Origin of the sequence: [Clostridium] citroniae WAL-17108 (assembly GCF_000233455.1) — a bacterium.
In the GTDB taxonomy this organism is placed as follows: Bacteria; Bacillota; Clostridia; order Lachnospirales; family Lachnospiraceae; genus Enterocloster; species Enterocloster citroniae.
Genome location: NZ_JH376420.1, coordinates 812,721 through 870,391, shown reverse-complemented (window position 1 = coordinate 870,391; position 57,671 = coordinate 812,721). Strand labels below are relative to the sequence as shown.

The following is a 57,671-nucleotide window of genomic DNA, read 5'->3' as shown; positions in this document are numbered from 1 at the left end:
GAAAGCAGTGGTGTGGCAATGCTCACGTGCGAAGGAAATTACAGACAAGATGCAGGATCTTGCCGCAGTGGTTAAAGATAAGACGGGTCTGCCGCTGTCTCCCTATTTTCCGGCGGCGAAAATGGCATGGCTTATTAGGAACACTATAAAAGAGTCTGGAGCAAAAGACTATCTTTTGGGGACAATGGACAGTTGGCTGGTGTATAAGCTCACCAGTGGAAAATCATTTAAAACAGACTATTCCAATGCCTCAAGAACCCAGCTTTTGAACCTGCACAGCCTGCAATGGGATGTAGAATTATGTGAAATGTTTGGGGTGCCGCTGAAGTCTCTTCCGGAACTTGCAGACAGCAATTCTGTGTTTGGCTATACGGATTTTGAGGGGGTTTTACAGGCGCCGGTCCCGATCCATTGTGTGCTGGGTGATTCTCACGGGGCGTTGTTTGGGCAGGGATGCCATAAGAAGGGGATGATAAAGACTACTTATGGCACGGGTTCTTCCATTATGATGAATATTGGGGAGGAATTCAGGGCCAGCACATGCGGGCTGGCAACATCGTTAGCCTGGTCCATGGATGGAAGCGTGACCTACGTTTTTGAGGGAAACATTAATTATACCGGAGCCGTAGTCACTTGGCTGCAGGAAGATATGGGTCTGGTCCGGTCCACGGTGGAATTGGAAAAGGCAGTGGAACACGCTAATAAGAAGGATACTACCGTACTTATTCCTGCTTTTTCCGGACTGTCTGCACCATATTGGAATGACCGGGCTAAAGCTATGATTTATGGAATGACCAGGACAACCGGAAAAAACGAAGTGATCAAGGCAGGGCTGGAAAGCATTGCATATCAGATCAAGGATGTTCTCGATGCCATGGAAAAAGACAGCCAAATCAAAATCAAAGAACTTCGTGTAGACGGAGGCCCTACTAAAAACAAGTATTTGATGCAGTTTCAGAGCGATATCGCGGATGTGACAGTCAGTATACCTCAGTGGGAAGAATTATCGGCCATTGGTGCAGCATATATGGCTGGCATCAGTCAGGGAATCTATCAAAAGGATACTGTTTTTGCCAAAGACAAACGTATATACTTCAAGGCAGGTATGAAACCTGAAGAACGGTTTGAGAAGTGCAGGAACTGGGAGGCAGCAATCAGTCTCTTGAGGTAATGGATGATTGAATAGGGTAAATAAACAAAAATCCATAAAATCAGTAAGGATGTATGAAAAAACATATAAATTTTAGAGTTGGTTTATAGAAAAGCATACATATTTCCTATTGATGACATTGATTATTTGAAAAAAACATACATTATATACAAAATATAATGGCTAAGTTTATCCATTTATCATAATTCACAAAGAAAATGTTTAGATATATAATCTAAATAGAATTAAAATTTTTATGAACCAGGGGGCGTTTTTTACTAAAACGAACGGTTGAAAGTAAATTTAAAAATGGAGGGGTTATTTAATGAAAAAACACATGACGTTATTTCTTGCAGTTAGCATGGCATTTAGTATTTTTACCAGCGGTTGCTCGATTGAAGAATCATCAAATACAGGCAATGGAACTGATGCAGTAGTAAAAGAAGAAACCGCAAAGGAAGAGGCATCTCAGCCATCGGGATCAAATAAGGAGACTGGAGAAGTGAGCCTTGTAGACCAGTTGGTTAGTGAATGTTCTGCATTATCAGGAATGGAGGCATACGATTTTTTCACCACATTGGCTGACAGGGGGTTATCTCAAGGGGAAATCATTGATTTTTTTGTAAAACTTCCAATTTCCCAGGCTAATAAAGAAGTATATGATCTATATATGAGTGATGCATTGGATGTATATGCAGAGAGTGCGCCTGATGGGGTTGTTTACGGTGATTATTTCTGGACTATGGGAGATGGCACGGAGATAACAGGACCTTATTCAGGCAATACAAACTTAAAGATGGCATACACAAACTATATGCCTATGGATGAAGGTCCCATTGGGGATTCAAGTAAAACATATAAAGTGGGTGTTGTGGCGATCAGCGCAATTGACTCCTGGATGGGAAATCTTTACGATTCTATTCAATATGAAGCAAGCAGACATGAGAATCTTGAACTTGTTTGGATGGATTATGGGCTGGATTCCGATGGCTGTTCTGATGCGATCGACATGCTTATAGCCCAGAATGTGGATGCTATCTTGCTATGGCCAAGGACTGAAGCTGCAACTGCTGCGCCTGCCCAGAAAGCTGTGGAGGCTGGAATACCCGTTATAACAGTTGACAGGCTTTGTGGCTATCCGGAGATTGATGGTGTTATCAGCGGCAATTTCCCCGCCAATGGCGCACAGTGCGGAGCATATCTGGTATGGCAGTTGGCCAAAGAATCCGGTGGTAAATCAGTGGAGGGAAATATTGTATTGTTGAGAAAAGCTGCTGGCGTTACGGCCGATACCTTGCGGTGTGGCTATTTTCTAAAGGTTATATCCTATTTTCCTGATATTCATATCCTGGAATCGTATTTTGACAATGACGATACGGAGCAGTCCCTGATTAATGCGCAGAATGCATTACAGCTGTATGATGATATTGATGCTTTCTTCTGTGAAGGATTGACCCAGACACCTGTTGCTATCGAGGCGGTAAACAGTGCCGGCCGCTGGGAAAGCAGGAAAGACGGAAAGAAGATCATCATGTTGACTATAGATGATACGAAAGAATCTTTTAATTTTATTGATCAGGGGCTGGTTGAGGTCAACTGTCCATATACTCCACTGATCGGAGATATAGGAGTACGCTACATATGTAAGATGCTAGAAGGAGAAACGCTTCCTAAAGATATAGCAATTCCAAATATCCCTATGGTAACGGCAGGAGGAGATGTGGTGTTCGGCCTTAAGACAATGACGTCAAAAGACTGGTATCAATATGCTTCAGGTCCGGACTATGTAGCTAAATAGGTTGAATCATGCTGTGATCAAAAGGGGAGGAATCCTGTTGTGATAGAAAATAAAGGCAAATTAAAGAAGACGATACAGAATATAACAGAAAAAACCCAAGGTCTTTTCATCTCCATATTGATTCTTGTTGTATTACTGGTGATATCCGCCTGTTTTATACCTAGGGTTTTTCAATTAAAGAATCTTGAGAATCTGTTAAGGACATATGCGCCCGGAGGAATTGTTGCAGTAGGTTTGAGTCTTGTGATACTGACCGGAGAGATTGATGTTTCGGTGGGGGCGATCATGACCCTCGCTATGGCGGTTGCAGCAAAGATATATGATATCAGTGAGCCGGCGGCCATTGCAGCTATATGCTGCACTGGCGCTGCCGCTGGTTTCCTGAATGGCTGCTTAATTACAAATACAAAGGTTCCATCCCTGATGCTTACCATTGGAACCACTTCTGTGTTTAATGGTTTAGCGGCCATACTGGTCAGGGCGCAGAAGAAGTATATTACGGATCTGTATCATATTACCCTTACATTAGCCAAAGGCAGTATATTTGGTATTCCGATTCCACTTTTGTTATGTGTGGCTCTGGCATTTATGTTTGAATTCATGTTGAGGAAATCCGCTTTTGGTAAGAAAATATATTATACCGGTGCAAATAAAAGGGCGTCTTGGATGAGCGGTGTGGATATCAGCCGGATTAAAATTATCTGCTTTACCGTCAGTGGTCTTCTGGCAGCCATAGCGGCCCTTCTTATGTCAGGACAGTTAGGGAGTTCCACCGTGCAGCTGGGAAATGGATATGAAGTTACGGCTATATCAATTGCCGTTCTGGGAGGTATTTCCCTTAACGGAGGAAAAGGAACGGTAATAGGGACATTGTTGGGATTTATTACAATGAGTTTAATGCAGAACATGCTTGCAATTGCCGGATTTGGAACGTATGTTTCAACGACATTGAAAGGCGTGATGATTATTCTGGTGGTATACCTATATGGCTTGACGGTCCGCAAACGGGCATGATCCAAGGCATGGAAATCGGTTAATGTAGACCTTGGGAGGGATGGCTTATGAAGGCTTTAGATATTAACAAATTAAAAGGATTAGTGGTCCATCATATGTTGTGGTGTGCCATTATTATTTCGTTGGCAGGCGGGAGGATATTAAGTCCTTATTTTTTTAAAAGTAATAATATCACCGTGATCCTATATACCTGTGCTATCTATGGTTTATTAGCGATTGCAGAATCTCTTGTGCTATTAGTCGCTGAAATTGATCTGACAGTGGGGATCAGTGCTGTTGTTTCGCCGGCCCTTGCAATTTACCTGTCCAATGCAATCTATAAATTCAGCATGGGTAAAGAAGTGGTGCGGGGAGGATATGTAACAGCCCCGTGGTGGATGATAGTTGTTTTCACATTACTAATTGCCACTCTGATCGGTTTGATCAATGCGATCTTAGTTGTAAAAGGCAATGTTCCGGCGTTTGTTGCAACCATAGGTGTGCAGTACGCTGTCACGGGAATTGGATACATCATAACCAAAGGAACTCCGCTGTTCATGACTAAGGTTAAAGGGGCAGCATTGATCGGAGGGGCTAAGGTGCTTGGATGTATTCCGCTTTGTCTGTTGCTGTTTCTGTTGATAGCAGGACTGTTTATCTTCTTATGTGGCTCCACCAGATTTGGAATGAGGGTCTATTCTACAGGAGGGAGCGTCAAGGCAGCCACACTCTGCGGTATTAATACCGGCAGATGGAAAATGTTTATGTTCATTATCAGTGGATTTCTGGCAGGTGTTACCGGTATTGTATTTACGTCAAAATTACAGTCTATTGATGTGACCCAGACCACCGGATATGAAATGACAGCGCTGGCTATAGCGATTATTGGCGGTATCGAGTTAAATGGAGGCGTAGGTAATCTGAGAAATACGGTAAAAGCGGCCTTATTTATGGCGATTTTATCAAATGTCATGAGCATGATCGGTTTCCTGTCCTATCATCAGACATTTGTGCTGGGACTGTTTATTGTATTATTTGCAATACTTCACAAGAGAAGCGACAGTAGGAGACTAAAAGAACTGAACATTGTTGAGGTTTAACAGGACTGGGAACGGGGTGAGATTATGAACATGGAAATAAACGGCAGTAAGCTGCTTTTGATGAAAAATATTCAGAAAGGTTTCAATGGAGTCCCGGTGTTGAAAGGGATTGATTTTGAAGTCAACTATGGTGAGAATGTTGCAATCATAGGTTCCAATGGTGCAGGAAAGTCTACACTAATGAATATTTTGGCCGGAGTCCATCATGCGGATGGAGGAGAGATCTATTTTGAAGGTAAAAAGGTTGACATCCATGATCCAAATGTAGCGGAACGCCTGCGGATCGGTATGGTACATCAGGAGCCGTCTCTTTGCGAGAACATGAAGGTTTACGAAAACATCTTTTTAAACAGGGAGTTGAGAAACTCTTATGGAATGCTGGACCGTGGCAGAATGAGAGAAGAGAGCCGCAAGGTGATGGAAAGCCTTGGGTTTGAAATAGAGGTGGATAAGAAAGTACGGGATATCAATCTTGTGAGCAAAGTAATCGTGTCTATTGCAAAAGCAATGCTGATGGATCCCAAACTTTTAATCTTAGATGAGGTTACAGCTGCCTTAAACCAAAAAGAAGTTGAACATCTTTTTGAAATTATCTGCGGCTTAAGGGAGAAAGGGCTTGGAATTGTATTTATCAGCCATAAAATTCGGGAAATTGTCCAAATTTGTGACCGTGTCGCAGTGCTCCGGGATGGATTGGAAGCAGGCGTATTTGATAAAAAAACAGGTATCCTCAATGAAAAAGACATCATCAATCTGATGCTGGGGGAGACGGAATGGAAAGGCGAATATTCCCAACGTGAAATGGCTGATCATGGGGAAACAGCACTTTTGAGCATTCAGGGGTTGTCCAGAAACGGTATGTTTCAGGATATTACATTTAATGTCTATGAAAGCGAGATTATAGGTCTGGCTGGTTTGAAGGGATCCGGTATAACGGAACTTATGTATTCTATTTTTGGGATCATGCAATATGATGAGGGAAGCCTTCAGATGCGAGGGGAATTTATGAAAGCCTCTTGCCCTCAGGAAGCGATTAGGCGGGGTGTCTGTATGATAACTAATGACCGTCAGGGGGAAGGGCTTGCAATGGGACTTCCGATTGAAAATAATATCCTTATTGCATCTTTGGACAAAGCAAAGGATAAAACAGGATTGATAAGCGGTCCGTTATCAAATGCCGCCTCAAAAGATTACATCACAAAATTGCAGGTTAAAACTACAGGCCCATCCCAGCAGGTGCAGTTCCTATCAGGAGGAAATCAGCAGAAAGTTGTAATCGCTAAATGGCTTCTGCGGGATTCGGATGTAATTTTAATTGACGAACCCACCCGTGGTATTGATATTAAAGCTAAAAATGAAATATATAATCTTTTGCTGCAGGAAAAATCAAAGAATAAGGGAATTGTCATCTATTCCCCGGAGACAAGGGAGTTGTTGAATGTATGCAACCGAATTATTGTTATAGACAGGGGGAGAATTGTTGCGGAGATATCTAGGACAGATCCTGATTTTACAGAAAAAGGAATTCTTGAAATCATGCATTCTTATTAGAATAAATAATTAAAAGGGGGAGATAACATGCCTGAGATTTATGATCACAACCACCGCCCAGTCCGCCATATGCGCGCCAGGGTAAATAACATCCGCATGCATTATGTAATTTCCGGAGAGGGAGAGCCGCTTCTGCTCTTACACGGGACACCTAAGACCCATTATTATTGGTACAGGCTGATTCCTTTGCTTACAGAACACTATACGGTGATTGCTCCGGACTTAAGAGGCTTTGGTGATACAGATAAACCGCCTGTGGAGGATGGATATGATTCCTTGACCAATGCTAATGATATGGCGGATTTGATGAGACAGCTGGGATATGACCGGTACTATGTACATGGAGAAGACAGAGGGGCAGAGTTTGCTTATGTGCTGGCCGCCACTAACCCTGATCATGTAAAGGCCCTTTCATTTTGTGAAATGCTTTTGTCGGGAGAGGACCTGGATACAATGTCCTATTTTACAAAGGATAATGTAAGACGCCAGTATAACCAGAATGGTACTTGGCAGTGGCACATTCCGTTTTTCTGGATCGCCCATGTACCGGAAATGTTAATATCCGGACATGAAGAGGAATTCTGGAGCTATTGGATGAAAGCTGAAACATGGAATCCCAATGCAATTTCAGAAGAGTGCATTAAGGAATGGATTTCTCACATAAAGGAACCTGGAGGGCTTAGGGGAGTTCTGGAAACATACCGCGCAGCGTTTAAGAATGCAGAAATAAATGCTGAGTTGAAAAAGTCGAAGATCACAATGCCGGTTATGACCATTGGTGCTCCGGAGTTTTTTGGAAATACGGTTGAAAAACAGATGAGGGAGTTTGCCGACAATGTGGTGTCGGGACAGGTATTTGAAGAATGCGGACATAGTCTTGCTTTGGAAGCGCCGGAGCGCTTGGCAGATGCGTTAATACATTTTTTCGGTTGAATAAAGTTATACTTAACGTTGAGCAGGCTATAATAACAGGATATAAAGTAAAGTCAACATGACGATATATCTATTGAAAATCATACCTAAAAATGCTATAGTAAGTAAGAGTGGGATGGGACCGGGTCAGGGCTCTCCCAGGGGTGTAGCAAGCTGTATTTTATAAAAAGAAAAGCAGGAGGTATGATACATGACAACCACACAACGGAGAGAAAAATTTAAAAAAACATTTGCAAAAGTCCCCATCATGATGCTGCAGGGATCTGTGGGGGAACGGATCAAACGTAATTTTACACATCAGGACCCAACGCCCCCGCTGAAGCTGGCCGGCCTTTATTATACTGAGAATGGGCATCGGGGATTGGACGCCGTGTTTCATGACTACATACAGATTGCACAGAAATATGATCTTCCAATGATTCTTCATCCGTACAGCAAGTTTACCACCCCATCCATGGGGAAAGGAACCTATTGGGAGGACCGGGATGTATCAGCGGATAATCTGAACCACTGCCGTTCCATCGTGGACGGTTATCCCGCTATCCGCGACCAGATCTTCATTGGCACCACCATGGGTTTCACCGGCGATCCTTATAATCCCTTCTCCGGATTAGATGAGGAGGAGGCTTATTTATACTATACAGACCATGCGAAAAAGCTGGAGACATCCATGATCGACCATGTGAGGAACGGCCTGACCCCCAGTCTGCCGGATGCTGCCGGATGCGCCCGGGCATTAAGCGAAACCTCCATTCCGTACTTTATCACATTCCTGATCCGTAAGGACGGAAAGCTGATGGATGGAACGTGGCTCAGTGAGGCCATTGACTATATTGACGCCAAGACAGGGGATCATCCCCCTATGTTTTACCAGGTCAACTGCGTTCATCCGCGAAATGTTATGTCTGCCCTGGATAAAAGGCGGAATCGCACCAATGCGGTTCGGGAACGCTTCTTAGGACTGGAAGGCAACGGCTCTCCTCTGAGCCCGGAGGAATTAGATAACAGTCCGGTCGTGTACAGCAGCCCGGCGGATGAGTGGGCGGATGAGATGATGAAGTTACATAAGGATTACGGACTGAAATTACTGGGCGGCTGCTGCGGAACAGATCATGACCATATGGAACAGCTGGCAATACGCGTCCGACAGGTATATGATGAACAGATGGCGGAACAAAAGGCGGAACCAGTGACGGAACCGGCGGCTGAGACGACCGAATAGATGATTGGAACTGACAATTAAGCAGAATTGCGGATAGAGCTGCGAACAGAATTAAGAATAGAATTGCGGACAGAGTTGCCGCCTGCCTTGGCTGCACAGGAAGCATCGGAACGGTTCCTGGTGCGGCCGGGGCAGGCGGTTTTATGATGTACACCATTGTGAACCATAAGTGTGCGCTACCTGTTTTCCCTTACAGCCCGGCAGGGATTTCCGCAGGCGATCATATTGTCGGGAATATCCTTTGTAACAACACTTCCCGCACCGATCACAACATGATTGCCAATGGTAACACCGGGCATAATGATGGCCCCGCCGCCAATCCATACATTATCGCCGATCACCACAGGTAATGTTTGCGTCTTGCAAAATTCAAAGGAACCGTCCTCTTTGGGACAGCCAAACCGTCTGGCTGCATTGGTTGGATGAAAAGCAGTATAAATCTGTACATTGGGAGCAATCAGGGCGTTATTTCCAATGACAATTTTGTTGTCGTCTAAAAAGGTGCAGTTCATATTAACCTCACAGTTATTCCCAAAGTAGATATTGTTTCCATAATCAACATAGAAGGGGGCCGTGATCCATAAATTTTCCCCTCGACCGCCAAGTAATAAATTAAGGATGCGCTCTTTTTCTTCTTTATTTGAAGAATCGGTATTGTTATAGTCCCTTGCCAGATCCTTTGCCCTGTGCCACTCGGCCAGTAATTCTTTATCACCGCAATCATAAAGCTGACCGGCCAGCATCTTTTCTCTCTCAGTCAATGTCCGAAACCTCCTCCAATTTTGATTTAACAGCTATATTGTACCATAGATTTCTGATATAATGATACGAAATAAGATATAGGAGGCAATAAGTAATGGAATTTATAAATACGCCCTCATTAGAAACGGAGCGGCTGATATTACGGAAATTTACCGAGCAGGATATAGATGCTCTGTTTGCCATATACAGTGATCCGGAGGTGAACACCTATCTGCCCTGGTTCCCTCTGAAAACACTGGAGGAAGCCAGGGCATTATTTGAAACAAAATACAGGGATGCTTACAGGCAGCCCCGGGGATATTGCTATGCCGTCTGTTTAAAGAGTGACCAGATACCCATTGGATATGTTAATGTAGGAACAAAGGCTCCCTATGATCTGGGGTATGGACTGCGCAGGGAGTTTTGGCACAATGGAATTATAAGTGAGGCATGCAGGGCGGTGATCCGGCAGCTGAAAAGGGATGGCTTTCTTTATATTACAGCCACCCATGATGTGAAGAATCCCCGCAGCGGCGAGGTAATGAAGCGGCTGGGAATGAGTTACAAATATACATATGAGGAACAGTGGCAGCCTAAGGATATCCTGGTCACATTCAGGATGTATCAGCTGAACTTTGACGGACAGGATGGCAGAGTGTATGAGGGCTACTGGGATCAGTGGGCGGTTCACTTTATTGAAAGAGATACCTATGATATAAAAGAATGGAGTTTGAAATGATAAACATAGAACTGTTTTTTGATTATGCCTGTCCCTATTGCTACCGCGGCCACAAGAATCTGCTGAATCTTCTGGAATACTATCCCCGGATAGAGATTACATGGCGTCCCTGTGAGTCACATCCATACCCGGAAACTTATTTTATGCACAGCGACCGTGCGATCCAGGGCATGTATTATATCCAGGAGCACGGAGGAAATCTGTGGAAATACCACAGGCTGGTTTATGAGGCATGCTTTGACAAGAACATGGATATTGCATCAACAGACGTACTTGCCGGGCTTGCCAAACAGTGCGGGGCAGACCACAATGCTTTTAAGAATTGTATAGAGGAAGACCGTTACCGGGAGCAGGTGCTGGCAGGCAACCGGTACGCCTGGGGAGAGAACCGCCTGGACGCAGTGCCAAGCTACCGGTTTGGGAAGCATTTACTCGGTTCACGGGACGGCCTTCTGGTGCCGGTCAGGGAGTTGGAGGATTTTTTTAGGAAGGCAGCTGCAGTTCATCAAAAAGACGGCCCGATCCAATAGGCTATCCGGTCCGAAGGATTTTTCATACACCCGTTCCCAAATCTGCCAGTCATTGCATCTGCCCATCTTCTATGATAGAATGGATGAAAACGGAAGATAAAATAAAGATACAAAAGACGCATATCTGCTGCGGGAATAGGGGGAGATTCACGGATGGAGAGGGACTCTTGGTCGCCGCTGGAACTGTTAAAATGTTTCTGTGAAAGTGACTATGTGGAACGCAATGCAGACAAGGCGGTTGAATGCTTAAGCCTGGATATCCACTGGTTTGGCACCTCCGATGAGGAGGATGTGCAGAATCTGGATGAGGCCAGGGCATATATTGAAAAGGAGATCCGTATATCCCCGCCCCCCTATGAGATCACGTTCAGCGATGAACGGGAGCGCACATGGGAAGAAGGTTTTGGTATTGCATCCGTGAAGATGAAGATCGGCGCGGACGGCCTGATCATGTTCAGCCGCGTTACCTGTATGACAAAGATGGAGAACGGCCGGTCAAAGATCTGCGAGATGCATACCTCTATTCCGGAAGGACACCAGGAACAGGGAGAGTATTTTCCCTTTGAGTTTGCAAAGCAGCATGAATCCGATGTCCTGCGCGATTTTGTGAATACAATGCTGCCCGGTGGAATCTTTGCCATGGAGTTGGGGAAGGACTTTCCTCTGGCTATTATCAACCAGAATATGCTCATCTATCTGGGATACAGGAATGAGAAGGAGTACCTGGAAGCCATAGCCGGCAGACTGAGCAATGCGGTCCACCCGGAAGATCGGGGGCTTTTGCGGGCGGCCGTCCTGGACACAATGGATCAGGGGGATGAGTTTAAGGCGCTTTTGCGTATCAGAAAAAGCGATAACAGCTATTTCTGGGGAGATATCAAGGGCGTGCGCAGCCGTGACAGCCGCGGCATTGACCAGATCGTCTGTCTGTGCCTGGATGCCACGAATCTGGTAATGGCTAATAACCAGCTGAAGGATGACCGCCTTAAACTGGATGAATATGCATCCAAGCTGATGGAAAAGGAAGAGATCATCCAAAAGGATGCCAGACAGATGAGACAGCTGCGCCAATGGGTTGGCAGACATGCCGGAGTTACGGACAAGCTTCCAAAGCAGCAGCACGTAAACTGGAAGCATATGGGTGTTATCATCGCATCGGTTATCCTTATCATTGCCGCAGTGATCGGTTTTACCATGTATCTGTCAAATACACAGTGGGATGCGGCTGTTTTGGCGATCCGCACCACTTCTTTGGCCGGGGTCCAGTGTATCTCCAATGCCACCGATGCGGACCAGGCAGTCCTTGCCAACATGGCGGAGGTGTTGGGAAAGCTTTATGACAGGGACGAGGCGGCAGATATACTGCAGGCAGCCCCGGATTCCGGTTTCAGTGAGATGATCGCGTCATATGATGATGGAAAATGTGTGTCCTCCGGCCAACGACAGCCGGAAGAAGCGTCTGACTTTGCCGCAAAACTGGACTTTCCCCAGGGCAGTAATGTCAGCAGGCCTTTTTGGGAGGCAAACGGCAAACGGCAGATTGCGTACCGCACGGATCTATACCATGAAGATAAAAAGGCAGGCGTACTCTATGGAATGGTCAATCTGTCCAGGTATTATGTGCCCAGTGTTATGGAGTTTTATGACGGGCAGGGATTTTCCTGCGTGATCGATGCCCGAACCGGTGAGTTTGTTATCTACTCGGACAGAATCATGCCGGAGAACGTACATGGTGATCTGTATAGTGCCTTGAATGAAAACGGTGACACAAAAACGGCCGGAGAGATAAGGAACGCCCTGTCGGGAGGAAAGACGGGAAGTGCGGTTGTCAGCCTGAAAGGGAAAAAGGTCTATCTCTATTTTGTCCCGGTCAATGACGCTGCAGCGGAATATCTGATCACCATGATACCCTATGATGTGATAAAAGAAGAATCCTCCGGCATGGCCTATCTTGTGGGCGCGTTTGTGGTGGTGGTCCTTCTAGTAGCTGTTCTGCTCATTATCTATAATAACCGGATTACCAAAACAAAGCTTCATGAAAGGGAATACCGCAATACGCTTTTCCGGCTCCTTGCTGAAAATGTGGACAGCGTTTTCCTGGTGTTTGACCATGAAACTGACGAGGTGGATTATGTCTCTGAAAATATCGGGCGTATCCTGGGGTTTGAAAGCAGGGAGATTTTGGATCATGATACCAGATCCATCAAGCTTCCGTTTGATGATGAGGAACTGGAACGGATCCAAAGGATCATGAAAGACAAGAAAAATTTCTACGTAGATTTTCCATACAGCAATCCCGGGAGCGGCAAGCAGCAGCTCCTGCGCCTGAGCGGCTATGTTCCGGAGGGAGCAGACTGGCAGAAAAAGTGGATTTTCTGTGTCAGTGACAGAACGGATGAAGTGTTAAAAGAGCGCAGGCTGGAGCAGGCGGTGAGGGAAGCGGACGAGGCCAGCAAAGCCAAGTCAGAGTTCCTGGCCAATATGTCCCATGATATCCGCACACCCATGAACGGTATTATCGGAATGACCCAGCTGGCCCTTCAGGACGGGGTGGGAGAGGAGGCCATGAGAAGCTATCTGAAAAAGATTTCAATCTCATCCGGCTTTTTGCTGACCTTGATCAACGATATCCTGGACATGTCCAAGATTGAAAGCGGCATGATCGAGCTGCACCCCAAGGCATACTCCATGAAGGAACTGCGCAGGTATCTGGAAAGCGTGATCCTGCCCCTGTCAGGGGAAAAACAGATCGATTTCAGGATCGATGTGGATGAGAAGATCACAGTCCTGGCGGACCAGCAGCGTTTTAACCAGATCCTGTTTAACCTGCTGTCCAATGCGGTCAAATATACGGATGAAAAAGGAACAGTCACACTCACCATAAAAGGAGTGCCCAAGGACAGCGGAATAATCCACCTGACCATGCGGGTGGAGGATAATGGGATGGGCATGTCCCCGGAGTTCCAAAAGCAGATGTTCAAATCATTTACCCAGGAGAGCAGAAAGGCCATGGGAATGTCCGGCACCGGACTGGGGCTTGCTATTGTTAAACGGCTGGTAGACCTGATGAACGGCACCATACATGTGGAGAGCAGCATCGGCAAGGGAAGTATATTCGTGATCGAGATGGATGTCCCGGCCGCCAAGGGACCATGTGAGAAGGAACTGGCAGCGGATGCGGCCGGTGATCCCACCGGACAGTCTGCCTGCATACTGCTGTGTGAGGATAATGCCATTAATCAGGAGATCATGATGGGAATCCTGGAGTTCCTGGGCCTGACCACGGAACTGGCTGTCAATGGAAAGGAGGGCGTTGAGGCATTCCAAAGCCGGAAGCCGGGGTATTACAGCGCCATCTTAATGGACTGCCGCATGCCGGTTATGGACGGATATCAGGCAACCAGGGCCATCCGTGCCCTGGAACGGCCGGATGCAGCCCGTATCCCTATTATCGCTCTCACCGCGGACGCCTTTGAGGAGGACCGGAAACGCTGTCTGGAAGCCGGGATGGATGACTTTCTTGCCAAGCCGGTGGAGATAAAGGTTTTAAAGGAAATGCTGGGAAAATATATGCGGAAAGATTTGGGATGACAAAGAGGGAGGAACTGTGTCAGGTAAGTGCTGTCCGATGACGGTTACCCTGTACTGACCAGTCCTCCCTCACCCAAATTCTTTTTCAAACAGATAAATAAAATACGTCAGCGCCAGAAGATCCGCACTTCCTCCCGGACTGATATTGCGTTGTATAAAGTCCCGGTCCAGATCTTCTATATACGCCAGTCCGGCTTTTGCATCTAGTCCAGCTTTTGCATCCTGTCCCTGCATGATTTCTTCCTCCTGAAGCATTTTCCCAAGGTTCCCCTGTATCTCTTTCATCTCCCCATAAGAAGAACGGTTCACAATATTCGTATCCTCCGAGCTTGCTATGATATGTAACAGTGTCATGGCACCGGCGTCATTGATGGAAAACCCTTTTTCCAGATAGTCCTTAAGCACAGGAAGGGCCACCTTTAAAACCGTATGATACCCGGACAGCGCCTCCCCCCTCGCGCCCTTCATTCCATAGAGGGCATACAGGCGCTCACCGTTTGTCCCGGCATTTTCCGCTGTGATATCCTTAAAATCCTCCAGCACATCCTCCACCAGCCTGCGGTTTACCGACAGCAGGTTGTCCTGGGAATAGGGGATCTGATTGGCGTACATATAACCCAGGGAACAGTTCATAATGGCCAGGGAGAAGATAAGACCCTTATGGGTGTTGATATTGTGCGTTGCCTTCATCATGGCATCCTCAGCCTGTATGCCCAGGGAGCGGAGACGGGAGAAGATGCGGGAAAATGATTCATGGCTGTTTTCCATACCGCACAGGGCAAACTTTTCAAAAAAATGGTTCAGGGAAACGGCACTGGCCTCAAAGGTGAAAATATCCATATCTCTGTGGGCGCCCGTATTGCTGCGGTCCACAAGGCCGGGCTTAGGCGTGACGCTGACTTCATATAAGAGGGCCAGCATGGAAAGAGAGGAAAGTTTTTTTGCGTACCTGCAGGTGAAATACTCTTTCATGAGCTGGCATTCCTTATTAAGCAGTTCCTTCACCGTATGGGTTCTGGCCCTGCCGCACACAAATGCGTCCCGGCTGCAGAGCAGGCATTTGCGGACCGGAAATCCCAGCTCGGTCCGGGAGATCTTCCGCCCGTCCGTGTTGATCACGTCAATGTCAAACAGCCGTCCGAAGCTTAAGCTGTCCTCCAGAAGGCAGAGGGTTTCCTTGATAAAACAGAGATCTCCGTCCACGACCCAAAAGTATTCGCAGCCGGTGTGGGCCGTGATGGAACGGGTACAGAGGACCGGAATCTTCCAGGCGTTAAGCTGCGCCCCGATCAGGTCCACTCCCTCATAAAATGTTTCCACAGCCAGGGGAAATACTTTTACCGGCCCCACTATATTAAGGGTAAATGAAATGACCGGAAGATGGTATTGTCCGATCAGAGCTCTCTGCATATCCTGCCTGCGTTCTCTGGCATCCAGCATGTCTAAAAGCGCCGCTTCCCTGCCGACCGCAATCTTGGAACAATCAATATTCATATCGGTAGTCTCTCCTTCTAATAATGGATCACATCATCCTGACTTGTAATGGCCCGGATCACAGGCCCTGCTTCCCCACTGCAAAAATACCTATAAGTGCTGTCGGGAACCAGACCGGCAAGCAGGTCCATGCGGTTCTCCCTGATGGCATTGCGCACAGAGGAGGCGCTGATTGCCGTGCCGTTCGCCTGCTTTCGGGGAATCACGCGGCAATGGATACCGGCCTTTGGAAGCTGGGATTCCATGATTCGGTTGTAGATACCGGTCACCCGGCTGAATGGTTCCTCCCCCACATACCGGCAGGTGATCCCCAGCGTCCCGGCGATCCGGGCAAAGATAGCCAGGTCCAGCCGCGCATGGCTTTCGATCACGGCATCCTCATCCTTTTGAAAGTAGCTGGGAAATGTTGCGTTGCTGATAATATAAGGCCCGCTGTCATGGTAGACCAGATTGTGAATCCCAGCGGTCCCTTCTATGACCAGCCGTTTTCTCACCTGGAAGGGCACAAGGCTGACGTCCTCGCTTACAATAAAAATGTGCAGCAGATCACTTTGTGCAGCCGCTTTTTCGATCAGATACAGGTGGCCCAGGGTAAATGGATTGGCGTTCATGACAATGGCTGAGACCGGTTTGGATCCGGGGGCTGCATCACGGAAGTCTGCACCACGGCAACCTGTACCACGGCAATCTGCACCACGGCAATCTGCACCATGCTGTGCCAGATCACCGCTAAGACCTTTCAGATATTTGTCAAATCCATTCCTCTTATTCTCCATAAACACTACCTGCCCGTCAATCCGGGCAATTTCATAAAATCCCAGATCGTGGAAGAATCTGGCGGCGGAGCATTTTGTATATAGAAATAAATGGGTGTTGCCGCGGAAATACTGTACCTCCATGAGATGGGTCACAATGCGGTTCATCAGCCCTTCGCCCTGATGCAGGCGGCTGACCGCCAAACACCGAAGGGTATTGCCGAAACAGCTTCCCGTGGCAACCAGCTGCATTTTGTCATCAAACAGTCCGCAGGAGTAATCCAGATTGGGATCCCTGCGGATTCCTTCCTGTAACAGCAGCAGATCCATCTGCCGGCTGCCATGAAGGTCGCTTTTAAAAATCCGGGAAATGGTATAGTCGGACATGTCAAACTCCTTTGTTTTCCTGGTTTCGCACAATATTGATAAATGCCTCGGCCTGGGGCAAAGAAAGCGCGGTATCTGTATACATGATATAGGTGGATCGGACAAAGGGCTCCCCATTGGCAAAGGTAAGAGGGCGGATATCGCCGGAAAAGCCGTTCAGGCATATCTCCGGAACAATGGCCCAGCCCAGCCCGCGGGTAACCATCTCCACACAGGTGGTAATATTGTCCACAAAGATGCCGTGCTGCTGAGGCTGTATATTATGTTCGCGCATCCACTGGGCTGTCTCCCGTTCAAATACCATATCTGTTTTTCTCCCAATATATGGAATTTCTCCAAGATGTTTGCCCTTGTCTTTGGCACTGCAGATCGCGCATATATTTTCGCGGTCCAGCAGGACCTTATGTTCCTTCCAGGGATACTCGCCCCGGATGATCGCAACATCGATCAGACCCTGGGCGATCTGCATGTAAATATTCCGGCTCTGGTCCGTGATGACGTGGGTATTTACATGGGGATACTGTTTTCGGTATCGGGCCAGCACATCCGGCAGCTGGTAGAGGGCATAGTTGATGGATATTCCTGCATTTAAGGTGCCGCATACATAGGAACGGCTGATATTCAGCGCCTCCCGCATCAAGGTGAGCTGTCTGGCTGCCTGGGTGGTATATTTAAGCACCTCCTCACCTTCCGGGGTAAAATGGATCCCCTGCCTGGAGCGGATCAGAAGGGTTACACCCAGTTCATTCTCAATGGCGGTGATGCGCTTTGACAGGGATGACTGTGTCACATACAAAAGGTCAGCCGCATGTGTGATGTTCTTTGTTTTTTCCAAAATATCCAATAGTTCAAAATCGCGTTCGTCCATAACCGCCTCCATGATAAAAGTATTTTATTCAATTCTTATAAGGAATGGATAAAAAGAAATATATATTCCATATAAGAATTGAATGAATTGAGAACCATCTGGGAATGAGTTAAAAAATAATGTATTTATAAGACCATTATAATATAAAAAGTAATAATGTAAATAAAAATACGATTCAAAATTGGAATGGTATATTACGAAAAAATTGACTTTTACTTTTGCCTGGAACCGGTGTTTAATAAAGGCATGCAAGAGCAATCAGTCAGGAAAAGGAGAAGAGCTTATGGAAATTCTGAAAACAGCGATCGCGGGCACCCTGGAGTCCAGCGATGCGCAGGTTACGGTGGAGCCGGGAGAGCAGGGGATCGAGCTGACCATTGAGAGCAGTGTGATGAACCAGTACGGGCGCCAGATCAAGGCGGCGGTCCTGGAGACCCTTGACACACTGGGGGTCAGCAAAGGAGTTGTAAAGGTGGTGGACAAGGGCGCTCTGGAGTGCACCCTCAAAGCCAGGGTGCAGTGCGCGGTATACAGAAGCTGCGGCGCAGCAGAAAAAAATATTCCATGGGGAGGTATGGCAAAATGATTCCACGTCCAAGACCACAGAAAAACCGGCTGCGCAGGACCATGATGTTCATGAACGCACAGAAACCGGGATTGATTAAAGATGCGTATATCTATGGAACAGACAGTATCATTCTGGATCTGGAGGATGCGGTGGCCGAGAACCAGAAGGATGCAGCCAGATTCTCCCTGTTTCAGGCCCTGAAACACATTGATTACGGCGATACGGAGGTGATCGTCCGGATCAATGGACTGGATACGCCCCACTGGCAGGAGGACATCCGCTGCGTGGTGGCAGGGGGCGCGGACGGAATCCGCATTGCAAAATGTGAGAGCGCCCAGGACGTGAGGACCGTGGAGGAGCACACGCTGGCAGCGGAACGTGAATTCGGCGTGGAGGAGGGCAGAACCCTTCTGATGGCTGCGCTTGAAAGCCCAAAGGGCATAATGAACGCCTATGAGATCGTGACCGCCTCGGACCGGATGTTCGGGTGCGCCATTTCCGGAGGTGACTTCAGAAAGAGCATGCATGTGCAGATTGAACGCGGCGGCATTGAAATGCTGGCAGCCAGGGGACAGATGCTGCTGGCGGCCAGGGCGGCAGGCGTTCAGTGCTTTGACACCATGTACCCCAACATTGACGATATGGACGGGTTTAAGGAGGAAGTGATCCAGAACCGGAAAATGGGATTTGACGGCAAGAGCATCGTGAATCCCAAGCAGATCCGGTTTGTACATGAGACATTTGCCCCCACTGCCAAAGAGATTGCTTACGCGGAGAAGCTGGTGCGGTCTTTTAATGAACAGGCGGATTCCGGTGTGGGCGTGTATACGGTTGACGGCAAGATGGTGGATATTCCGTTTTTTGAGGATGCGAGGAGAGTGATTGCGCTGGCAAAGGCCTGCGGCGTGTATAAGGGTGATTTATAAAGGGAAAGGATGTGGCGGTCAATGATCAATGCGGTAAAAAGAGACATTCCTGACGAACTTCTTGTAAATGGAAAAGAAGTATATCAGGGCAAATACTATATGGATGGCAAATATGTGAAAAAGGATTCCCCCAACACACGGAGGTTTGTAAAGCCTTTGGAGAGCAAGGTGTGCGGCAGCATCCGAGAAGCATGTGAACGGTGCGGCGCCCATGACGGGATGACATTTTCCTTTCATACTGAATTCAGGGACGGGGATTATGTGGCCGGCATGGTGGCAAAGGTCCTGGTGGAGGAAATGGGATTAAAGGATATTACGGTTGCGGCCACATCGCTGGGCAATGCCCAGGATGTGATCGCAGATTATATAGAAGACGGCAGGGTAATCGGAGTTCAGACGTCCGGGGTCCGGGGGCGGATCGGCGAGGTGATATCCGGGGGCAGACTGAAGACACCTGCGGTCATCCGAAGCCACGGCGGCAGGCCGAGAGCGGTGGAGGCCGGAGAGGTGCATATTGATATCGCGTTTCTGGCTGCGTCTACCTCCGACTGCTGCGGCAATGCCAAGGGCGTGGGCGGAAAGAACAACTGCGGTTCCATGGGATTTGCCATCCATGATTCCCATTTTGCAGACCACACGGTTATCATAACGGATACACTGGCGCCATTTCCCAATCTGCCATCTTCCATATCCGCCATTGATGTGGACTGTGTGTGTCTGGTGGATGATATCGGTGATGCCGGTAAGATTTCCACAAAAGAGGCGCGTATGACGGATAACCCCAGGGAACTTATGATGGCCGAGCATGTGGCGGATGTCATTGCCGCAACACCGTATTTTAAGGATGGATTTTCCTTCCAGACAGGTGTGGGAGGACCGTCCCTGGCGGTGAACCGGTTCCTGGAGGAGCATATGCTGGAAAAGAATATCCGGATGAGCTTTGCACTGGGCGGGACCAGCAGTGCGGTCTGCCGTCTTCAGGATAAGGGGCTGATGGAGCACATTCTGGATACCCAGGACTTTGATCAGGGGGCGATCGACCACATTTTTAAGAATCCCAACCACCATGAGACGGACTTGAGTGAGTACGCCAATCCGGCCAATAAAGGCGCTTATGTAAATAAACTGGATTTCGTGGTGCTGTCCGCCCTGGAGATCGATACGGATTTTAATGTGAACGTGATCACCGGCTCGGACGGGGTGCTGCGGGGCGCGCCGGGAGGCCATCCGGACACGGCGGCCGGAAGCAAATGCTGTATCATTGTCACACCTCTTACCAGGGGGCGTATGGCCACGGTCTGCGATGAGGTGGTGACGGTTACCACGCCGGGAGACTGTGTGGATGTGCTGGTGACGGATTACGGCATTGCCGTGAACCCGCTGCGCCGCGACCTGATCGACTGCCTGGATGCCGCCGGGATCGCCCATGTGACCATAGAGACGCTGCGGGATAAGGCATACGGCCTGGTGGGAACACCGGACCGTCTGGAGTGGGAAGACCAGGTAGTGGCTGTTGTGGAGGCCAGGGACGGCACCATTCTGGATGTGGTGAGAAAGATACGCCCGCTGCACCTGGATTAAAGCGTGGCAGACTATGGAATAATGGTGTACACTAATATAAACGGGGGATTTACACATGAATTTAGCAGTAATTGGATTTATCTTGATGTTTGTGCTGATGTTTGTTTTGATCAAGGATAAGCTGTCGCCTCCGGTTGCATTTATACTGCTGCCGCTGATCGCGGCAGTAGCCGGCGGATTTGGGATCGAAGCCATCAGCGGGTTTGTGAAGACCGGTCTCAATACAATGCTCAGTACGGCTGTTCTGTTTATTTTTTCCATTTCTTATTTTACGCTGATGTCTAATGAGGGGCTATTTGATCCGATCATCCATTTCCTTATCAAACGGGTGGGGAACAATGTTACCACCGTGCTGTTTGCAGTGGTTATCACTACCTTTGTGGCACATCTGGACGGCTCGGGCGCAACCACGTTTTTGATCGTGGTTCCCGCATTCCTGCCGATCTGCAAGCGGCTGAAGGTCCGGCCGGAAGCTTTGCTTGGAACCATGTGCGGCATGTACGGTGTTATGAATATCGTTCCATGGGGCGGTCCCACCATGCGTGCGGCTTCCGTGATCGGGATCGAGGTTTCAGATTTGTACCAGTTTATCATGCCCTCTGTTGCAGCGCTGGCGGTGATCGCATTTGGGATCGCATTTGTGATCGCCCGGATCGAGATACATAATGGAGCCGGAGCTGATAAGGATGATACGGCGGCTGACGAGAAAGGGGCAGGCGAGGGCACTGCCAAAAGAAAGAAACTCTATTGGTTTAACCTTGGGCTTACGGTCCTGATGCTGGCGCTGTTATTTGTGGATATCGGCCTGCCTCTGCACCTTATTTTTATGATCGCATTCTGTATTGCGCTGACTGTGAATTACCCCAACACGGCGGAACAGACAAAGCAGCTTAAGAGCTATGCCGCGTCCGCCATGATCATGATCATGACACTGTTTTCCGTGGGTATTTTTATGGGCGTGATCAAGGATTCCGGCATGGTGGAGGCTATGGCTGCCGCGATCGTGGGCATTCTTCCGGCCGGAGTGGCACCCCATATGCACTGGTTTATGGCCTTGTTTGCGGTTCCCCTTATTATGATCCTGGGAACCGATGCATTTTATTATGCACTGATGCCCATTATACTGGGCGTGGTGGAACAGTTCGGGATCTCGCCGGAAGTGGTGGCAGCCACCTTTTTGCTGACTGCAACCCTCGGCACTCCCATCAGCCCCAGTGTGGCTGCGGTCTATGTGGGCCTTGGCCTGGCGGACAGCACCATTGGCAAGCATATCAAATATTCCCTGCGTATCCTGTGGCCGGCCAGTATCCTTCTTCTGGTTGTCTCTACATTGATCGGTGTAATCCGGTTCTGACCATGCAAATGGCACACGCTGCAGTACATGTTACATCATGGGTCAAAGCAGTCATTGCAGTACACAACTGGCCCGGGCTTTGGTCCGGGCGGCTTTGGAAGGAGTATATATATGGTATTTCAGGCAATTGCGCTGCTGTTTCTGGCCGCAGCCATTGTATTGGGTTTTGTGAGAAAGATTAATGTGGGCATCGTGTCGCTGGGCCTGGCATTTGTTCTTGGGATGATCGGCGGCGTGGATACCAAAGTGATATTTAACGGGTTTCCCAGTAAGCTGTTTATCACGCTTTTAGGCACCATGTTTTTCTTCTGCCTGCTGCAGGAGAACCATACGCTGGAGCTTTTGTCAAAGAAGATGGTGACCCTGGTGGGAACGCATGTTTATCTGATCCCGGTAATCATCTACGCTGTTTCCTACGGCCTGTCGGCGGCCGGGCCCGGGGCGATCTCGGTGCAGTCGGTAATGATCATATTCGCGGTTTCGTTGGCAGTCCAGATGGATACGTCACCTGTGCTCATGGCATGTATGGCCATCCTGGGGGCGGTGGGAGGGACTGCCTCGCCCATCGCATTATCCGGTATCATTGTGACGGACCTGACGGCCGAATTCGGTTTTTCCGGCATGGCGGCGCCGGTGTTTGCAGGCGTTACCGCTGCAAACCTCCTCTGCGCAGTACTGCTTTATGTGGCCTATAAGGGGTATAAGCTAAAATCAGATCATGCCGTATCTGCCTCGGATCTTCCTGCCTTTAACCGTCAGCAGAAAATGGGCATTGCAGCCATTCTTGTGCTGGTCATTGCGGTTGTAGGCTTTCAGTATGATGTGGGGCTGGTGTCATTTGCCCTGGCGCTGGCGCTGATCCTGATCGGGGCGGTGAATGAAAAGGCGGCCGTCCGGCTGGTTCCGTGGAGCGTGCTGATCCTGATCTGCGGTGTAAATGTGCTGATGAGCGTGACAAAGGAGATGGGCGGTATTGAGCTGCTTTCCAATCTGCTGGCCTCCATGATGAACCAGGTGACGGCCGCTCCTCTCATTGGTCTGACGGCCGGTATCATGTCCTGGTTCAGCTCTGCCAATGGTGTGGTGCTTCCCACTCTGATCCCCACGGTGCCGGATATTGTATCCAATGTGGGAGGCAGCACCAGTGTGCTGGAGATGGTCATGTCGATTGTGGGAGGGGCAACCGTGGCCGGGATCAGCCCTCTGTCCACGGGCGGAAGCCTGCTTCTGGCCTCTTATACCCAGGAGACGGATGCATCGGAAAAGGTGCAGCAATCTCTGTTTGCAAGACTGTTTGCCCTGTCGTTTTCAGCGGTTATGGTGATCGTCATATTCGCCCTTGCGGGGGGATTTAAGCTGTTCTGCTGATTAGGCCGCGAAGCGGGTGTACAGATGGAATACAGGCGGCGTACAAATAGCAAACAAATGGCGGAAAAAAATTTCAAACACGATCTAGGAGGATACATATGGACAGATTTGCATACGTGGGCTGCAGGACCACGAAGGAACGGGGCGCCAGGGGCAGAGGGATCCAGGTTTTCAAAATCCATGATTCAGGAAAATGGACCAGGCGCCGGACCGTGGGAGACCTGGTCAACCCATCCTACCTCTGCATGGACCGGACAGAACATTTTCTCTACACCATACATGGAGATTTCAGTGAGATCACCTCCTTTTCCATGGACAGGGAGACAGGGGAACTAACCCGGCTTAATACGGTATCTACCGGAGGAACCAACCCGGTTCACCTTTCGGTGGACGCATCCAACCGCTGGGTATTTGTGGCTAACCTGCAGACAGGGACTGTGGCGGTCATTCCCAGAATGGAGGACGGAACGCTGGGGGAACGGAAACATTTATATACGATCCCCGGTGTGAAGACGGGGGACGTGTCCCATCCCCATCAGGTGGCTCAGGATGAAACGGGCGCTTATCTCATCGTATCCTGCCAGGGACGTAAGGCAGGATTCGGACAGGTGGTGGTTTTCAGGATCCATTGGGAAACAGGAGAACTGGAGAAGACCTGCACGGTGCGCTCCCGTGAGATCGCGGAACCGAGACATTTTGTGATGCGTCCGGGCAACCGGTTTGGGTATGGAGTGAACGAGAAGGACTATTCAGTGACCTGTTATGCATTTGATGCCGCGCAGGGGCTGCTGACACCCAAACAGATCCTGCCTACCCTGCCGGACACCTATACCGGAGACGGCTGGGCCAGCGGTATTGTGATGGATCCCCTGGGAGAGTACGTGGTCGTATCCAACCGGAAGCATGACAGCCTGACCAGCTTTCGCATTGACCCTGAAACCGGCATGCTCACCTTTGCGGACTGCGTGAAAACCGGAGGACAGCAGCCCAGGTTTATCACCGTATCCACCGGGGATAACCGGATCCTTGCGGCCAATGAGCTGTCGGATACACTGGTGGAGTTTGAACTGGACAGGAGGAGCGGAAAGCTTATGCCGGTGGGGGATGTGATCCACACGGAGAGCCCGGTGTGCGTGATCTTCACCCGCCCATCATGACCGCCCGGTCACGTGAATTGCCGATGGATGCAGCGGTCTAATATAGAAATCCCCACAGTTTCAACATGGACTGCGGGGATTTTTGTTATGCTTTATGATTACAAATGACAATAATTCCGAAGCTTTCCCAGATCCTTGATCACAATCGACCGGTTGCCTGTCTCGATGATCCCCTCCCCCCGCATCTGGCCGCACATCTTAGCCACCTGGGCGCGGGAAATGTTGATGGACGCGGCAATTTCTTCCTGCGTCATGGAAATCCTGCCCTTTTCCCTGTATTCGGGCGTATCTGTAAAGAGATAGAGAAAATTGGCAAAGCGGGCCGTCAGATTGCTGATTCCCAGGTTCCCGGAATGGTAAGTTACCTGGCGCAGGACTTTTCCGTAATATAATACCAGGTCATAAGCAAATTCCGGGTCCTCCTCCAACATCTTTTTTAAAATATCCGCGTTAAAGGGGAGGACGTGGATATCGGTGACGCAGGAGATACTGACCACGGACTTTAGGGTTGGGATCACACAGTCCATTCCGATCAGGGTATTCTTTTTCATGAAATCAATAATGCGGTCATTACCGTCATAATTGGTCATATATACCTTGGCAATGCCGTCCGCCAGGTAGTACATCCAGTCGCTGGTATAGCACTGTCTGCACAGATCAGTTCCCTTTTTTACGTTCAGGGGAGGCGGGCAGTACCGTTCAAACATGTTCTTGTATTTAATAAAATCATCCTCGAAAACAAAACTGATGTTCCCCATGCTGATCCTCCCAGGCATCCATGTACAATATATATAACTAAAATAATATTATAACAAATAACAGTGTGCCATTCAAGTAAAAAATATATAATAAGACAGGAGAAAAATGTCTACATATAGACAATAATACACAAAAAACCTTCGTCCCCATGATAGAATATTTTCTTGGTTGGAGATATGATTGTCATATATTTAACTAGCAACTGCCTGTTGCTGGATGTACAAATATATGTTTGAAAGGAGGATTATAATGGGCAGCGAATTGACTCTGAAGATTAATGGGGAAACGTATGAGTTTACCATTGGGCGGAGGCTGGGCCAGATTCCGGAATCCGAGACACTTTTGGAGACTCTGCGGGAGAGGATTGGACTGACGGGAACCAAGATGTCCTGCGGACAGGGGGCATGCGGATGCTGTGCCGTACTCATGGACGGGAAAGCGGTGGCATCCTGCATCACGCTCACAGCGGAATGCGGCGGAAAAGAAATTGTTACGATTGAGGGCTTAAGCGATCCGGTGACAGGAGAACTGGACCCGATCCAGGAAGCATTTCTGTCCCACAGTGCATTCCAGTGCGGATTCTGCACGCCGGGCATTATCATTGCGGTAAAGTCCCTGTTAAATAAGAATCCCAACCCGACAGAGGAAGAGATAAAGGATGCCCTGTCGGGCAATTACTGCCGCTGCATCAGCCATTACCAGGTGATCGAAGCAGTGAAGTCTATTTTGTAAAGGAGGGAATAAGAATGTCTGAATACCGTCATATTGGAAAAGTGCGCCGCCGCCAGGATGGACGTGCGATCGTGACCGGAAAGGCTGTTTACTGTGATGATATAAAAATACCCAATGTCCTATACATGAAAGTATTGCGTTGCCCTTACCCTCATGCGGAGATTGTTTCCATTGATACCTCAAAGGCAGAGGCCATGCCCGGGGTGAAATCCGTCATGACCTACAAGAACGCGCCGGCATGGAAGACGGGCGTTCCCGCCCACCGTCCGGTGATGGATCAGCATCTGCGTTTTACAGGTGATGTGGTGGCAACGGTGAGCGCCGTGAGCAATGACATTGCGGAGGAAGCGCTGGAGCTGATCGAGGTGGAGTATAAGCAGCTGACTCCTGTATATGATGTGGAGGAGGCCATCAAGCCGGGTGCGCCTGAAGTGTACCGGGCAGAGGATAACATCGAATCCAAGGGGTACCACTACGAGAACAACTGTCTGCCTCCCGGCAGCTATTTTGAGGGAAATGATCCGCCATTTTATTATATCCGCGAGGGAGATGTGGAAAAGGGCTTTGAAGAAAGCGATGTGGTGGTGGAAGGCAAGGTTTCTTATGACAAGCCGTCCTTCCCGGGAGCACCCGAGGTTCCGTTTATCGCGGCCAGATGGGAAGATGATTCCCATGTAACCGTATGGGCGTCCTCGCAGGGACCGAACATGGTTGCCAAACCATTGGGACTGACCATTGGGGCGCACATTTCCACCATCACCCCTAACGTGGGCGGAAGCTACGGCAACAAGGACAGCTTGAGCTATACCAGTATGCTTGTGGTAGCGGCATCAAAGGTGGCGGGAGCCGCCGTTAAATTCAACATGACAAAGGAAGAGCATCTTCTTACATATGAGCGCCGCCTCAGCAACAAGTTTATCGGCAAGATCGGAGTTAAGAAGGACGGCATGATCCATGCGATCAAGGGCGACTGGCTTGTGAGCACCGGCGTTGGCTCCGAGCTGACCCAGGGCCAGGTAGCGGAAGGCCTGGGCGAGCTGAACCTGGTTCTCAACCAGACACCTAACTGGGACGTGACTGCCAAGGTGGTGGTATCCAACCTGACCCCGGTGGGCATTGCCAGAGGATTTGGGGGACAGGAACTAAAATCCTGTGCCCTCCATCTGCTGAACCGGGCATTAAAGCAGATCGATATGGATCCTGTTACCGTCTTTAAGAAGAATTTCTGCAAGGCGGGGGACGAGTATTATTGGAGAACCGGACACAAATACAGCAATCCGGTGATCGACTACACCAAGTGCTTTGATGTGGCGGCGGAGAAATTCGGATGGTACCAGAAGTGGAAAGGATGGGGCAAGCCCACCAGAGTGGAAGGTAACAAGGCGTACGGCGTGGGCTTCAGCCTTCACAGCAGCGGTGATCCACAGAGTGACGAGACATTTGCATATGTGCGCCTGGAAAATGACCAGGTGACCGTACACTGCGTTATTTCGGAATGCGGCAACGGCGAGCGTCTGGCCATTGCAAAGGTGGCGGCAGAGGTGTTAAACGTTCCCATGGAAGCAGTTACTGTGGTGCAGGCCGACAACGGCACCAACCCGGCTGATTTCGGACTGGCCGGTTCCAGAGGAACCATCACTGGCGGCGCGGCAGTTGGAAGAGCGGCTGCAGAGGCCAGAAAGAAGCTGCTTGAGGAAGCGGCTCCCGTGATGGGATGCAGTCCCGAGGAACTGGATACAAAGGATATGATGATATTTAAGAAGGATGACCCGTCCAACCGGATTCCATGGCTGCGGATCTGTCCTCTGTATTATTCAATCACAGGTACAGGCGGGATCGAGGGAGATTTTAACCACAACAACTGTGTCATGATCTTTGTGGAAGTGGAAGTGGATCTGGATACCGGACTGGTAAAGGTAGTGGACGTACTGGGCGCATCCGATGTGGGACAGATCGTGAACCCCATCGAGCTGAAGATGCAGTTTGAAGGCGGCCTTGGATCTGCGGGTCTGGATACCGCGCAGCTGGAAGCGCATGTGCTGGATCCTGTGCTGGGACGTATTATGACTCACAACCTGATCGATTACAAGTGGAGGCCCTTTAATGAACTTCCCCATTTTGATACATCGATCCTGGAGTCCCAGTTCCCCACAGCCCACCCGTTCGGCGCCATTGGAATCGGTGAGATAACCGGAGCAGGAGGACCGCCGGCCGTACTGATGGCCATTGAGAACGCCATCGGAGGAGCGGAGATCAACGAGTATCCGGCAACGCCTGACCGGATTCTGAAAGCACTTGGAAAAGCTTAAGGGGAGGTGAATGGAATGAAAAAATTTAGTCATATCAATGCCGGTAGTTTTGAGGAAGCATCGGAGGCATTAAAATCATATGAAAAAGCCCAGCCGGTTGCCGGAGGTACGGATCTGATCGGAACCCTGAAACAGAACCTGCTGCCGGATTATCCGGAACTGCTTGTAAACCTGAAGGAGATTCCGGATACCGGATACATAAGAGACAATGGCGATACGGTTTCCATCGGCGCGCTGACAAAGCTCTGCGACATCGAGGAATCCGGCCTGCTTGCAGGCGGGCTGAACGCGGTCCGGGAAGCAGCCCGCAGCATCGCATCCCCAATTGTGAGGAATGCGGCAACCATGGGCGGAAACCTCTGCCAGGATGTGCGCTGCTGGTATTACCGTTATCCGGATAACATAGGCGGACGCCTGATGTGTGCAAGAAAGGGCGGAGAGGAATGCTACGCCATCCATGGAAGGAATCAGTACCATTCCGTCATGGGCGGCATGAAAGCAGGCATAACGCCGTGTTCCGCGGAATGTCCCGCGGGAACGGATATCCCGGCTTATATGCAGAAGATCAGAGAGGACAACTGGGACGGGGCAGCTGAAATTATCATGCAGGTGAACCCCATGCCCATGCTCACAGCCAGGGTATGCCCCCATACCTGCCAGACAAAATGCAACCAGTGCCAGCACGGGGATTCAGTCAGCATCCACTCCGTAGAGCGCGCTCTGGGAGATTACATTCTGGAACATGCATCCAGATTCTATCCGGCTCCCAGCCAGGAGACCGGTAAGAAGGTTGGTATCGTGGGAGCAGGCCCTGCAGGTCTGACAGCCGCATATTATCTGCGCAAGGCCGGACATCAGGTCACGGTTTATGAAAAGATGGAGGAAGCCGGCGGCGTCCTCATGTACGGAATACCGGAATACCGTCTGCCCAAGCATTATGTCCGCGACCTGGTGGCGGCCATAACGGGAATGGGAGTACAGTTTAAGTACAATACGGAAGTGGGCAAGGATATTGCCATGGAAACCATCAAACAGGATCACGATACCGTGTTCCTGGATACGGGAGCGTGGAAACAGCCGATCCTTGGTATTGAAGGCGAGCAGCTGACCCATTTCGGCCTCAATTTCCTGGTGGAAGTGAAGAAGTTCATGAGCAGGCAGATCGGGAAGGAAGTTCTTGTATGCGGCGGCGGAAATGTTGCCATGGACGTTGCTCTGACAGCCGTCCGCCTGGGCGCACAGAAGGTAAAGCTGGTGTGTCTGGAGCAGCGGGAGGAGATGCCTGCCACAGAGGAAGAGATCGCACGCGCGGAGGAAGAGGGCGTGGAGATTTATAACGGCTGGGGCCTGGAGCGCGTGGCGGAATCCGGTGACGGACAGGTAGCCGGACTGGAAGCCAAGAAATGCGTGTCCGTATTTGATGAGCATGGACATTTTAGCCCGGTCTATGATGACGCGCACAAGCAGATGTTCGCATCCGACTGTATCATCCTTGCAACCGGACAGCGTGTTGACCTGGACTTCCTGGGCGAGAAATACAAAGAGGAATTAAAGGATGCAAGGGGCCTGATCGAGGTTGGCGAACACAAGGATACAAGGGCGCCGGGCGTTTATGCAGGCGGCGATGCGGCCTCCGGTCCGTCTGTTGCCATCAAGGCGGTCCGTGATGGCGGCGTTGCGGCCAGAAGCATGAGCAGCTATATGGGGTTCCCGCTTCAGCCCAAAAAGGAGGAAGAAGGATTCCTGCGCCATGACAGCTTGGCTATTGAGATTCCAAAGGCTGCGGTGGAGAAGGATACGCCGGTAAATGAGCGCTGTCTGGAAAAAGAAGATTCAGAAAGCCTGACACAGGAGGAAGCAAAAGCCGAGGCAGGGCGCTGCATGAACTGCGGCTGCTATTCCGTAAATGCTTCCGACATGAGTCCGGTGCTGATCGCCCTCGGCGCAAAAATCCACACCACAAGACAGGTATTTGAGGCGGAAGATTTCTTCGGCGTGATGCATGCCGCAGACAAACTGGAGCCGGGAGAAATCGTGACTGAGATCACAATTCCCAAACAGGAAGGCTGGCGCACCGGCTATTTGAAGATGCGTCTGCGGGAGTCCATTGACTTTGCCGTGACCTCCCTTGCCTACGCATATAAGGAGGAGGACGGAGTTATCCGCGGCGCACGCCTGGCAGCGGGCGGAATAGCCCCTGTTCCGGTACGCCTGTTCAAGGCGGAGGAACTTCTCACAGGCAAGGCCGTCACCGAAGAACTGGCGGAGGAGGCGGCACAGCTGGCCTGCGCCGGCGCGGCGCCTCTTAAGGAAAACGCCTACAAGCTTCAGGAGATAAAGGTACAGATCAAGAGGTCCCTGGGACTGTAAGGCGGGTTGTACCGGACAAATAATATATAAGTGAAATGCTGCGGCAATATCCGGCTCCGGTTAGGAACCGGATATTGTAAGTGGCAAGTGGAAATATGGGGGAGGCGTTGTTTATGGAACAGACATTAAACTGCTGCATTTCTGAAAATGAGGATATCATAACGGTTGGAGCAGGGGTAACGCTTTCCGTCATGGCTGAATCAGAATTGCTGAAACGGGAGGCGAAACCGCTGTTTGACGCTGCGGTGATGCTGACCGGCAGAGGGAAGGAAGCATTGGAGGACACAGCGGTGGATACAGCGATGGAAGCATCGGAGGACAAAGACACCGGTGTAAAGGCACCAACCATATGTGATGAAATTTTTCAGAATGTTAACTGTGGTTTCACAGGAAGCGCAGTGCCCTGTATCAAAGAAGGCGGTACGGAGTGCCATGCCCTCTGGGAAAAGGGATGCGCCTTTTCCGTGATGGGAGGCAAGGCGGTTGGAACAACATCCTGTGTATCCGCCTGCCCGGTTGGCATGGAGATACCGGCCGTACTGGAGCAGCTGCGGGACAAAGACGGTCTGGAGGCCCGGAGGATTATCATGAAGTATAATCCCATGCCGTCTGTTACCTGCCGGATGTGCGGACAATGTGAGGCTGCCTGTATCCGTTCAAAGCATGACCGGAGCGTGGGGATCAGCGGGGTCTTTCAGGCGATGGGGGATGATATCGCGGCCCATCCTGAGATATTTTACGCCGTTCCATCCGGTGACAGCGGGAAGCGGATCGCCGTCAAAGGATGCGGTCCGGCCGGCGTGGCTGCCGCTTTCTATCTGCGAAAGCTTGGAAACCGCGTATGGGTGTTTGAACAGCGGTCAGAGGAAGAACTCACAAAGGAACTTAAGAAAATGATTCCTGATTTCCCGGAAACGGAATTTAGCGGATATATCCGGGCGCTGTCCGGCATGGGGGTTGTATTCCGGTTCGGCGCGGACAGCGGGGAATGGGATGAGAATGAATTTGACCGTCTGGCAGAGGGGGCGTACATGTCTTGCAGCGCGCCGGAATTCCTGAGGGAGGTGCGCAGAGGCTATGAGACCGCCAACCGGATCAATCTGGACTTTGGCCTTAAATCATATATGAAACCTGGAAAAACATTTATTGGTTTTGATTGGGAAGCATTTGCCGGAAGGATGGACCAACGGATAGCCCCTATATCATCCGGGCTGGGGGATAGGGATTGCGGTACAGACTATGGTACAGACTGCGGTACAGACTGGGAAGCGGTCAGCACGGAAGCTGTCCGGTGTCTGAACTGCGGATGCTACGGAGTGAACAGATCCTGTACCCGGGCGATCCTGACCGCCCTGGATGCGCAGATAAGGACGAATAAAAGGAGCCGGCGGGCGCTGGATTTTTTCAGTGTGACCGATCCGGCCGGGCAGCTGGAACCTGGAGAGGTGATTCAGACGTTTGAAATTCCAAAATCTGGGGATTATACCAGCGGATATCTGGAATTTGGTCATGGGTCCGGCGTGGCGTTTGCATATTTTGTGCAGCACGGGAAGATCAGGGATGCACGGATCGTATACAGCGGGATCGCACCTGTGCCGGTGCGCATGATCGAGACCGAAGCATTTCTTCGGGGGAAGGAAATAAACAGCGGGACAATGGAACAGGCAGCCGCTCTTGTATGCCGGGAAGTGATACTGACCGGTGATGGCCGGGATCAGGCGGATGAAATGAAAAAACTTCTGGTCCGTTCACTGGAGGGCAAGGAGATCTAATGGATGGGAAGCTTGGGGGATGGAAGTCATTTCCCGGAAAGGGGATAAAGGGATGAAACAAACAGGTGCGGTATTGCTGGCAGCCGGTCTTTCATCGAGGATGGGGGCATTTAAACCCATGCTTCCCTTTGGCGGGGATACTATTTCCCGTCAAGTGGTTTCCACGCTCCTTCAGCTGGGAGTGGACCCTGTGGTGGTGGTAACGGGATTCAGAGCAAATGAGCTGGAGGAGCATTTACGCCCGCTGGGCGTCCGGTTTGTGAGAAATGAGCGGTATAGGGAGACCCAGATGTTTGATTCTGTGAAGCTGGGGATGGAGGCAGCTGTCAGAGAGTGCGGACGCGTCATGGTCATGCCCATGGATATTCCGGCTGTCAGGCCGGACACCATTGCCGGTCTTTTAAACATGGACGCGGAGGTTGTATACCCTGTGTGCCGCGGTATTCCCGGCCATCCCCTGGTGATGGAACGCCGGATTGCCGCGGCGGTCTGCGGGGACAATGGGGACGGCGGTCTTTGGGAAGCTGTGAAGCGGACGAAGGCCGTCATATTGGAACTGGAGACAAAGGACGAAGGGATTTTAAAGGATGTGGACACACAGAGAGAATACCGGGATCTGATCCAGTGGAACCATGCCAGACAGAGTATTGGGAACCGATAAGGGAAATGAGGGAAGCTGATATGAGGATAATCTATTTGATACGTCACGGGAGAGTGGGATTTCCCAACGGAATTAAGAGGTGCATTGGGCGGACCGATTTACTGTTGGACGATTGGGGGAAACGCCAGGCAGAAGATTTGAGGGAGTATTTTAGACTCCATCCGGTGAAACATATCTATTGCAGCCAGCTTACGCGTTCCATAGAAACCGCGCGGATCCTGGGGGGATGGAAAACGGACGGGCGGGATGGGAGCTGGATACCGGATGAGAATGGAGCGGACCGGATGGCAATACCGGTACGGATCGACCAGGACCTCCAGGAGCTTGATATGGGGGAGTGGGAAAATGTTCCCATGGCGGATCTGGATAAAACGCTGGAGCAGGAACCCGTAAAAGGGGAGAGACGAACCGAGGCGAAATCCAGGATGGAACGGGCGGTCACCAGGATCCTGAAGGAGACGGACGGGGATGTGGCGGTGGTTGCCCACGCAGGGATCAACTGCTGTTTTCTGGCCGGCATTACCGGGAGTCCGTTGGAGACATCGCGGGCCCTGTTCCAGCCATACGGAGGGATCAGCCGCATAGCGGTGCGGGAGCTTGAGAACGGCAGCTTTAATTACCAGCTACTGGAACTGGGAAGAATGCCAAGGCTGTATCCCACAGATGAGGAGTGTGCCGCAATGCTGGAACATTACAGGACCCCGGAGCCGGTCAGGAAACACTGCTGCAAAGTTGCATCCATAGCAGAAGTGCTGGGAAAGGTACAGGAACAGATGGGAGTGTCCCTGGACCAGGAATTGATCCGCAGTGCATCCCTGCTTCACGATATCGCGCGGCACAGGGAGAACCATGCCCGGGAAGGAACCAGGATCCTGATGCGGGAAGGTTATCCCGCGGTTGCAGAGATCATCCGGCAGCACCATTGCCTGGAACAGGAGGAGATCAATGAGGCGGCTATCGTGTACCTGGCAGATAAGCTGGTAAAGGGAGACCGGACCGTGACCCTGGAAGAGCGGTTCCGGGACACGGAGCAAAAGTGCAGGGCCAGCTATGAAGCCTGGAATAACCATGAGATGCGAAGGGAGCAGGCATTTCGGATCTTACGTATGATGGGAGCAGGCATGGACCGGTAAGACTGCTTTAGTTTTAATGAGGCTGCTGCCTTTGCGGTTGAAAAATCGTGAGGGCGGCGGCCTTTTCTTTACATGTTGTACAAAATCAGAGGAATAATATGATATAATATTACTGTCCGAGAGGTGAAAATGATGTTATGGTTTACGGACAAAAGGAGTGGATACAGTTGACGGAGAGCAGAACCTATATTGCCATTGATCTAAAAACCTTCTACGCTTCGGTAGAATGTATGGAGCGCGGCCTTGATCCCCTGACCACCAATCTGGTGGTGGCGGATACCAGCCGAACGGAGAAGACCATCTGCCTTGCGGTTTCTCCATCCCTAAAAGCTTATGGGATTCCCGGCCGGGCCAGATTATTTGAGGTGGTCCAAAAGGTAAGGGAAGTGAATGCCATACGGAGGCGACAGGCCCCGGACCATGTGTTTTCCGGAAGTTCTGCGGATGACAGGGAGCTGAAGGCGGATGCCGCATTATCACTGGATTATATTGCCGCCCCGCCCCGCATGAACCTGTATATGGATTACAGCACAAAGATCTACAACATTTACCTGAACTATATTGCCCCGGAGGACATCCACGTCTATTCTATTGATGAGGTTTTCATTGATGTGACAAGCTATCTGGGCACATACCGCCTCACGGCACGTGAACTGGCCAGGAAAATGATCCTGGATGTGCTAAAGGCCACCGGGATCACGGCCACGGCCGGGGTTGGGACGAATCTGTACCTTTGTAAGATCGCCATGGATATTGTGGCAAAGCGGATTGAGCCGGATGAAAACGGAGTCAGGATCGCTGAACTGGATGAACTGTCCTACCGGCGTATCCTGTGGACCCACCGGCCCCTTACGGATTTCTGGCGTGTGGGAAAGGGATATGCGAAAAAGCTGGAGGAACACGGCCTTTATACCATGGGCGATATTGCAAGATGTTCCCTGGGCAGACAGGGGGATTATTATAATGAGGATCTGCTGTACAAGCTGTTTGGGATCAATGCAGAGCTTCTCATTGACCATGCATGGGGATGGGAACCGTGCACCATTGCGGACATCAAGGCATATAAACCCCAGGAGAGCAGCATGGGTTCCGGCCAGGTGCTGCTGTGCCCGTACGGATTTGAAAAGGCCAGGCTGATCGTCCAGGAAATGACGGATCTTCTGGCCCTGGACCTGGTGGATAAAGGGATGGTGACGGACCAGATCGTGCTTACGGTTGGCTATGATATAGAGAATCTAACCCGGCCGGAGATACGCAGCCGGTATAAGGGACCCATTGTGACGGACCGATATGGACGCCGGATCCCGGGACATGCCCACGGATCAGAGAATCTGGGATGCAAAACCTCGTCCGCCAGGCTGATCATGGAAGCAGCCATGAGGCTGTACGACCGGATTGTGGACAGGGACCTGCTGGTCCGCCGGGTCAGCGTTGCCGCGGCCCATGTGGAGGAGGAGAGCGGTATCCGGGAACAGGAGACATTTGAACAGCTGGATCTGTTTACGGATTATGAGGCAATGGAAAAGCAGAGGGAACAGGAACGACAGGATCAGGAACGGGAGAAACGGATGCAGAAAGCAATGCTGGACATCAAGAAGAAATTTGGGAAAAATGCGATCCTTAAGGGCATGAACCTGGAGGAGGGCGCTACAACCATGGAGCGCAACAAGCAGATCGGAGGTCACAAGGCATGATACGCAAAGAAGAGGATGATCCCCAACGCTATGATGATATCATCAACCTGCCCCGCCATGTTTCCCTGTCAAGGCCTCAGATGGCGGTTTCGGACCGGGCGGCCCAGTTTTCCCCGTTTGCGGCCCTGACGGGATATGAATCCGCAGTAAAAGAGACGGCGCGGCTGACGGACAGAAGAATAGAGCTGAATGAGGATGAAAAGGAGACTTTGGACCAAAAGCTGCTGATCATTAAAGAATGTTTGAAGGGGCAGTTAAAAGAGCGTCCCTCTGTTTCAGTCACATATTTTGTTCCGGATGAGAAAAAGGAAGGAGGGCATTATGCCACGGTCACAGGCAGCATCAAACAGTTATCCGAATATAAAAACCTCCTTGTCCTGTGGGATGGGACCGGGATCCCTCTGAGTGATATAGCGGATATTGACGGGGAGATATTTTGGCCCATGGAGCGGTAATCGGTCCATGGAGCTTTTTATTTTGTCACATGAATGTCAAATCCGGGTGTTATTATAAAAATAACCGTGCTGCACTGTGCAGCTACCGGCATTCGTAAAATAACAGGATATAAAACCATGGTTTGGTAAAGAATAAAACCATGTTTTAGGTGAAAGGATATATCCGAAAATAACAGCTTTGCCAGGAGAAATAGATGAGTAAAGGCATAAATAAAAGTACGGAAAAAGGTGCGGATAAAAGAAAAAGAATAGGAATCACTGCGGCAGGTGTGGGGATCGTTCTGGCGGCAGGAGTGCTTATCTATATAAAAGCAGCAGCCCCTCCGGGCGAGGCATGGATCTCTTATAACAATCAAAGGGTGCTGGATTCCATTGAAAAACAGCTCCACGGGATGAAGATGGAAGAGATCAGGAAAAAGGAACCATATATTCTTGAAAAAAGCATCCGGGAAATCCAGGACGAAGCAGCCAAAGGAACGATCAGCTATGAAGAAATGACCGCGATCTGCCTCTATCGGATCCAGACCCTTGACCAGAAGGAAAAAGGGTATAATTCCGTAATTTCAGTGAATCCCCATGCCATTGAGGATGCCAGGGAAAGGGACCGGGAGCGAAAGGATAACCCAAAGGCAGGTCGTGGTATGTACGGAATACCGGTCATGCTGAAGGATAACATGAATGCCTCGGACATGGCAACCACCGTAGGTACGGCTGCTTTTTCGGATTATTATCCCTCAGAGGATGCAGAATTGGTAAAGACCCTAAAAGAAAACGGGGCGGTGATTCTGGGAAAAAACAATCTGTCAGAGTTTTCCGGTTATGTATCCAGCGTTATGCCGGCCGGATACAGCGGCAATAAAGGGCAGACGATCAACCCGTTCGGGCCGTTAAAGCTGTCGGCTTCCGGTTCCAGCAGCGGCAGCGCCGTTGCGGTGACATGCAATCTGGCTCCGGTGTCCGTTGGAACGGAAACGGACGGCTCTGTTATAGCTCCGGCTGCCATGAACTCGGTTGTAGGGTTCAAGCCTTCCAGAGGAAGTATCTCGTCAGAAGGCATTTTCCCGCTTATTAAAAAAATCGATACCCCAGGGATCCTTGCCAAGTGTGTGGAGGATGCGGGGACCGCGTACAACGGCGCGGCCAACACCCCGGTTTCGCCGGATTATAGGCCGGATGCCTTAAAAGGAAAGACAATAGGCCTAATAAGATATGAATATAATGACAAAGAAAAACTGGATGAGTTAAAGAAAACACTTCAGGATATGGGAGTTCATGTGGTGGAACCGGAGTTAAATGAGAACGGGATCATTGTCTTTCACCATATTGCGCTTTCTTTTAAAAAGGATTTTGAAGATTATGCCCAGGCCTATCATTTTCCTATCCAAACGTTGGAAGAACTGATCGTGTTTAACCGGAATAATCCCCAGAGGAATATCAAATACGGACAAGATCTGCTGGAGGAAGCGGTAACGATTGAAAACGCGGATATGGACCGGATCAACGGATCCATACGGAATGCAGATGATGCCTTGTCAGCGGTGTTTGACCGGGACCGCCTGGATGGGCTTGTCTTTTTAAACAGTTCAGGGACCACGGCTCCTGCAGCAGCAGGCTATCCTGAGCTGACAGTACCGTTCGGGACCGGAACGGGAAATGCTCCCCAGGGCGCCACATTTGTGGCGGAATATGGGGAGGATCAAACATTGTTGGAGATGGGGTATTCCTTTGAGTGCTTTGCAGCGGGGAGGGTGGATCCTCTTGATCATTAAATCAGGAGATGGTTTATCTTTATAAGCAAGCATTCTGTTTTTCAGATGCATGATGTGTAACATCACTGTAATATATCCTCAGCGGCCAAGGGGCGTGCGTCCTTGTCCGCTGAGAGAAGGAAAAATAATTTTTAAAAAAATAAATCGTACGTTCATATTGACAATACATCAGGTACCTGCTATATTTATGACAGGTACCTGATGTATTTTGCGTTTTGTGGACGGATTCCGGAGCATGGATGAAAAAAGCTTCAGCAATCCGTGTTTGAGAGGAGTTGATCAATATGGAACAGACAATACCACAAACGGTTTCCAGGGAAAGCCTGGGCGCTAAAGTCGGTCTTTTTTCCACCATCGGGAATGTTGTACTGTTTGTATGTAAGTATCTGGCGGGAACGCTGTGCGGGAATGTGGCGGTCCTGGCGGAAAGTTTTGACAATCTGATGGATTCTCTGAATTCTCTGCTGGTGATACTGGGATTTCACATGTCGGGACGGAAGGAAGATTATCTTCATCCATACGGGCACGGCAGGTGTGAATATGTCCTGGGGCTTATCATTGCCATCACCATCATTCTTACAGGAGCAGCCATGCTTCGGGAGTCCATCCTGTGGATCCTGTATCCGCCGGACCGTTCATTTCCGGCCGTGGTCTACGGGGTGTCGGCACTTTCCATCCTTGTAAAGTACGCCATGTCGCTCTACACCAGCCATATGAATAAGCAGCTGGATTCATCTGCGCTGAAAGCCTGCGAGCAGAACGAGGCGGCGGATATCCGTATGACACTTCTCACAGTGGGATCGGCTTGTCTGTATTCCCTGTCCGGATTTTCAGTGGATGGGGTCGTGGGGATCGTGATCAGCGGGCTGATCTTAAAGGATGGGCTGAAGTCATTTGCAGAGCACTTTGTACTGCTCCTTGGAGAAGGGGTCTCAGGGCAGCAGATGGCACAGATCCAGGCAATATTTGATTGTAAAAAGGATATGGTGACCCTGAAAAAGGCGGATCTGCACGACTACGGACCTGAAAGCAGGATCATTTCCCTTCAGGTCACAGTGAATCCGGTCTGTTCGCCTGTGGAGGTGAACACGTGCATGGACAGCATTTCGGAGGATATTAAGGCATTGGGACTGTGCCCGGCATTTTCGCTCAGTATGGAACAGATCCTGGTATGAGGGGTCCCTGATATGAGCGGTCCCTGATATGACAGGCCCTTGGTATGACAGGCCTTAATATGGCAGGCGGGAGAGGTAAGCTATGAATATCACTGCTTCAAAAGAAGACTATTTAAAGGCGATTCTGCATCTGAAAGAGAAAAACGGGTATGTGCGAGCCACGGATGTGGCAGAGGTCCTGTCGGTCAAAAAGCCCAGTGTATCCATTGCCTTTGGCAAACTGGCAGCGGATGATCTGATCACAGTCCACGAGAACCACCAGGTGGACCTGACAAAAGCCGGGTATGATATTGCGGCAAAGATCAACCACTCCTATGAGACTGTCAAACAGTTTCTGTGCAGCATCGGGGTTCCGGAGAAAGTGGCGGAACATGATGCGTGCAGGGTGGAACATTATCTTAGCCAGGAATCGGTGGTGAGTATCGGGGGACTGGTTGGAGAGAAGACAAAAAACAGGCAGGGAGAAGATACAGGACAAATAGATGCGGGGCAAAAAAGCGAAAAGCGAGGAGGAACGCAGTATGGAGAAAAACAATATGGAGGAAAATAATATGGAACAGAACAATGCGAATCAGAATAATACGGAACAGAATAATACGGAACAGAATGGTGGAAATCAGGATAATGCGAACCAGAACACCACCGCTCACAGCGGCATGGAACAGGAAAACAAGCACCTGTCAGAGCATTTCTTTCATATAGGTATGCTTTTACACCGTTACCAGACAGAAGCAGCACGGGAAAATGGCCCTATGGGAAGTCCGTATAAGGGACAGGGGAGGATACTGGCGATTTTAAAACTGAAACCGGAGATCAGCCACAGGGAGCTGTCCTATCTTTTGGGGATCAGCACCCAGTCCATGAGCGAACTGCTGCGGAAGCTGGAGAGCAAAGGGTATGTGAAACGGGTACCCTCGGAACAGGACAGGCGGAGCATGAATATTGTACTGACGGAAGAAGGAAAAAAGGCCGTGGACCGGGCCGGAGGGTTGGATGACCGCGACACGGAACGGCTCTTTGACTGCTTTAGCGAGGAAGAGAAGGAACAGTTTAAACAGTACCTGGAGCGCCTGGAACAGGCCATCATCGGGCAGCTGGATCCGGAGCACGCAAAGGAGTATACATTTGAAAGAATGAAGGAAATGCATGACTATATCCTTGCCCAAAATCCCAGGGAGCGCGTACGTTCCCATCATCATGCCCATGGCATGGGAATGGACGGATCCCCGAGGGGAGAACGGGCAACCCGGGGTGAGAGACAGGAAGGGCCGTTTCATGGAGAAGGACCCCAGGGACCCTTTTGCGGAGGCTTTGGGCGTGGTCCGGCGAATGATGAGGACGAGTTCAGGAGGAGATTTGGGAGACGGAGGTAGATGGGCCTCTGTCTGGAACAGACGGAACAAACGTATTATGTTGATCCGCAGTTAGGATATTTTTTATACGTCCGAAAGTACTGCCTGAGCGGTATTGGTTCCTCTGTGTCTTTCTGCCTCGCTCTCATCAGCCAGCCGCGTCAGCTTTTTAAGCACAACGCCCATGATCAGCACCGCTGCGCCAAATGCCGCCACATCCGCAATGGGCCCGGAGTAAAGCGCTCCCGTGACTCCCAACAGCTTTGGCAAAAGCAAGGTGAGGGGCACACTCAGGATAAAATCCCGGAGCAGGGACAGCACCATGGATAGGGCCGGTCTGCCGATGGACTGGAGGAAAATGCTGCATGCCTTCTGGAGGCAGCAGAGCACGATTCCGCTGAGGAAAATGCGGAAGGCCAGCACGGCGAACTCATTGTAAAGACCATCCTCGCTTCCGAACAGGCTGATGATCTGTATGGGAAATGCTTCAAAGCATACCACGGAGACAAGCCCTACACAGAATTCGGCTATCATCATGGTACGGAAAATGCATTTTACCCGGTGCCATAGGCCTGCACCGTAGTTATATCCCACAATGGGCTGTGCTCCGGCGGCGATCCCCACCACAATGGAGATGACGATCTGAAACACCTTCATTACAATTCCCACCACAGTCAGGGGAATGTCGGAGCCGTATTTTGACTGTGCTCCGTAAAGCACCAGCACATTGTTCATCACCGCCATGATGACCACAATGGAGATCTGGGTGAGAAAGCTGCTGATCCCAAGGGGCAGGATATGTTTCAGGATCCCTGCACTTGGCAAAAAGCTTGTGGGTTTCAGCCGGAAGGATTTGGTCCCGGTAAGGTAGTAGACCGCCAGCAGGGCGGAGACGATCTGCCCGGCAATGGTAGCCAGCGCCGCCCCCTTCATGCCCCATCCCAGGATAAAGATGGCCACAGGGTCGAGGACCACGTTGATGATGCAGCCGACCAGGGTGGAACCCATGGCAAACTGCGGGCTGCCGTCCGCACGGATGATGGAATTCATGGAGTTGGCAAACATAAAAAAGGGAATACCCAGGATCAGACAGGAGAAATATTCCCTGGCATATTCTATATTGTTTACCGTTGCCCCGAATCCTGTGAGGATACTGTCACGAAACAGAGCGAACACCAGTGTCAGCAGGATTCCCGACACGGTGATCAGTCCGATGGCGTTGCCCACGCTCTTGTGGGCATTTTCCGCGTCCATGCGCCCCTGGCAGATGCTCAGGTAAGCCGCGCAGCCGTCACCCACCAGAAGGGAAATGGCAAGAGCGATAATGGTGATGGGGAATACCACATTGGTGGCGCCGTTTCCAAGGAATCCCACCCCGCGGCCGATGAAGATCTGATCCACAATGTTATACAGGGCGGATACCAGCAGCGACATGATACAGGGGATGGAGAAGCGGAGCATCAGTTTTCCGATGGATTCCTCCGCCATATATTGGTTTGCGTTTTGATTCATAATGACCTCCGTTTTAGTTGAATGCATAAATGATAGATAGATGAAAGCACAAAAAAGACTGCGGCTTCTGTGAATGACCTTCACGACAGAAGCTACAGCCATATTGCAGTATTTAATATACCAGATTTTCACAGGGGATGTAATAGGTTAATGTATACAATCTTTTCTATCATTTATATTGTGAACTTTTCTTGTTGCATATTCCTCAGTATGGTAAAATAAGACAGAAAATGTATCTACGTGGAAGCAGGAAAGTGAATTTAAGAGGAAGCATGGTGAAAAATGAAGCGGCAGGAGCAATTTGCGTATCTGGAAGAACGTTTGTGTCATTTATGTAATTATATTCAATATTGTAATTTCAAAAATTATACAGATATAAACAGGATATCGGAGGGATTTATTCGTAACATAATTAATATTGTATATGGATATAGTTGTAAAGATTTAAATAGCGTACGGTTGAATTATCCAGGGATAGACTTGGGCGATGACGCTGCCGGAATAGGGATTCAGGTAACTTCTGCTTGCGGTTTTGATAAGGTAGTGGATGCTTATACTAAGATCTATCATCCGGATAATGCAATAGATGGAACATTGATCGCTGAATTATACGGTAAGCAGATAATATTTGTGTGCGTTTCAATTGATAAAAAAGTTAAATTTCAAAAGAAAAGCCAGGAGGAAATAAAAAGGATTTCACATGGTAGATTTCAGTCTTCTGATATTGTTGATATGAGGGATTTGATTTCGGAAATTGAAAGGTTATTTGATGATGACCATAAACGGTTTATGAAGGCATATAAATGTATATCTGAAAATATTGATACTCTGCCGGAACCGGTAACGGATCAACGGGTACTGGAGGAGCTGCTGCATTGCTTTAACAGGCCAGCCTTTACAACGGATTTTGAATATGAATGCAGTATGGAAAATTTTGAACGGGCTATTACTGAAACAATTGCTTTTATTAATGTGGGAAAAAGTGATCATAGAACAGGGCGATATAGTTTTACGGTTGAAGATTTCAGCTCACAGACCTTAAAGAATGGATTTAGAAAAATAGTTGACGGATTGAACATGATCCGAAAATTATACCTGTACATGCAGGATAAAGCGCATATGGTAAAGGTAAATGATAAAAAAGCAATCTATGTGGATTGCGAGATGATATTTTGCAGGGCGATGAATGATACACGTGCACTCCTTTTGTATGAACTTAGGAGAATTGCAGAAGGGGAAAAGATACCATTTGATATAAATCCGGGTTATTATGAGGATTCTCTTTATCATTCACCCAAAATAGCGGGAGATTTAGATGATTTTCTAGTAACATTGCAGAAGGTTTACAAAGCTTATATCGAACAATGCAAGGTAGATCGGGAAGAATGAACAAGTATATTACTTATGAAAACGCCTTATATCCAATAGGTATCCGACACAAATCATGGTATAATCTCCTTAAGCGTGATCAAATGGCGAATGGAACAAAATACATTGTAACAAATATGGGAGGTAAGGATGCAGGCAGGAGATAAGATATCCTTTGGAGATTATGAATGGCGCGTGCTTGACGTACAGGACAATACTGCATTGATCATAACTGAATATGTGATAGAGGAGCGGTCTTACCATGATGTCTACAAAGATATAACATGGGAGGAATGCTCCCTGCGAACATATCTTAACGGGGAATTTTATAATAAGTTCAGCGAAAGGGACCGGTCAAGGATCATTTCCGTGCTGAATCAAAATATGGACAACCAGTGGTATGGCACAAAAGGCGGAGCAGACACATGGGACAGAATCTTTTTGTTAAGCCTTGAGGAGGCTGCGTGCAACTATTTTGGCGACAGCAGTTCAAAGCTTTATCACCCCGGAAAAAATCAAAGATACTGGTTTGAAAGAAAAGATATGAATAACAGCAGGCGGATCGCGCACCATCTTGAAAATGGACGGGGCTGGTGGTGGTGGCTCCGCTCACCTGGCCGTGTTGGCATAAAAGCGGCCTATATCTGGGGGACTGACGGCAATATAGGCATCCAGGGCAACAATATTTTAAAAGGCAATCTGGATGAGGGCAGGTGCAGAGGCGGTGTCCGTCCTGCTTTGCGGCTGATGCTGTAGGATGGAAGTAAATGTGTCGGCTGCGGCATGTGCGTTAAAGTGTGCGTTGCGCATAATTTGGTATTAAATAATAAAAAAGCGGAGACAGTATTGCAGGCAGGCTTACCCACACGGCAAAGAATATGCAGGATGTGTCCTATGTCGTGTTGGATCAGGAAAAGGACCGTATTGAGAAAATAGCGGTTAGCCTGTTTAAAAAGATAAAGCCCTTGGCGGATCTGTTAAACCCCATGGCAAGGAATCATGAGATAGATGACCACTTTTTCTTTTTTAACGCTCCCGCCGTGATCGTGATCCTGGCTAAGAATCAAACAAACGGTATACTTGCCGCGCAAAACATGGAATTTGTAGCAGAAGCACATGGACTTGGCGTACTGTACAGCGGATATTTTACAATGGCCGCCAATGCTTCACACAAAATCAAAAACGCAATGAGCGTACCCCGGGGGAAACGTGCAGCAATGACATTGGTCCTCGGTTATCCGGATGTGAGATTTTACCGTTCCGTACAGCGTGAGAAGTTAGATGTCACATATAAGTAGATGGTTTATGCGCTTGCGCGGTAATTTGCCGCGCAGGCGTATTTTCTTTTGTCATCTTCAATGGCTTTATACATTTTTCATAATCAATAATATTGACCACCAGGTCAATATATGCTATCCTATAAGAAATTGACCAATAGGTCAATAATTGAAAGGATGGGTTCCATGAAGCGGGAAGAAAAGAATCAGCAGACAAAGCGCCGGATTATGGACAGTGCATTGAAGGAATTTACGGAACAGGGATATGGGGGCAGTTCGGTGAACCATATCTGTGAGGGGGAAGGATTTTCAAAAGGAATTATTTTCCACTATTTCCAGACCAAGGATGAGCTGTATCTGGCCTGTGTGGAGGAATGTTTCCGAACGCTGACGGGATTTTTGCGGGAGGCGCTGATCCTCGACAATGAGCCGGTGCACCGGCAGCTCCAGGCATATTTTAATGCCAGGTTTGATTTCTTTCAGGCATTTCCCATGTACCAGCGGATATTTTGTGAGTCTGTCATCATGCCGCCCCGCCACCTGGAGGCAGCGGTACGGGAGCAAAAGGCTGAGTTTGACGCCCTGAATCTCTCCATATTGGAGCGGATCCTGGCGCCTCTTAGGCTGCGTCCGGGGATCTCCCGGGAAAAGGTGGTGGACCTCTTTGTCCAGTTCCAGGATTATGTGAATGTGCGATACCAGAATATGAGGGAACAGGACATTGATTTTAAGACACATGAGGAGGACTGCCGCAGGGCATTGGACGTATTGCTTTACGGTGTGGTGGAGCGAAAGGAAGTGGCGCAATGACCCAGGAAAACAAACCCCAGGAAAACAAACCCCAGGAATCCATATTGGGGGAGCTGAAACCCTCAAGGGCGATCACAAAGCTGGCGGTTCCTGCAACCCTGGCGCTGCTGGCCAAGGCGGTCTATAACATTGTGGACACAGCCTACATCGGTATGCTGGGATCGGATATCGCACTGGCTGCCGTGGGAGTGACCCTGCCGCTGCTGCTGATCATGGTATCGGTGGAGAATATCTTTGCAGCCGGAGCAGCGGTGCTGGCAGGACGCCAGCTGGGAGCGGGAGATAAGAATGGAGCCAACCGCACCGTTACATCCGTGGTGGGGATCTCTGTGGGGATTGGATTTTTCCTGTGTGTGGCGGGCATCATTTTCATGGAACCTCTGCTGCGATCCTTTGGGGCCTCCGAGGCCGTGCTGCCCCAGGCAAAGGACTATGCGTTCTGGATGTTTATCGCAGCCATTGCCAATCTTCCGGCCCAGAGCATGAACTGTGCGGCCAGGGCGGAATCCTCGGTCAAGATCTCATCCGTTGCAGTGATCACCGGGGCGGCCCTCAATGTTGTTCTGGACCCCATATTCATGTTTGAATGGGGCTTTGGGATGGGCGTGGGAGGCGCGTCCCTTGCCACCACGGTTTCCCAGTTTGTTACATTTTTCATTCTGGGATGGTTCTATATGAGCGGACGCTCTGTTATAAAGATCAAAAAGGATTTTTTCAGGCCCCATTGGAGGCTGATAGAAGCGGTTACTGTGATCGGGATTCCTACGGCTGTGATTCAGATCTGCCTTGCAGTCGCCACATCACTGACCAATATAGCCGCCAAGCCCATGGCGGATGCGGATCTGATCATTGCGGCGTACGGCGTGGTCCAGCGGCTGATCCTGATCGGCTGTTATGTGATCATGGGGTTTATGCAGGGATATCAGCCCGTGGCATCATTTTCCTTTGGCGCCAATAAGGAGGAACGGTTCCATGAGTGCGTCCGGTTTGCCCTGCGGGCTTCCCTGGTCCTTACGGTGTTGGTGGCCGGGGTCTACATACTTTTGGCTAGGCCGCTGATCATGCTGTTCAACCAAAATCCGGCGGTCATTGGTTACGGCGCAAAGCTGCTGATTTCCCAGGTGGCGCTCTATCCGGCTTTTGGACTTTGCTACATGATGACCATCACATTTCAGACCATCGGTGCATCCAGGTACGGACTGTTCCTGTCCGTGATAAGGCAGGGATTGTTCTATGTTCCCTTTATCCTGATTCTGCCCCGGGCATTGGGCGTGACGGGCATCTATCTGGCCCAGCCGGCCGCTGACATACTGACTATTCTGGTCTGCCTGTTCTCTGTCAGGCCCATGAAGCGGACCGCATCGGAGAATATGGCGGCTGCGGTGAACGGAACATCACCGGGAGGAAATCCCCCGGGTGGAAACAACCCATACAGAGGAGAAAATACATGAGAAAAACGGTCATAACCATCAGCCGGCAATATGGAAGCGGCGGCGGGGAAATCGGGGAGCAGCTCTCCGGGAACCTGGGCATTCCGCTGTATGATAAACAGCTTTTTATGGAGGCGGCCTGTCAAAGCGGCATCCACCGGGACTTTTTTGAGAATGCCGAGAAGCGGGGGCAGGACCGCTTTTCCTATATGTATGGTTCCGTGACAGCCGGGCATACCACCTTAAGCGACCGGATTTTCCTGGAACAGTCCAAAACCATCCGCAGGCTGGCAGAGGAGTCGCCGTGTATTATCGTGGGGCGGGGAGGCAATAAGATCCTCTGGGATCTTCCAGGGGCGCTTCACGTATTCATCTACGCAAAAGAAGCGTACAGAAAACGCCGTATTGTTGAATTATACGGCGTGCCGGAACCGGACGCGGACCGGCTGATCAGGCAGCTGGACAAAAAGAGAAAGTCCTATCTCCTCAATTATACGGAGCAGGTTTGGGGAGATCCCCGCAATTATCATTTGTGTATTGACAGCGGCTATACGGGGATTGAAAACGGGGTGAAGATCATTCAGGCGTTATATTTGGCGGATGAGAGTACCAAAATGTAAAAATATAGATTGGCTGAAGTCAGGGCGGGAAATCAGAAAAGATGATCCTGCCCTGAAACTTTTTCGCTCAAATAAGAATCTATAGATCAGATAGCAAATTACAAAACGGAGAGGGAAATGACCCATGAGACAGGATTTATATGACAGGATCGTGGACTATATTGTGGAAAACCAGGATAAGTTTTACCGTCTGGCCTACAGTTACGTCCACAACAAGGAGGATGCCCTGGATATTGTCCAGAGCGCGGTCTTAAAAGCGCTGGACCATTATCAGGCGCTGCGGGATGAAAATGCCGTTAGAACATGGTTTTACCGCATTCTTGTCAATGAGAGCATAGGGCTTATCAAACAGCGAAAGCGGGAAACCCTGACAGAGGATGGTATGGATGAGGATGTGCCTTATTACGAAACCGGCTATGATTCGGAGGATGATCTTTATGACCAGCTAAACTGTCTGGAAACGGATGTGCAGACCATTATTAAGCTGCGGTATTTTGAGGAACTGTCCCTGAAGGAAATTGCCTATGTCACTAAATCCAATCTGAATACGGTAAAAACAAAGCTATACCGTGGATTAAAACAGTTAAAGCAGAGTATCCAGGAGGTGGAGGTATGAGCCGGTTAGAAGATGCTAAGAAAAAATATGATAAGACCGAGATTCCAAAGGAACTTTCTAAACGGGTGCAGGCAGCGGTGGAAGAGTCCGGGGCCAGGAAGAGGAAACGGGAAAAAGTGGTGAGGATCCGCAGAAGAAAGGTACTTGCGGGAAAATGCGCCGGAGTGGCTGCCGGGCTGGCAATCGTGTTTACCACAGCTTTGAACACCAATACCGCGTTTGCAGATATGGCGGCCCGGCTTCCGGTGGTTGGAGGCGTTGCGCGGCTTCTCACCTTCCGCTCCTATGAAAAGGATGAGGGGGACTGGAAGATATCGGTGAAGATCCCCAGCGTGGAAATGATCGCTGCCGACACCAACGGGCTGGACGATTCCCTGAATCAGGAGATACACGAACTGTGCATCCGCTATGGGGAGGAGGCGCAGCAGCGGGCAATGGAATACAAGAAAGCATTTATGGAGACAGGGGGAACCGAGGAAGAGTGGACGGCCCACAACATTGAGATCAATGTGTGGTATGAGATCAAATCCCAGACCGAAGATTACCTTTCCTTTGCAGTCATGGGGACTGAGAGCTGGACTTCTGCTTACAGTGAGGCCAGATATTACTCCATTGATCTGAAGAACGGAAAGCTTGCCACCCTTCAGACGCTTCTGGGAGACGAGTATGTCCGGAAAGCGGATGAGAGCATTCAAACTGCCATGAGGGAACGGCAGGAAACGGAGGGGATCGAATTCCGGGCACAGGATGAGGGGGGATTTTCCGGTATTGATGAGAACACAAAATTTTATGTCAATGAGAAGGGAAATCCGGTCATTGTGTTTGACAAGTATGAGATCGCTCCCGGAGCTTATGGGGCAATGGAGTTTGAGGTGGAAAGGTGAGAATAAGATCATGGAGGTTATGAAATTTATGAAGATCATAAAAATCATGAAAAGGAATATGGTGTGCGGACTTTATATTACAATGGCAGGAATGACAATGACTGCCTGTGGACAGATGACAGGGGCTGAGGTATCGGCAGAGATCCATACCGGGGAACTGCCGCAGGCCGGGGCAGGGGAGGAACATGTGTCAGGCTCAGACATCCGCTCCTACGAAGACAATTTCACTGTTCCAAAGTCCGATGTATCAGATTTTGCAAAAGAGATAAAAGCCGCAGTGGCATCAAAGGACCTGGACACATTAGCGTCCCTGGCCTCCTATCCCCTTTATATTGGATTCAAAGACGGCGGCATTTCCATTGATACCGCGCAGGAGCTGACCGCATTGGGGCGGGACCGTATTTTTACGCCGGAAATGCTGGAGTCAATAGAAGGTGCGGACGAGGAAGGAATGTCACCCAGTATGGCAGGTTTTTCCATGACAAAAGAAGGGATCCCAAACATTATATTCGGAGTCAGCGAGGGGAGACTGGCTGTAAAGGGAATTAACTATTGAATGGCTGCTTTTGCTGCGTTTCCCAGCTGACCCATTTAACGTTAACGTTTTTATATGGTTGATTGAATGCAGTAAAAACGCCCTGGTCTATATCATTGTTTGTGATCATATTCTTTTTTCTTAGGCATTAATAATCCTCCTTGACTGGAGGAATCCACTTACCAAGAGAATCATATCACATTCTGTGTAAGACTGAAATCGTCAATCACGAATTTAGTTGGTGAAACAAGAAGTTAATATTACATTTTAGGAAAAAATTTAAAAAACCTCTTGACTTGGAGTTGACTCCAACACTTATAATGACCATATCACAAGGAGGTAGATCCATGGAAATTCAGGAAAAAGAGGAATTTGAACAAGTCAACATGTTTGGCATCGGAACGCCTAATACTGGGTTTGCCCGCTATTTTACAGGAAACTCGTATTTGAACCCGCTGACAAAACCGGGAGAGTCATCTGTGTTTCTGGCAAATGTGACCTTTGAGCCGGGCTGCCGGAATAACTGGCACATACACCACGCAGATGAGGGCGGCGGCCAGATTCTGGTGTGCACGGCGGGAAGCGGCTGGTACCAGGAGGAGGGAAAGGATGCGGTCAGCCTGGAGCCGGGGACGGTGATCACAATTCCGGCAGAGGTAAAACACTGGCATGGTGCAAAAGCCGACTCCTGGTTCAGCCATATTGCAGTGGAGGTGCCGGGAACCAATACAGGTAATGAATGGTGTGAACCGGTTACTGACCGGGAATATGAAAAATTACCATAAAATATGTTTTTGGAAAGGAAAGGTGATCTATATGAATTCATTTGTTTATGACATCCCTACAAGAGTATACTTTGGCCCGGACCAGTTGGATAATCTGGGCAAAGAAGTATCTGCTTTGGGAAAGAAGGCCCTGTTGTGCTACGGCGGCGGTTCCATTAAGAAAAGCGGTCTCTATGACCGTGTGATGGCACAGTTAAAAGCAGCCGGAATGGAAGTGTTTGAGCTTTCCGGCATTGATCCCAATCCAAGGGTATCCTCCGTAAATGCAGGTGCGGATATCTGTAAAAAAGAAAAGATAGACGTGCTTTTGGCAGTGGGCGGGGGATCAGTCCTTGACTGTACCAAGTACATTGGTGCTGCAGCTTATTATGACGGGGATGGATGGGACATTCTCCTGGATAAGGTGCCGGTGGAACAATGCCTTCCTATTGTAACCGTGCTCACCTTGGCGGCAACCGGTTCTGAGATGGATTCCGGCGGTGTGATCAGCAATCCGGAAACAAAAGACAAGATCGGCCGCATGTTCCCGCCCATGCAGCCAAAGGTATCCTTCTTAGACCCCACGGAGACCTATTCTGTGAGCAAGTATCAGACAGCCTGCGGCTCCTCCGATATATTGTCTCATTTGCTGGAAATCTATTTTGTTCCGGAAGGCGGCAGCATGTATATGCTGGACTGCTTTATGGAAGGTATGATCAAAACAGTGATGAAGTATGCGCCCATTGCAATGGAACAGCCGGATCATTATGAGGCCAGGGCAAACCTGATGTGGACCAGTTCATGGGCGATCAATGGATTTGCCGGAGCATTGCAGAACTGTGAGTGGACCTGCCATCCTATTGAACATGAGCTGTCTGCTATCTATGACATCACCCATGGACTTGGACTGGCGATTGTAACACCCCGCTGGATGAGATATGTCCTGGATGTGACTACGGCCCACCGGTTCTATCAATACGGTGTGAATGTGTTTGGCATTGACCCATCCCTTCCGGAAATGGAGGTAGCCGAAAAGAGTATTGAGATGACAGCGGACTTCCTGTTTGGCAAGCTGGGCTTAGCCTCCACATTGACTGAGATCGGCATTGATGACAGCAATTTTGATATTATGGCTGAAAAAGCCTGCGGCGGAGGGATCCTTCAGGGATATAAACCTTTGAACCGTGAGGATATCAGAAAGATACTGACCATGTGCCTGTAAGGAGTATGCCATGACCATAGCAGAGGTTTGTAAAAAGTATGATATAACGGCTGACACATTGCGGTATTATGAGCGGATCGGCCTGATTCCCAGAGTACCCCGGACTTCCGGGGGAATCCGGGACTATGATGAAGAGTCCTGCGGATGGATCGAATTGATGAAATGTATGCGTAAGGCCGGTGTGGAGATTGAAGCCCTGATCGAATACGTGGCCCTGTTTAAACAGGGGGATGAAACCATTGACGCAAGAAAGGGGATCCTGATCGAGCAGCGCAGGCGCCTTGAGGAGCGCATGGCCGACATGCAGAGGTCTTTGGACACATTGAATCTCAAAATCCGGAAATATGAGCAGGGATTGATGAAAAAAGAACAGCTTCTCAAAGAAAAGCATAACGGTAAGAACTGTGAAGCATGAAACACAGCATTTCAGGGCAGAGAGACGAAGAAGGTTAGCAATGTAAGCATTGATTGGTAAAGCGCTTTAGCAATCTATATTGGATAGCCTTCCGCCCCTTGGAAAAATGATCCTGTATATGGATGCATTATTGTATTTATATTGGTAGTTTATGCCCCAATGCTGTTTTTTATCTGCAAGATTACACCTAAACAATTTCTGGACGCGATGCAGGAACCGCTGCTCATTGTTTTTAGTACCACTTCAAATATGGCAGTGCTTCCGTCTAATATGCGGGCTTCCGAGAAATTGGGATTGACACCGGAAGTCAGCAGCTTTCTGGTGCCCCTGGGCAACACCATCAATATGGCCGGTGCAGCCATGTACATGGCGATTGTTTCCAATTTTGTCGCACAGGCATATGGGATAACCCTGACAATGCCCCAACAGATACATATGCATATCTGAATAAAAATGATATTAGCTGAACACTTCGTAAACATCCGAGTGTTCAGCTTTTTTGCGCACCTTTCCACACTCACCATTACTGTCATAGAAGTATCATGAAAAAGTTAAAAATTGTAAAATACCCCTACCTTCCCCGCGGTATCTGTCTGTGTTAGGATAGTAAAAGACATACATTTTAATGTATATATACCAGTTGATGCCGATTGATGACAGGAGGAAGCAATCCATGAAAATCCATGGTGAATTAGAGGATAAGCTATACCGGTTTAGAAATTATTTATTGGAGGAAGAGCGCTCCGGTGCAACCATTGAGAAATACGGAAGAGATGTGCGGGCGTTTCTTTCATGGCTGCCTGACGGTGGGGAAATCTCAAAAGAGGTGGTGATCGGCTATAAACAGGCGATCATAGAGGGATACAAGACCACCAGCGCCAACAGTATGCTGGTGTCAGTGAACCGTTTTTTGGATTTTATCCAAAAAAAGGACTGCCAGGTAAAGCTGTTTAAAATACAGAGAAGCCCGTTCCGCAAAAAGGACAAGGAACTGACAAAAGAAGAGTACAACAGGCTGGCTCTGGCGGCAAAGGCGAAATCCAGCAGCCGTTTGTTCCTGATGATCCAGGCAATCTGCAGTACCGGCATCCGGGTCAGTGAACACCGGTTTATCACAAGGGAGGCATTGGAAAGGGGAAATGTTACCATTTACAACAAAGGCAAGGAGCGGGCGGTCTTTTTGCCAAAGAAGCTGAAAAAAAGCCTGATCCAATACTGCCGCCAGAATGAGATCCATTCAGGGCCTGTTTTTATTACTAAAAATGGGACTCCGGTCAACCGGTGCAATGTATGGGCGGAAATGAAAGCATTGTGCAAAACCGCAAGAGTCAGCCCTGAAAAAGTCTTTCCCCACAATCTGCGCCACCTGTTTGCAGTCACATATTACCGGATGCAGAAGGATATCGTGCATCTGGCCGATATATTAGGACATTCCAATATTGAGTATACCAGGATCTATACATTTACCAGTGAAGAAGAACATGCCCGTGTTTTATCAAGGATGTGCCTTCTAATATAAAAAGACCAGAACATAATATACATTATGTAATGGCCAATAAATGTGTTTTCCTAATCCTGTTTTTATTATGCATCTAAAACCTGTTTTTTTCAATACTTTTCCGGATTCCGGCCTCTTACTTTTCACTATTTTTTCCAAAACACATGAGCAGAGTTGAATTTGGATATGGCGAATGTTCCCCACGAAAGTGTTGCTATGCTTTCAGTCGGAATTCTATTACATAATGTATATTATGTAATCTCTCATATGAGATGCTTCCTTTAGAAATACCCCATAATATAAATGATCGATCAGCAAAACTAGCGAAAGCTAGTGACGCAAAGCTACAGGGATTTCCCCTTTTAACAGGGATGTCAGCCAGCTGCAGGATTTAGTAAGCCGGCTGACGCATGCAGCATCGGCTTTTTATTTTGCCTGTTTGTCTAATCTGAGTATGTAAATCCAAGGATTCGGGACCGTGGGGCGGATGAGCTGAGCGTTCGGGAGGTACAGAGGAAAATGAAGCATGATAAAAACCAGTTTGTTGTCAATGTATTTACAAATGGGGCTGATCCGGAATGGGAAAGACGGGATACACAAGAGACTGACATGGATTATATAGAGTTTTGCCGGGAGGTATTCCGAATCCGGCAGAAGATGCAGCAAAACATCTCCCCAAAGGAGGAATAGAAATGAGCAAACAAAAGAAATGTTCAATTGGGTCTGTGATAGGCGGGATATTGTGTATGATCTTTATTCCTGTGATCGTTATAAACCTGACATTGATCATCAGTACCTACACAAAGCCGGGCGAGATGCCGGGGGTATTTGGAGTAAAACCGGCCATTGTCCTATCCGGTTCCATGGAGCCGGAGATTCTGACAGGGGATATGATATTTTTACATAAAACAGATCCGGACCTGCTTCAAACAGGGGACGTGATCTGTTATCTGGACTCCGGCCAGGCCATCACCCATAGGATTGTGGCGGTCCGGGAGGGGGAAGACGGTCAGGTGCGGTACATTACACAGGGCGATGGGAACAACACGGCAGACCGGAAAGCTGTGAGAGCGGACCAGGTGCAGGGAATCTGGCGGGGAGGAAAGATTACAGGACTGGGCAATGGGATCATGTTTATGCAGTCCACAACAGGAATGATCTTGTTTATGATATGCCCTCTTTGCCTGTTTATCCTGTGGGACATCTGGAGAAGAAGGGAGCTTGACAGGAAAGAGGCTAAGCATAGGGCTGATCTGGAGGCGGAATTGTACAGCTACAGGGCCAGGGAGAAGATGGGACAGGAAGAAAAAGAGCCTGGATTGTAAGTGAAAAACGAATGCACCGGCTGAATATCACAGGCACAGTGTGATAAAAGCTGTTATATAAGCCAGGAGTAATACCTGGGTGCAGTGCCTCAGACACATGGGAGCCGTGTCTGGGCGGTCATACATGGTTCCCAGTTTGAAATGAAAGAGAGGACAATACATATGAAAGAAAAATCTTATGTAGCGCGTCTTGGTGCATTAGCCTTGGTATTGACTCTGATGACAACCTGTCTGACAGGAGGGACATTGGCAAAGTTTGTAACCGAGGTAGAAGGGACGGCAACGGCAACGGTGGCGGCCTGGAATTTTGAGGCAGCTGGAAACGGAACCGAATTCACCGGAATCGATATGGGAAGAACCGCTTATGAGGGGGACACCATCAAAGATACAGTACTTGCTCCAGGGACAAAAGGATCATTTGATATTGTGCTAGACGGGTCAGGCAGTGAGGTTGGTATTGATTATAGTGTGACGATTACTGCGGCATCAGATGTGGACCTGCCGGATGATCTGATATTCAATGTAGGTGATACAACATATAATCTGGGGGGCGACATAACCGGAACAATTAATTATGCAGATGGAGCTGACGCCATGAAAAAGACCATTACCGTTAACTGGGAATGGGATTATGGCGCGGCACGTAACGATAATGACTATGCCGGTAAGTCCTGGACACTGGATATTAAAGCTACCGGAACCCAGGTGGAACCGACATCCACAACAGCTTAACCACCCCCGCCTCCCTGTGCCGGAGGCAGGGTGTCTTAGCGCATTCAGCCTAAGAGAAAGAACGTGGCAAGCCGCCGCGTTTTTTCTCTTAGACCGAATATCAGCCGTGTCTGCCGGCAGAGGAGAGGGATTATGATCAAAAAACATCCGAACAGTTTTGTTCCTGAAAAGAAGGCAGGGGATCATAAATGGATCCCCGTACTGCTGTTATTTCTGCTTATGCTTTTGTCATCCTGTGCGGCTGGATATATTCTTGGCAGGTCTGCATTTCCGGGATCATCCGGTCAGAGGATTGATACGATACTCCTCACGCCTGACGGAACCGAAGGAGAGTCTGCAATACAGCAGATATTCCATTTGACCGGAAAGATCAATTATACCAATGGCCGGCCCTATGCACGGGGGCGGGTCCAGCTCCACAGTGAGCCCAGGGAAACGGTTACGGATGCGGCTGGAGGTTTTTCATTTTTCCATGTGGAAGGCGGAGAACATCAGGTCCGGATTTTAGACCCGGCAGGCAATGTCTTGGGAGAGCGGAGCATTGACCTTTTTGCGGCTCAGGCGGATTCGGGAGTCAATGTAAGCCTGAAGGAAAGCGGGAAGTACACCATAGAAGTTGCCGTGGATGTCAGGATGCTGGAAGTGGTGATTGAGCTGGATGAAGAGAACAGCACATTGTATATTGATCCGGAGAAACTGACCTACCTGACAGAGGAGGGCCGTATAGTGACCCCCACAGGAGAAGCGCATAGAAGGGAGGGGACCCTTGTAACACCCGGAGGTGCGGTGGTCAGCGCAGACGGAACTGTGATTGCGCCGGCAAGCGAAGGTCCTTTGGGCATTGCTCTTCTGACCCCTGAAAATGAAGTGGTTTATCCGGATCAGGATCAATCACTGCCCGATGGGACCAGGATAATGGAAAACGGGAACATCATACTGCCGGGCGGAACGGTCATAGAGAGAAATAATAGTGGCACAGAAATCCTGACCCCGGACGGACAGCGCGGGCAGCCGGGAGCAGGCGGCGTTGTTATATCCGGGGATAATCAGGTGTCTCCCATTGGATCAGGTACAAATGCACAAGGGGATCCGGATGAAAGCATATCAGGAAGCATATATGATGCAGATGGAAACGGGGAAAAGCCGGAAAAAAGGGAAGAACACGGCGAAGGAAACAATGGGGAAATGAATGGCGGCGGCGGAAGTAACGGAGCGGCGAGCGGAGACAGCAGTGGTGGAAATAACGGAAATACCAGCGGAGACAGCGGTGGTGGAAATAACGGAAATACCAACGGAGGAAGCAGCGGAAGTAACGGAGATACCAACGGGGGCAGCGGCGGCGGAAACAGCGGGGACACCAACGGAGATGGCGGAAACAGCGGAAACACCGGTGATCATGAAGATGAAGGACCGATCCCGAATTTTTATGTGAGCTGGACACAGGGCCAGGAAATCCAATTGTTTTCCGGTCCGGCCGGAGATGATCAGACTCTTTTGCCCGGGGTGGAGGGCAGCTATCCTTTTAAACTGGAAAATAAAAATGATTTTAATGTTACATGTAACCTGTCAATTCAGGAAGGAAGTATTCATATTCCCATGCGTTTCCGGATCGTAACCGAAGGGGACAAAAAGCCCCTTACCGGCTGGTGGGATACGCAGAAAGGCAGCGCTGTAAA

Annotated in this window: 51 protein-coding genes, 1 pseudogene and 1 riboswitch (2 of these 53 cut by a window edge); of the genes and pseudogenes, 46 read left to right on the top strand and 6 right to left on the bottom strand. The window is 49.4% G+C overall.

Features of this window, described 5'->3' with window-relative positions; translation table 11 throughout:
• The 7 genes from HMPREF9469_RS03805 to HMPREF9469_RS03775 form a co-directional block, all read left to right on the top strand.
• Positions 1–1,171, top strand: partial view of an FGGY-family carbohydrate kinase gene (locus HMPREF9469_RS03805; RefSeq protein ID WP_007859335.1) — the 3' portion only. Its footprint begins 284 nt before the window's first position; 1,171 of the gene's 1,455 nt are visible here — the last part of the coding sequence; its start codon lies beyond the left edge, outside the window; it ends in the stop codon at positions 1,169–1,171.
• Between the two features lie 304 nt (positions 1,172–1,475).
• Positions 1,476–2,948 carry a sugar ABC transporter substrate-binding protein gene (locus tag HMPREF9469_RS03800; RefSeq protein ID WP_007859334.1) on the top strand — a complete coding sequence of 491 codons (1,473 nt, stop codon included), beginning with the start codon at positions 1,476–1,478 and terminating at the stop codon, positions 2,946–2,948.
• Between the two features lie 39 nt (positions 2,949–2,987).
• Positions 2,988–3,962, top strand: a complete 975-nt coding sequence (locus tag HMPREF9469_RS03795) for an ABC transporter permease (protein WP_007859333.1) — start codon at positions 2,988–2,990, stop codon at positions 3,960–3,962.
• 47 nt (positions 3,963–4,009) lie between these two features.
• Positions 4,010–5,041, top strand: coding sequence for an ABC transporter permease (locus HMPREF9469_RS03790; RefSeq protein ID WP_007859319.1), 1,032 nt, complete (start codon positions 4,010–4,012; stop codon positions 5,039–5,041).
• Between the two features lie 24 nt (positions 5,042–5,065).
• On the top strand, positions 5,066–6,592 hold the full coding sequence (locus tag HMPREF9469_RS03785; protein ID WP_227884014.1) for a sugar ABC transporter ATP-binding protein: 1,527 nt from the start codon (positions 5,066–5,068) through the stop codon (positions 6,590–6,592).
• 27 nt (positions 6,593–6,619) lie between these two features.
• Positions 6,620–7,525, top strand: coding sequence for an alpha/beta fold hydrolase (locus HMPREF9469_RS03780; RefSeq protein WP_007859317.1), 906 nt, complete (start codon positions 6,620–6,622; stop codon positions 7,523–7,525).
• A gap of 190 nt (positions 7,526–7,715) precedes the next feature.
• Positions 7,716–8,747 (top strand): homocysteine S-methyltransferase family protein, encoded by a 1,032-nt coding sequence (locus tag HMPREF9469_RS03775; RefSeq protein WP_007859316.1) that lies wholly within the window; start codon positions 7,716–7,718, stop codon positions 8,745–8,747.
• A gap of 176 nt (positions 8,748–8,923) precedes the next feature.
• Here the strand turns inward: HMPREF9469_RS03775 and HMPREF9469_RS33700 are convergent, their stop codons facing one another.
• Entirely contained in the window at positions 8,924–9,508 is a 585-nt protein-coding gene (locus HMPREF9469_RS33700) for a sugar O-acetyltransferase (protein ID WP_007859315.1), read from the bottom strand.
• Between the two features lie 95 nt (positions 9,509–9,603).
• Between HMPREF9469_RS33700 and HMPREF9469_RS03765 the strand changes: the two genes are divergently transcribed.
• The 3 genes from HMPREF9469_RS03765 to HMPREF9469_RS30515 all read left to right on the top strand — a co-directional run bounded on the left by HMPREF9469_RS03765 (position 9,604) and on the right by HMPREF9469_RS30515 (position 14,348).
• Positions 9,604–10,227 (top strand): GNAT family N-acetyltransferase, encoded by a 624-nt coding sequence (locus tag HMPREF9469_RS03765; protein ID WP_007859313.1) that lies wholly within the window; start codon positions 9,604–9,606, stop codon positions 10,225–10,227.
• The gene (locus HMPREF9469_RS03760; RefSeq protein ID WP_007859311.1) at positions 10,224–10,757 is read left to right on the top strand and encodes a DsbA family oxidoreductase; all 534 of its coding nucleotides are present in this window, start codon (positions 10,224–10,226) and stop codon (positions 10,755–10,757) included. Before HMPREF9469_RS03765 ends, HMPREF9469_RS03760 begins: the two co-directional genes overlap by 4 nt.
• 153 nt (positions 10,758–10,910) lie before the next feature.
• Positions 10,911–14,348, top strand: coding sequence for an ATP-binding protein (locus HMPREF9469_RS30515; protein ID WP_007859304.1), 3,438 nt, complete (start codon positions 10,911–10,913; stop codon positions 14,346–14,348).
• Between the two features lie 69 nt (positions 14,349–14,417).
• Here the strand turns inward: HMPREF9469_RS30515 and citG are convergent, their stop codons facing one another.
• Genes citG through HMPREF9469_RS03740 form a run of 3 tightly spaced genes read right to left on the bottom strand, consistent with a single transcriptional unit; the run spans position 14,418 to position 17,852 of the window.
• The gene (gene citG, locus HMPREF9469_RS03750; RefSeq protein WP_007859303.1) at positions 14,418–15,842 is read right to left on the bottom strand and encodes a triphosphoribosyl-dephospho-CoA synthase CitG; all 1,425 of its coding nucleotides are present in this window, start codon (positions 15,840–15,842) and stop codon (positions 14,418–14,420) included.
• 17 nt (positions 15,843–15,859) lie between these two features.
• Positions 15,860–16,984, bottom strand: coding sequence for a [citrate (pro-3S)-lyase] ligase (locus tag HMPREF9469_RS03745; RefSeq protein ID WP_007859301.1), 1,125 nt, complete (start codon positions 16,982–16,984; stop codon positions 15,860–15,862).
• A gap of 1 nt (position 16,985) precedes the next feature.
• The gene (locus tag HMPREF9469_RS03740; protein WP_007859299.1) at positions 16,986–17,852 is read right to left on the bottom strand and encodes a LysR family transcriptional regulator; all 867 of its coding nucleotides are present in this window, start codon (positions 17,850–17,852) and stop codon (positions 16,986–16,988) included.
• A gap of 283 nt (positions 17,853–18,135) precedes the next feature.
• On the opposite strand from HMPREF9469_RS03740, the gene citD reads away from it, so the two are divergent.
• The 6 genes from citD (at position 18,136) to HMPREF9469_RS03710 (ending at position 24,806) form a co-directional block, all read left to right on the top strand.
• The gene (gene citD, locus HMPREF9469_RS03735) at positions 18,136–18,438 is read left to right on the top strand and encodes a citrate lyase acyl carrier protein (RefSeq protein WP_007859297.1); all 303 of its coding nucleotides are present in this window, start codon (positions 18,136–18,138) and stop codon (positions 18,436–18,438) included.
• Positions 18,435–19,346 (top strand): aldolase/citrate lyase family protein, encoded by a 912-nt coding sequence (locus HMPREF9469_RS03730; RefSeq protein WP_007859296.1) that lies wholly within the window; start codon positions 18,435–18,437, stop codon positions 19,344–19,346. The genes citD and HMPREF9469_RS03730 overlap by 4 nt, the downstream gene beginning before the upstream one ends.
• A gap of 21 nt (positions 19,347–19,367) precedes the next feature.
• A complete protein-coding gene (gene citF / locus HMPREF9469_RS03725; protein WP_007859294.1) occupies positions 19,368–20,927 on the top strand; it encodes a citrate lyase subunit alpha in 1,560 nt (519 codons plus the stop codon).
• Between the two features lie 55 nt (positions 20,928–20,982).
• Positions 20,983–22,281 (top strand): CitMHS family transporter, encoded by a 1,299-nt coding sequence (locus HMPREF9469_RS03720; protein ID WP_007859293.1) that lies wholly within the window; start codon positions 20,983–20,985, stop codon positions 22,279–22,281.
• Positions 22,282–22,392: 111 nt separating this feature from the next.
• Positions 22,393–23,649 (top strand): SLC13 family permease, encoded by a 1,257-nt coding sequence (locus HMPREF9469_RS03715; protein WP_007859289.1) that lies wholly within the window; start codon positions 22,393–22,395, stop codon positions 23,647–23,649.
• A 98-nt stretch (positions 23,650–23,747) separates the two neighbouring features.
• Positions 23,748–24,806: a lactonase family protein gene (locus HMPREF9469_RS03710; RefSeq protein ID WP_007859288.1), complete on the top strand. Its 1,059-nt coding sequence runs from the start codon at positions 23,748–23,750 to the stop codon at positions 24,804–24,806.
• Between the two features lie 98 nt (positions 24,807–24,904).
• Here the strand turns inward: HMPREF9469_RS03710 and HMPREF9469_RS03705 are convergent, their stop codons facing one another.
• A complete protein-coding gene (locus tag HMPREF9469_RS03705) occupies positions 24,905–25,564 on the bottom strand; it encodes a Crp/Fnr family transcriptional regulator (protein ID WP_007859287.1) in 660 nt (219 codons plus the stop codon).
• A 250-nt stretch (positions 25,565–25,814) separates the two neighbouring features.
• Between HMPREF9469_RS03705 and HMPREF9469_RS03700 the strand changes: the two genes are divergently transcribed.
• The 12 genes from HMPREF9469_RS03700 (at position 25,815) to HMPREF9469_RS03645 (ending at position 41,008) form a co-directional block, all read left to right on the top strand.
• A complete protein-coding gene (locus HMPREF9469_RS03700; protein WP_007859286.1) occupies positions 25,815–26,297 on the top strand; it encodes a (2Fe-2S)-binding protein in 483 nt (160 codons plus the stop codon).
• 14 nt (positions 26,298–26,311) lie between these two features.
• Positions 26,312–28,606, top strand: a complete 2,295-nt coding sequence (locus HMPREF9469_RS03695; RefSeq protein WP_007859285.1) for a xanthine dehydrogenase family protein molybdopterin-binding subunit — start codon at positions 26,312–26,314, stop codon at positions 28,604–28,606.
• A gap of 15 nt (positions 28,607–28,621) precedes the next feature.
• Positions 28,622–30,976 (top strand): FAD-dependent oxidoreductase, encoded by a 2,355-nt coding sequence (locus tag HMPREF9469_RS33300; protein WP_007859284.1) that lies wholly within the window; start codon positions 28,622–28,624, stop codon positions 30,974–30,976.
• A 113-nt stretch (positions 30,977–31,089) separates the two neighbouring features.
• Positions 31,090–32,748 (top strand): hypothetical protein, encoded by a 1,659-nt coding sequence (locus HMPREF9469_RS03685; RefSeq protein WP_007859283.1) that lies wholly within the window; start codon positions 31,090–31,092, stop codon positions 32,746–32,748.
• Positions 32,749–32,800: 52 nt separating this feature from the next.
• Complete coding sequence (locus HMPREF9469_RS03680) at positions 32,801–33,409, top strand: nucleotidyltransferase family protein (RefSeq protein WP_040415491.1); 609 nt, start codon at positions 32,801–32,803, stop codon at positions 33,407–33,409.
• A gap of 20 nt (positions 33,410–33,429) precedes the next feature.
• Complete coding sequence (locus HMPREF9469_RS30510; protein ID WP_007859279.1) at positions 33,430–34,542, top strand: histidine phosphatase family protein; 1,113 nt, start codon at positions 33,430–33,432, stop codon at positions 34,540–34,542.
• A 167-nt stretch (positions 34,543–34,709) separates the two neighbouring features.
• A complete protein-coding gene (locus tag HMPREF9469_RS03670) occupies positions 34,710–36,236 on the top strand; it encodes a Y-family DNA polymerase (RefSeq protein WP_007859277.1) in 1,527 nt (508 codons plus the stop codon).
• On the top strand, positions 36,233–36,691 hold the full coding sequence (locus HMPREF9469_RS03665; RefSeq protein WP_007859275.1) for a hypothetical protein: 459 nt from the start codon (positions 36,233–36,235) through the stop codon (positions 36,689–36,691). Before HMPREF9469_RS03670 ends, HMPREF9469_RS03665 begins: the two co-directional genes overlap by 4 nt.
• Before the next feature lie 194 nt (positions 36,692–36,885).
• Positions 36,886–38,460 carry an amidase family protein gene (locus tag HMPREF9469_RS03660; RefSeq protein WP_007859272.1) on the top strand — a complete coding sequence of 525 codons (1,575 nt, stop codon included), beginning with the start codon at positions 36,886–36,888 and terminating at the stop codon, positions 38,458–38,460.
• A gap of 284 nt (positions 38,461–38,744) precedes the next feature.
• Positions 38,745–39,635: a cation diffusion facilitator family transporter gene (locus HMPREF9469_RS03655; RefSeq protein ID WP_007859269.1), complete on the top strand. Its 891-nt coding sequence runs from the start codon at positions 38,745–38,747 to the stop codon at positions 39,633–39,635.
• 82 nt (positions 39,636–39,717) lie between these two features.
• A complete protein-coding gene (locus HMPREF9469_RS03650) occupies positions 39,718–40,185 on the top strand; it encodes a metal-dependent transcriptional regulator (protein ID WP_007859267.1) in 468 nt (155 codons plus the stop codon).
• Positions 40,157–41,008: a MarR family winged helix-turn-helix transcriptional regulator gene (locus HMPREF9469_RS03645; protein WP_007859265.1), complete on the top strand. Its 852-nt coding sequence runs from the start codon at positions 40,157–40,159 to the stop codon at positions 41,006–41,008. Before HMPREF9469_RS03650 ends, HMPREF9469_RS03645 begins: the two co-directional genes overlap by 29 nt.
• A gap of 63 nt (positions 41,009–41,071) precedes the next feature.
• On the opposite strand, the gene HMPREF9469_RS03640 is transcribed toward HMPREF9469_RS03645, so the two are convergent.
• Positions 41,072–42,499, bottom strand: coding sequence for an MATE family efflux transporter (locus HMPREF9469_RS03640; protein WP_007859263.1), 1,428 nt, complete (start codon positions 42,497–42,499; stop codon positions 41,072–41,074).
• A gap of 282 nt (positions 42,500–42,781) precedes the next feature.
• Here HMPREF9469_RS03640 and HMPREF9469_RS03635 point away from each other — a divergent pair, with 282 nt between their 5' ends.
• From HMPREF9469_RS03635 to HMPREF9469_RS03555, 18 genes and pseudogenes are all read left to right on the top strand, one after another.
• The gene (locus tag HMPREF9469_RS03635; protein ID WP_007859261.1) at positions 42,782–43,888 is read left to right on the top strand and encodes an SMEK domain-containing protein; all 1,107 of its coding nucleotides are present in this window, start codon (positions 42,782–42,784) and stop codon (positions 43,886–43,888) included.
• A 129-nt stretch (positions 43,889–44,017) separates the two neighbouring features.
• Entirely contained in the window at positions 44,018–44,623 is a 606-nt protein-coding gene (locus HMPREF9469_RS31885) for a DUF6273 domain-containing protein (protein WP_007859259.1), read from the top strand.
• 27 nt (positions 44,624–44,650) lie between these two features.
• A pseudogene (locus HMPREF9469_RS31880) lies at positions 44,651–45,165 on the top strand (nitroreductase family protein).
• Between the two features lie 165 nt (positions 45,166–45,330).
• Positions 45,331–45,954, top strand: coding sequence for a TetR/AcrR family transcriptional regulator (locus tag HMPREF9469_RS03620; protein ID WP_040414939.1), 624 nt, complete (start codon positions 45,331–45,333; stop codon positions 45,952–45,954).
• Entirely contained in the window at positions 45,951–47,405 is a 1,455-nt protein-coding gene (locus HMPREF9469_RS03615) for an MATE family efflux transporter (RefSeq protein ID WP_007859246.1), read from the top strand. Before HMPREF9469_RS03620 ends, HMPREF9469_RS03615 begins: the two co-directional genes overlap by 4 nt.
• Positions 47,402–48,004 (top strand): cytidylate kinase-like family protein, encoded by a 603-nt coding sequence (locus tag HMPREF9469_RS03610; protein ID WP_007859244.1) that lies wholly within the window; start codon positions 47,402–47,404, stop codon positions 48,002–48,004. Before HMPREF9469_RS03615 ends, HMPREF9469_RS03610 begins: the two co-directional genes overlap by 4 nt.
• 124 nt (positions 48,005–48,128) lie before the next feature.
• Positions 48,129–48,620, top strand: coding sequence for a sigma-70 family RNA polymerase sigma factor (locus HMPREF9469_RS03605; protein ID WP_007859242.1), 492 nt, complete (start codon positions 48,129–48,131; stop codon positions 48,618–48,620).
• A complete protein-coding gene (locus HMPREF9469_RS03600; RefSeq protein ID WP_007859240.1) occupies positions 48,617–49,504 on the top strand; it encodes an RsiV family protein in 888 nt (295 codons plus the stop codon). The genes HMPREF9469_RS03605 and HMPREF9469_RS03600 overlap by 4 nt, the downstream gene beginning before the upstream one ends.
• A 28-nt stretch (positions 49,505–49,532) precedes the next feature.
• Positions 49,533–50,060, top strand: a complete 528-nt coding sequence (locus tag HMPREF9469_RS03595; RefSeq protein WP_007859238.1) for a hypothetical protein — start codon at positions 49,533–49,535, stop codon at positions 50,058–50,060.
• 326 nt (positions 50,061–50,386) lie between these two features.
• Positions 50,387–50,824, top strand: coding sequence for a cupin domain-containing protein (locus HMPREF9469_RS03590; protein ID WP_007859236.1), 438 nt, complete (start codon positions 50,387–50,389; stop codon positions 50,822–50,824).
• Between the two features lie 31 nt (positions 50,825–50,855).
• Positions 50,856–52,025 carry an iron-containing alcohol dehydrogenase gene (locus tag HMPREF9469_RS03585; RefSeq protein ID WP_007859234.1) on the top strand — a complete coding sequence of 390 codons (1,170 nt, stop codon included), beginning with the start codon at positions 50,856–50,858 and terminating at the stop codon, positions 52,023–52,025.
• Positions 52,026–52,035: 10 nt separating this feature from the next.
• Positions 52,036–52,440 carry a MerR family transcriptional regulator gene (locus HMPREF9469_RS03580; RefSeq protein ID WP_007859232.1) on the top strand — a complete coding sequence of 135 codons (405 nt, stop codon included), beginning with the start codon at positions 52,036–52,038 and terminating at the stop codon, positions 52,438–52,440.
• Positions 52,441–52,566: 126 nt separating this feature from the next.
• Positions 52,567–52,887 (top strand): dicarboxylate/amino acid:cation symporter, encoded by a 321-nt coding sequence (locus tag HMPREF9469_RS03575; protein ID WP_227162089.1) that lies wholly within the window; start codon positions 52,567–52,569, stop codon positions 52,885–52,887.
• A 226-nt stretch (positions 52,888–53,113) separates the two neighbouring features.
• A complete protein-coding gene (locus HMPREF9469_RS03570; RefSeq protein ID WP_007859229.1) occupies positions 53,114–53,959 on the top strand; it encodes a tyrosine-type recombinase/integrase in 846 nt (281 codons plus the stop codon).
• Positions 53,960–54,241: 282 nt separating this feature from the next.
• Positions 54,242–54,328, top strand: a riboswitch (cyclic di-GMP riboswitch).
• Between the two features lie 129 nt (positions 54,329–54,457).
• Complete coding sequence (locus tag HMPREF9469_RS32320) at positions 54,458–54,628, top strand: hypothetical protein (RefSeq protein ID WP_007859224.1); 171 nt, start codon at positions 54,458–54,460, stop codon at positions 54,626–54,628.
• A 2-nt stretch (positions 54,629–54,630) separates the two neighbouring features.
• The gene (locus tag HMPREF9469_RS03565) at positions 54,631–55,263 is read left to right on the top strand and encodes a signal peptidase I (RefSeq protein ID WP_007859222.1); all 633 of its coding nucleotides are present in this window, start codon (positions 54,631–54,633) and stop codon (positions 55,261–55,263) included.
• Positions 55,264–55,425: 162 nt separating this feature from the next.
• Positions 55,426–55,995 (top strand): hypothetical protein, encoded by a 570-nt coding sequence (locus HMPREF9469_RS03560; RefSeq protein ID WP_007859221.1) that lies wholly within the window; start codon positions 55,426–55,428, stop codon positions 55,993–55,995.
• A 132-nt stretch (positions 55,996–56,127) separates the two neighbouring features.
• Positions 56,128–57,671, top strand: the 5' portion of a protein-coding gene (locus tag HMPREF9469_RS03555) for a carboxypeptidase-like regulatory domain-containing protein (protein WP_007859219.1). It continues 163 nt past the right edge of the window; 1,544 of the gene's 1,707 nt are visible here — the first part of the coding sequence; the start codon lies at positions 56,128–56,130; its stop codon lies beyond the right edge, outside the window.

Coding starts and splice junctions, on each gene's coding strand:
- HMPREF9469_RS03800 (WP_007859334.1), top strand. CDS start 1,476: ATGAAAAAACACATGACGTTATTTCTTGCAGTTAGCATGGCATTTAGT.
- HMPREF9469_RS03790 (WP_007859319.1), top strand. CDS start 4,010: ATGAAGGCTTTAGATATTAACAAATTAAAAGGATTAGTGGTCCATCAT.
- HMPREF9469_RS03785 (WP_227884014.1), top strand. CDS start 5,066: ATGAACATGGAAATAAACGGCAGTAAGCTGCTTTTGATGAAAAATATT.
- HMPREF9469_RS03780 (WP_007859317.1), top strand. CDS start 6,620: ATGCCTGAGATTTATGATCACAACCACCGCCCAGTCCGCCATATGCGC.
- HMPREF9469_RS03775 (WP_007859316.1), top strand. CDS start 7,716: ATGACAACCACACAACGGAGAGAAAAATTTAAAAAAACATTTGCAAAA.
- HMPREF9469_RS03765 (WP_007859313.1), top strand. CDS start 9,604: ATGGAATTTATAAATACGCCCTCATTAGAAACGGAGCGGCTGATATTA.
- HMPREF9469_RS03760 (WP_007859311.1), top strand. CDS start 10,224: ATGATAAACATAGAACTGTTTTTTGATTATGCCTGTCCCTATTGCTAC.
- HMPREF9469_RS30515 (WP_007859304.1), top strand. CDS start 10,911: ATGGAGAGGGACTCTTGGTCGCCGCTGGAACTGTTAAAATGTTTCTGT.
- citG (WP_007859303.1), bottom strand. CDS start 15,842: ATGAATATTGATTGTTCCAAGATTGCGGTCGGCAGGGAAGCGGCGCTT.
- HMPREF9469_RS03745 (WP_007859301.1), bottom strand. CDS start 16,984: ATGTCCGACTATACCATTTCCCGGATTTTTAAAAGCGACCTTCATGGC.
- HMPREF9469_RS03740 (WP_007859299.1), bottom strand. CDS start 17,852: ATGGACGAACGCGATTTTGAACTATTGGATATTTTGGAAAAAACAAAG.
- citD (WP_007859297.1), top strand. CDS start 18,136: ATGGAAATTCTGAAAACAGCGATCGCGGGCACCCTGGAGTCCAGCGAT.
- HMPREF9469_RS03730 (WP_007859296.1), top strand. CDS start 18,435: ATGATTCCACGTCCAAGACCACAGAAAAACCGGCTGCGCAGGACCATG.
- citF (WP_007859294.1), top strand. CDS start 19,368: ATGATCAATGCGGTAAAAAGAGACATTCCTGACGAACTTCTTGTAAAT.
- HMPREF9469_RS03720 (WP_007859293.1), top strand. CDS start 20,983: ATGAATTTAGCAGTAATTGGATTTATCTTGATGTTTGTGCTGATGTTT.
- HMPREF9469_RS03715 (WP_007859289.1), top strand. CDS start 22,393: ATGGTATTTCAGGCAATTGCGCTGCTGTTTCTGGCCGCAGCCATTGTA.
- HMPREF9469_RS03710 (WP_007859288.1), top strand. CDS start 23,748: ATGGACAGATTTGCATACGTGGGCTGCAGGACCACGAAGGAACGGGGC.
- HMPREF9469_RS03705 (WP_007859287.1), bottom strand. CDS start 25,564: ATGGGGAACATCAGTTTTGTTTTCGAGGATGATTTTATTAAATACAAG.
- HMPREF9469_RS03700 (WP_007859286.1), top strand. CDS start 25,815: ATGGGCAGCGAATTGACTCTGAAGATTAATGGGGAAACGTATGAGTTT.
- HMPREF9469_RS03695 (WP_007859285.1), top strand. CDS start 26,312: ATGTCTGAATACCGTCATATTGGAAAAGTGCGCCGCCGCCAGGATGGA.
- HMPREF9469_RS33300 (WP_007859284.1), top strand. CDS start 28,622: ATGAAAAAATTTAGTCATATCAATGCCGGTAGTTTTGAGGAAGCATCG.
- HMPREF9469_RS03685 (WP_007859283.1), top strand. CDS start 31,090: ATGGAACAGACATTAAACTGCTGCATTTCTGAAAATGAGGATATCATA.
- HMPREF9469_RS03680 (WP_040415491.1), top strand. CDS start 32,801: ATGAAACAAACAGGTGCGGTATTGCTGGCAGCCGGTCTTTCATCGAGG.
- HMPREF9469_RS30510 (WP_007859279.1), top strand. CDS start 33,430: ATGAGGATAATCTATTTGATACGTCACGGGAGAGTGGGATTTCCCAAC.
- HMPREF9469_RS03665 (WP_007859275.1), top strand. CDS start 36,233: ATGATACGCAAAGAAGAGGATGATCCCCAACGCTATGATGATATCATC.
- HMPREF9469_RS03660 (WP_007859272.1), top strand. CDS start 36,886: ATGAGTAAAGGCATAAATAAAAGTACGGAAAAAGGTGCGGATAAAAGA.
- HMPREF9469_RS03655 (WP_007859269.1), top strand. CDS start 38,745: ATGGAACAGACAATACCACAAACGGTTTCCAGGGAAAGCCTGGGCGCT.
- HMPREF9469_RS03650 (WP_007859267.1), top strand. CDS start 39,718: ATGAATATCACTGCTTCAAAAGAAGACTATTTAAAGGCGATTCTGCAT.
- HMPREF9469_RS03645 (WP_007859265.1), top strand. CDS start 40,157: ATGGAGAAAAACAATATGGAGGAAAATAATATGGAACAGAACAATGCG.
- HMPREF9469_RS03640 (WP_007859263.1), bottom strand. CDS start 42,499: ATGAATCAAAACGCAAACCAATATATGGCGGAGGAATCCATCGGAAAA.
- HMPREF9469_RS03635 (WP_007859261.1), top strand. CDS start 42,782: ATGAAGCGGCAGGAGCAATTTGCGTATCTGGAAGAACGTTTGTGTCAT.
- HMPREF9469_RS31885 (WP_007859259.1), top strand. CDS start 44,018: ATGCAGGCAGGAGATAAGATATCCTTTGGAGATTATGAATGGCGCGTG.
- HMPREF9469_RS03620 (WP_040414939.1), top strand. CDS start 45,331: ATGAAGCGGGAAGAAAAGAATCAGCAGACAAAGCGCCGGATTATGGAC.
- HMPREF9469_RS03615 (WP_007859246.1), top strand. CDS start 45,951: ATGACCCAGGAAAACAAACCCCAGGAAAACAAACCCCAGGAATCCATA.
- HMPREF9469_RS03610 (WP_007859244.1), top strand. CDS start 47,402: ATGAGAAAAACGGTCATAACCATCAGCCGGCAATATGGAAGCGGCGGC.
- HMPREF9469_RS03605 (WP_007859242.1), top strand. CDS start 48,129: ATGAGACAGGATTTATATGACAGGATCGTGGACTATATTGTGGAAAAC.
- HMPREF9469_RS03600 (WP_007859240.1), top strand. CDS start 48,617: ATGAGCCGGTTAGAAGATGCTAAGAAAAAATATGATAAGACCGAGATT.
- HMPREF9469_RS03595 (WP_007859238.1), top strand. CDS start 49,533: ATGAAGATCATAAAAATCATGAAAAGGAATATGGTGTGCGGACTTTAT.
- HMPREF9469_RS03590 (WP_007859236.1), top strand. CDS start 50,387: ATGGAAATTCAGGAAAAAGAGGAATTTGAACAAGTCAACATGTTTGGC.
- HMPREF9469_RS03585 (WP_007859234.1), top strand. CDS start 50,856: ATGAATTCATTTGTTTATGACATCCCTACAAGAGTATACTTTGGCCCG.
- HMPREF9469_RS03580 (WP_007859232.1), top strand. CDS start 52,036: ATGACCATAGCAGAGGTTTGTAAAAAGTATGATATAACGGCTGACACA.
- HMPREF9469_RS03570 (WP_007859229.1), top strand. CDS start 53,114: ATGAAAATCCATGGTGAATTAGAGGATAAGCTATACCGGTTTAGAAAT.
- HMPREF9469_RS32320 (WP_007859224.1), top strand. CDS start 54,458: ATGAAGCATGATAAAAACCAGTTTGTTGTCAATGTATTTACAAATGGG.
- HMPREF9469_RS03565 (WP_007859222.1), top strand. CDS start 54,631: ATGAGCAAACAAAAGAAATGTTCAATTGGGTCTGTGATAGGCGGGATA.
- HMPREF9469_RS03560 (WP_007859221.1), top strand. CDS start 55,426: ATGAAAGAAAAATCTTATGTAGCGCGTCTTGGTGCATTAGCCTTGGTA.